The sequence below is a fragment of the Streptomyces tyrfis genome, from assembly GCF_037034285.1.
In the GTDB taxonomy this organism is placed as follows: Bacteria; Actinomycetota; Actinomycetes; order Streptomycetales; family Streptomycetaceae; genus Streptomyces.
In genome coordinates this window covers 1-57,671 of record NZ_JBAGJZ010000010.1, presented here as the reverse complement: position 1 = coordinate 57,671, position 57,671 = coordinate 1, and the positions used below count along the sequence as shown (strand labels likewise).

The window sequence follows — 57,671 nt, the reverse complement described above, 5'->3', positions numbered from 1 at the left end:
GGCCGTCAGCGACCGCGTGCGCATACCCTTCGGCCCGGTTCTGCTGTCCCGGATGGACTGGCTGCGCGAGCGAAAGCTGCTGAAGGACGAGGGAACGACCGAGGAACTGGTGGTCATCCGTGCCGAACGAACCTGACGCACCGCGCCGTGTCACCGTCACCGAGCGTGGCCCGGTGCTGGTGGAGGGGCCGGTGGAAGTGACGGGGCCCGACGGCGTCACCCATGTCTCGGACCGCTTCGTCGTCGCCGTCTGCACCTGCCGGCGCAGCCGCACCCTGCCCTGGTGCGACACCAGCCACCGCCGCCGCGCGGGACAGCGCACGGCTTCCCCCGAGGTGTCGGACCCCCTGGACACATCGGCTTCCCCTGGCGGGCCGGGCCCCTCGGGGCGGCGCGCTCGCCCCGCCCCGCGCAGTTGCCGCGGAGACGTTCGAGGAACACAGTGAAGGAAGAGTTCGCACACCTGCGAGAGGGGAGCGTGTTGTGATCGTTCTCGGAGTAATTCTGCTGATCGTGGGCTTCCTGACCGGCATCGCCATCCTGTGGACGATCGGGATCATTCTCGCCGTGGTGGGCGTGATCCTGTGGCTCCTGGGCGCCATGGGGCACGCGGTCGCCGGGCGCAAGCACTACTGGTAGAGCGGCGCCTGCCGGGCACCGGGCGGGAGTCGCGCGTGCGGAACCGGCGCCGCGACGCCGGCCGGGCACGCTCCGCATCAAGTGGGGAGCAGGGCGGTGGCCGGTGCGCTCCGCCACGGCGTCCCTGCCGCGATGGCGGCCCGCCAACGGTGCAGGACCTTCGGCGGCATGCCCACGGCCAGCGCCCCGGTGAGCGTGGGTCCCGTACGGTAGGCGACGAGGAAGCGGTCGTCCGCCGGATCGCCCTCCACCACCCGCGCCTCGTCATGATCGCGCAGGTGGCCGAAGGCCTGGATTCTGCGCCCGTACTGCTGGGACCAGAAGTAGGGGAACGGCGCGAACGGCTTGGCGTGTTCGGGGTCCAGGAGGTTGCGGGCGGCTGCCATGCCCTGCTCGGCCGCATTGGTGCGGTGCTCGACGCGCATCCGCGTGCCGAACAGCGGGTTGTGCCAGCGGGCCACGTCCCCCGCCGCGTAGATCCCGGGTGCGGCGGCGCTGTACTGGTCGCACTCCACGCCGTCGGCCAGGCCCAGGCCGCTGCCGCGCAGCCATTCGGTGTTGGGCCGGAGCCGACGGCGACCAGTACGTCGTCCGCCGGGATCGCCGCGCCGTCGGCCAGACGCACTCCGGTGGCACGGCCCGCGCGGGCGGTGATCTCGGCGACCTTCTCCCCTGCCCGCAGGTCAACCCCGTGGTCCCGGTGCGTACGCGCCAGGTACGCACCGGTCCGCTGCCCGACGGCGTGGGCGAGGGGTACGGGGGCGGGCTCGACGAGGGTCACGGCCGCGCCCGAGGAGCGGGCCGCAGCGGCCACTTCGGCGCCGAGGAACCCGGCGCCCACCACGACCAGCCGCCCGCCGGCGGCCAGCCCGTCGCGCAACGCGAGGGCGTCCTCCAGGTCGCGCAGCACGTGTACGCCGGGGAGGTCGCACCCGGGCAGCCGGCGCGGCCGGACCCCGGTGGCCACGATCAGGCCGTCATAGGCGAGTTCGGCGCCGTCGGCGAGCGTCACCGTGCGTGCGCCCGGCGACAGCGCGGCCGCGGGCACGCCCAGCCGCAGGTCCAGTCCCAGGGCGTCCAGTTCCGCGGGCCGGCGCAACGCGACGCGGTCCGCCGACCAGGCGTCGGTGAGGACCTGCTTCGAGAGCGGCGGCCGGTCGTAGGGAAGGTGCCGTTCCTGACCGACGAGGGTCAGGGAACCGCCGAATCCCTCGCGGCGCAGGGTCTCGGCCGCCGACAGCCCGGCCGCCGAGGCGCCGACGATCACCACGCGGCGGACCGGCGGTCCGGAGGTCACTGCTCCACCAGCCGGATCGCCGCGGCCGGGCAGACCGCGGCCGATTCCCTCACCGCGTCGTCCTGCGAGGGATCAGGGGTGTGGTCCAACAGACGGACGATGCCGTCGTCGTCCTGGTCGAAGACCTCGGGGGCCATCAGGACGCACTGTCCGGACGCGACGCATGTGGGCTGGTCGACTTCCACGCGCATGTGGTCTCTCTTCTCGTTCGGAGGGGCTGTCGGGTCCGGGGGGTACTACCAGGTGACGGGGAGCTCGTAGACGCCGTAGACGAGGCCGTCGTGCTTGAAGTCCAGCCGGTCGGCCCCGGTGGCCAGTGCCAGGGTGGGGATGCGGGAGTACAACGTGCTGTAGACGACCTGGAGTTCGACGCGGGCCAGCGGCTGGCCCAGGCACTGGTGCACTCCGAAGCCGAAGGCGACATGACGGCGGGCGTCGCGGGTGACGTCGAGCCGGTCGGGGTCGGGGAAGGCCCCCGGGTCCCGGTTGGCGATGTCATTGGCGAAGATGACGCCGTCCCCGGCGTGGATGACCTGGCCGCCGATCTCGATGTCCTCCAGCGCCACGCGGCGGCGGCCGGAATGGGTGATGTTCAGGTAGCGCAGCAGTTCCTCCACGGCCGAGGCGATCACCTTGGGGTCCTCGGCATCGCGGAGCAGGGCGAGTTGGTCCGGGTTCCGCAGCAGGGCGAGAGTACCGAGCGCGATCATGTTCGCGGTGGTCTCATGGCCCGCGCCCAGCATGAGCACACCCATCTCAGCGGCCTGACGCTGCGTCATCTCGCCGGTGGCCACTCGTTGCACGGCGAGCGCGGAGAGCAGGTCGTCCCCCGGCCGGGCGCGCTTCACCGCCAGAAGGCCGTCCAGGTAGTCGGTCAGCGCCTCGGACGCCGCGAGCACCTCGTCCGCCGTCGAGGTGCGGCGCACGATGACCCTGGTGTGGCGCTGGAAGAAGTCGTGCTTCTCATAGGGCACACCGAGCAGTTCACAGATCACGAGGCTGGGCACCGGCAGCGCGAACGCCTCGACCAGGTCCACCGGCTTCGGCCCGGAGAGCATGCCGTCGATGAGGTCGTCGACGATCCGCTGGATCGACGGCCGCAGGGACTCGACCTTCTTGATCGTGAAGGGCGCCGTCACCATCCGGCGGAGGCGGGCGTGCTCCGGATCGTCCATGGTGAGGAACGTGCGGCGCGCCTGGTCCCGGTCCTTCATCCCGGCGGTGCGGTGCGGATAGCCGGAGCGGGTGGGGTCGGCGCTGATGCGCGGGTCGCCGAGCAGGGCCCGCAGGTCCTCGTAACGCGTGATCACCCACGGGCTGGTGCCGTCCCAGATGCGCACCCGGGAAACGGGCTTCTCGTTCTGCAGGTCCCGCAGGGCGGGGGGCGGATCGAAGGGACACCCGGTCGCCCTGGGCATCGGATAGTCCGGGAGTGCCGTTGATGTGTCCGCCGGTGTCTCGATCATGCCTGCCTCCTCGGCAGAGGATGCCACCCAACACCCCTCACGGAGTTAGGTGCCTGAGGCAACTATATGGACGAGGTGCGGCCGGTCAACGGTCCCGAACCCCTCACCGCCGCTATTCGGCCACGCGGCGGTCGAGTGCCACCGCCGCCGACCGTCGCCGCTGCGGGAGCGGCGCGGTTCCCCGTACGGCGGCGTCGTCGCTTCGCTCGACTCGCCGAACGTTCCGGCGATTTGTCGCGCAAACGCTGGAGCCCGGGTTCGGCCTGGTCGGCAGCACGGACGCAGCTGGACTGGACGGCAGGAATCACGGGCAATCGCCTGTGCCGCGAGCAGGGCGGCCCGGATCGGCTGTACGACTGCCCGTCGGCGGCGAGGCCGCGAACGTTCCGGCCCCGGCCGCCGGCCACCCTCCGAGGGGCGGTCGGCGGCCGGGGCCGGTGTCGAGTGGGGCGTGTCAGGGCTGAGTGCGGCGGGGGTTGAGGGCGGTCAGCCACCGGTGGATGGCGTGCGCGGTCGTCTCGGAGTGCTCTTCGAGCATGGAGAAGTGATCGCCGGTCACCTCCACCGCCTCGTGGTCCAGGGGCCATCCGGCGCGGGTCCCGTCGCCGAGGAGGGGCGCGCTGTCCGCGGCCCGTACGAGCACGGTCCGGGTGGCGACCGGTCGGGGCCGCCAGCCGTCCAGCAGGTCGGCGTACCACGCCATGGCCGTGAACTGTTCATCTATGACCGGTAGTTGGGGGAATTTTTCGAGAAGTCGCCGGGTGAGGACGGACATTCCGCGTGCCATGGCGGTGCCGGTCGAGCGGGGTGTGTCGAGCAGTGCCAGTGCGGCGGGCGGGGTGTCGGCCGCTTCCAGCCGGCGGGCGACCTCGTGGGCGAGCCAGCCTCCGGAGGAGTAGGCGGCGAGGGCGAACGGCCGGTCTCCCAGTCGGCGGAGCAGGGTCGTCGCCAGGGTGTCCGCGGCGGCGTCCAGAGTGGCGGGGAGCGGTTCGCCGACGGCGTATCCGGGGATGGCGGCCGTCCAGACCTGGCGGTGGTTGTGGAGCGCGGTGGCGAACTTCACGTACTGGTGGGCCCCGGTGGGGGCGACGAGCGAGGGCAGGCAGACCAGGGCCTGTTCGCCCGGGCCGTCCGAGAGCCGTAGGACGCCCGGCTCGGGGCCGTCGCCGAGGGGGAAGACCGGGCGGATCCGGGCCGCGGCCGAGAAGAGGGCGGCCGCTTGTTCCGGGGTGCCGGTCTCCGCCGCCGTCCGGAAGAGTCCGGCGGCGGGGCGCGGCGGGGGCGGCGCGTGGAGCGCGTCGGTCCCGGGGTTCGGAGCAGGGGGTGCAGGGGTCGCCGCGGAGGCGGCAGGGGGCGGTTCGGGGGCGGCGGTGGGCCGCAGGCGTGCGAGGAGGGCCTCGACGCGGGGGCCGCCGGCCTTCATGAAGTGGGCGGTGAGTCCTTCGACCGATTCCGCGTCGAAGAGGAGGGTGGAGGGGATGTCGCCGAGGTCCTCGCGCAGGGTGTTGGTCAGTTGGAGGACGAGGATGGAGTCCAGGCCGTAGTCGCTGAGCGGGGTCGACAGGGCGATCCGGTCCGCCGGGATCCCGAGGGTGTGCGCCGCCTGGTCTCGGAGGTATCCGGCCATCGTCTCGGCCCGGGTCTCCGGCGCCGGGGCGGCCGGTGTCGGGGCCGGGGCGGGTGTCCGGGCCGGGGCCGGGGCCGGTGTCGGGGCCGGGGCCGGTGTCGGGGCCGGGGCGGGCGTGGTCTCCCACGGGGTGCGGGCGCCGGGTGCGGTCTTCCCGGTGTGTGTGCTCACCGGTGTGACGGGCGCCGCCTCGGGGAGCCGTTGACCGGAGGGGGACGGTGCGGGGGCGGGGGCCGGGTGTGGCGACGCGGCGGTGGTGGGACGGAGGCGTGCGGGCCGGGCGGCGGGCGTCGGGGGTGCGGGGGCGGTCCTCGTCTGGCGTACGATGCCGTCGCTCTCAGCGGCGATGATCTGCTGTCCGAGTGCGTGTGCCTGGGGCAGGACGAAGACGGACGACCGGAATCCCTCGCTCTCCAGCACCTGCCGCCAGCTGTCGGGCGACAGCGCCGGCGAGCCGGGGATGCGGAGCGCGTGGTCCTCGAAGAGCCACCAGCCCTCCAGCAGACCGAACGTGAGGTGGCTGAAGACGTCGAACGCGGCGAGCTCGTTCAGCAGCAGCCAACCGCCGTCGCGCAGGGCCGCCTTCGCGTTGCGGATCGTGTTGCGGGTGTCGCGCGTGGCGTGCAGCACGTTGGCGGCGATCACGAGATCGTAGCGGCCGGGCTCCACCCCCTGCCCGGCGAGCGGCCGTTCGGCGTCGAAGCGGGTGTACGCGAGGTACGGGACCCGGGGGCCGTACGCGGTCCGGGCGTGGTTCAGGAACGCCTTGGAGAGGTCGGTGTACAGATAGGTCTCGATGTGTTCCTGGTAGGGGCGCAGCGCCTCGAACATGCCGACGCTGGTGCCGCCCGTCCCGGCGCCGATCTCCAGGATGCGCAGACGCGCGCCGGGTTCCCTGCGCAGGCGTTCGGCGACGACTGCGGTGGCGGCGTCGGCCATGGCCCGGTTGTACAGGTCGGCGATGCGGTTGTCGCGGTACGTGCCCTCGACGAGTGCGACGGAGCCCTGCGGGAACAGGACGTCGGTGGGCCGGGTCGTGCCGGTGAGGATGTCGGGCAGGGCCCTCAGCGTGGCGTCGACGAGGGCGGCCTCGGCCTTCTTGTCGGGGTCCGCGGACCACCGCTCCCGGTGTCGGTCCCACTCGCGGAAGGCCTCGTCCAGTGGCGGGGCCGACGGCGGCACGGCGCGGAGCGCGTGGTCGAGCCAGGTGTCGTAGCGTGCCAGGATCCCGGCACGTTCGCGGAGTTCCGCGACCTGGACGGCGCGCTCGCGGGGGTCGGCGGTGCCGGGTGCGGGCAGGGCGCCGAGTGCGTGGAGATGGGCACGGAGCAGGCGGGCGAGCAGTGGATCGCGTTCGGTCCCGCGCCAGGCGGCGACCGCGCTCAGCGCCTCGGGGTCGGCGGGCGCCCCGACACCGGCCTCGACCGCTTCCGGGGTGACGCGGGTGCGTGTCCGCTGGTGCACGGTGACCCGTGCGTTCGTGTCGATGCCGGTGAGGGCGTCGGGCCGCTTCGACCTGATGAACGCCACCTGCCGCTGCGGGCCGCCGAGGAGTGTGTCGAGTGCCCGCATGGCCTCGGGCGGCTCGATCGAGACGAGCCCCCAGCGTGCCATGCTCTCCCGGTGGAGCTCCGACGAGGCGCTGCCGGTGCTCCCCCACCAGCCCCAGTTCATGACCTTCACCGGGTACGGCCGGTGGCGGGAGAGGTGGTGGGCATAGGCGTCGGTGAAGGTGGATCCCGCCGCGTAGTTGCCCTGTCCGGCGGCCGTCGTGAACGACTGGACCGACGAGAAGAAGAGCATGAAGTCGAGCGCGTCGTCCGCGAAGACCTCCGCGGTGGCGACGGCGGCGTCGGTCTTCGCGGTGAGGGCCGCCCGGAGGGTCGGTTCGTCCATCCTGGCCAGGCTCTGGTCCCGCAGCACCAGTGCGGCGTGGACCACGCCGTGGATCCGCGGGTGGTCGGCCTCGATCCGTGCGCGGGCGCGGCGCAGGGCGGCGGGGTCCGAGGCGTCGGCGGACACGTAGCGCACGTCGCCGCCGCAGCCGCGCAGCCTGGACTCGATGTCGGCGTCCAGGGGCCGCCGTCCGATCCAGACGACGTGTGCGCCGTACCGTTCCACGACGTGCCGGGTCCAGACGGCGCCGAGTCCGCCCGCGCCGCCGACCACGACGTACACACCGCCTTCGCGGTAGGCCGGCTCCGGTGCGCCGGCCGGCTCGTCGGGCACCCACCGCCGGACCAGCCACTGACCCGCTCGGCGTACCAGGGGGCCGTCCGCATCCGGCACGGGAGGCGTCAGCAGGTCGTCGGGCAGGGTGGCGGTGTCGACGTCGGTCCGGCGGACGGACCAGTGGGCGTATTCGTGTCCGAGCGATCCGAAGAGGCCGTGCAGCCCGGCGTGGGCGGGGGCGGTCGGTTCGGTGTCGTACGTGGCCAGGGCGCGCCGGGTGACGAGGGTGATGTCGAGCGGGCGGGCGTCGTGTCCGGTGCGCAGGAGCGCCTTGATCATGCGGAAGGCGGCGATGACGCCGTTCTCCTGGGCCGCCGCGAAGCCGGCGGTGTCCGTCGGGGAGAGGAGTGACGACCCGTCAGGTCCCAGGTGTCCCGCGTCGGGTGCGATCCAGAGGAGGTGGTCGATCGGTTCGGCGGACCGGAGCCGGTCGGCCATCTCGTCGGCCGGTGTTCCGGGGGCGAGGTCCCATGCCGTGACCCGTGGGTGGCGGGCGGCGAGCGCGGCCCGCTGCTCGGCCGTGCCGCCCACGACCAGGACGTGGTCGGGAGCGGGAGCGTGCGAACCGTCCGGGTCCCCCGGTCGGGGTCCGGTGGCGGACACGGGTTCCCATACGGGTGCGAAGAGTTCGGGCACCGGTTCCTTCGCCGGACGCGAGGTGTAGCCGGTCATCCGGACGCACACCTCGCCGTTCCGGTCGACGAGGTCCACATCGAGGCGGCTGAGCGGAGTGGTCCCCGCCGTCGGGTCCGCGACCCGGACGACGGCCCGCATCGAGGCCGGGCACGGGGCCAGGACGTCGAGCCGGTCGAGTGCGAACGGCACGACCGTCTCCGGCAGTCGGGCGAGGTCGGTGAGGTGGAGTCCGGTGGACGCCTGGATGGCGGAGTCCATGAGGGCCGGGTGCAGCACGTAGGGCGGGCCGGCGGGATCGGCCTCGGTGGGCAGGGCGAGTTCGGCGAGGACGCCTCCGCGACCGACGCGCGCCTCGCGGACGGCGCGGAGCGACGGGCCGTGCACGATTCCCATCGAGGTCAGTGCCTCGCGGACGCGCGCGGCGGCCACCGGGCGTGTGTGCTCGGCGCGCAGGGACGCCAGGTCGACGCGGTCGGGGCGGGAGGCGTCCAGGACCGCTACGCGCCCGGTGGAGCAGACGACGGGCTCGGTCGCGCCCTCTGTCCGCGCGCCGATCTCGAAGGTGAGGTCGCCGTTCCCGTTCGTCGCCGGTTTCACCAGGACCTCTACGGTCAGCGGGGCCCCGTCCTGGACCAGTGGCCGTATCCAGGTGATGTCGCGCATCCGCAGGGGGGTGGCCGCGTCGACGCCCAGCGCTCGGGCGGCGGTCTCGCGCGCCATTTCGAGGTGGACGACGCCCGGGAGGACGCGTTGTCCGCGTACGGTGTGGTCGCGCAGCACCGGTTCGTCGCCCTTGAAGACGGTGATGGCGCGCAGTGCGCCCGGCCGGTCGCCGACGTCCCCGGCCGGGGCCGTCTCGTGGATCAGCGGGTGGGCCGCCGTCGGCCGGTGTGCGGGTGCGGTGGTCGGCGTCGGCGGGTGGGTCCCCGTCGGCCGGTGTGCGGGCGCGGCGGGCGGCGTCGGCGGGTCGGCCGGGGGCCGCGGCCCGGCCCAGTGGCTCTCCCCGGCGAAGGGGTACGTCGGCAGCGGCACCCGCAGCCGGGTTCCGGGCGCGTGCACCGCCCCGTAGTCGAGTTCCGTCCCCCGGACGAAGTGCCCGGCGAGGGCGGTGAGATCGGCGTGGTGGGCGTCGGCGGACGCGGTCCGGTCCGGGTCCGCGCAACGGCGCAGGGACTCGGCGCCCGCGTCGGTCTCATGGTCCGTGCCGGTCGTACGGGCGGGCGTCGCGTGTCCGGTGAGGGCGGCCGGTCCGTCGAGTCCCTGGTCGAGGATGCTCAGCAGTTCGGTGCGGTCGCGGACCACACAGGCGAACCGGTGGGCGAACGCGGCCCTGCCGACGGTGAGCGTGTAGGCGAGGTCGCCCAGGTCCTGGGCGGTCTCACGGCGGCAGTGCGCCGCGAGGCGGCCCACCTGCCGGGCGAGTTGTCCGCGGGACTGGGCGGAGAGGAGGACGAGGTGCGCGGGGCGGGTCGTGCGGTGGGCTCGGGCGGGGGGCGGCGCCTCCTCGATGACGAGGTGGGCGTTGGTGCCGCTCGCGCCGAAGGAGCTGACGGCGCCCCTGCGGGGGCCGCCCTCGGCGGGCGCCTCCCAGGCGTGGTCGCGGGTGCTCAGGTAGAACGGGCTGCCGTCCAGGCGGATGGCGGCGTTCGCGGTCCCGAAGTGGAGCGAGGCGGGGATCCGCCGGTGCCGCAGGGCGAGCAGGATCTTGAGCACGCCGGCGACTCCCGCGGCGTACTGGGTGTGTCCGAGGTTCGTCTTGACCGAACCCAGCGCGCAGTAGCCGGACTTCGTGGTGGACGCCCGGAACGCCCGGTCGAGCGCGGAGAATTCGATGGGGTCGCCGAGCGGGGTGCCGGTGCCGTGCGCCTCCACGAGCCCGATCGTGCCGGCGTCGACGCCGAAGGAGGCGTAGGTGTCACGGAGCAGGCGCTCCTGCGAGACGGAACTGGGGGCCGTGATCCCGTTGGTGGCGCCGTCCTGGTTGGTGCCGGAGGCGCGGATCACTCCGTGGATGTGGTCCCCGTCGGCCAGGGCGTCGTCGAGGCGCTTGAGCACCACCACGCCCACTCCCTCGCCCGGGACGAAACCGTCGGCCCGCTGGTCGAAGGTGTGGCAGCGTCCGGTCGGCGAGAGCATTCCGGCGCGTCCGGCCAGCTCGTAGAGACGCGGAGTCGACTGGACGAAGACCCCGCCCGCCAGGGCCATGTCCAGCTCGCCGGACCGGAGACCGCGGCACGCCAGGTCGATCGCGACGAGCGAGCTGGAGCAGGCGGTGTCGACGGCCAGCGCGGGGCCCTTGAGGTTGAGGTAGTAGGAGACCCGGGCCGGGGTGAAGGAGGCCATGTTGCCGGAGAACGCCTGGGCGGGGCCGTGGTTCCCGACGACCTCCTGGTAGTCGCCGCTCCAGCAGCCCACGTACACGCCGCAGCGGGCCTCGTCGAGCTGTCCGCCGGCGTGCCCGGCGTCTTCCAGGGCCTTCCAGGACTCTTCGAGGAGCAGGCGCTGCTGCGGGTCCATGGCAGCGGCCTCGACGCCCGAGATCCGGAAGAACAGCGGGTCGAACTCGTCGATGCCGCGCAGGAATCCGCCGCGCGTGCAGCGCGGTGCTCCGTCGGGTCCGGTACGCGGGAGGTCCCAGCGGGTGGCCTCGGAGACGAGGTCGTCGCCGTTGACGAGGTGGGTCCAGAGGTCGTCCAGGGTGTCGGAGCCGGGGAATCGCCCGCTCATCCCGACGATGGCGACCGGCGCGCGGTCACCGTCCGGCAGGGAGGAGCCGGGGGCGGGTGTGCGGGCCGCCCCAGGGGCGTGCGCGGGCCCCCGGTCGGTGTCCGCGTGCGCGGTGACGGTCGCGTCCCGGGGCTGGGCCGGCGACGGGAACGCGGAGGCTGCCGGGGACGCGGGCGGAGCCGACGGGGGGCTCGCGGTCGCGGTCGGGAATGAGGGCTGGGCCGGGCGCAGGGCCGGCGAGGTCCGGGCCGGGTTCGGATCCGGCGCCGGGGCGTCGATGTGCGCGTACGCGGTCAGCAGATGGGCGACGAGCCGGTCCGGGGAGGTGTGGTCGAAGACGACGCCGGTCGGCAGGTCCAGGCCGAACGTCTCGTTGAGCAGGTGGACGAGCCGCACTGCGAGGATGGAGTCGAGGCCGTGGTCGGCGAACGCGAGCGCGCCGTCGAGTTCGTCCTCCGGCATCGCCAGTACGTCGGCGATCCTCGCACGCACGGTGGCGGCGACGCGTTCCTCACGCGTGGAACCGGCTGCGGTCGTGTCCTCGGCGTGCGGCGACTCGGCACGCGGGGCCTCGGCGCTCGTGCCCCCGGCGTACGGCGTCCCGGCACGCGGGGCCTCGGGGTTGGCGTCTGCCCCGCCCCCGTGGTCGCCTCCGGGTCGCGGTACGGCGACACCGGGTCCGGGGCCGTCGGCCGGCTCCAGATCTCCGATCCAGTACCGGTCCTTCGCGAACGGGTACGTCGGCAGGGACACCCGGCGCGGGCGTGCCGGGGCGAGGCCCCGCCAGTCCAGCTCCACGCCGTCGGCCCAGAGGGCGGCCAGTTTGCCGAGCTTGCCCGCGGCGACCCACCGCTCGATCAGCAGTTCCCGCAGGTCGTCGTCGGCGGCGAGCTCCGCGGCGGCGCCCCGGGCACTGCCGGCGCTGCCCCGGTGGAGGCCCGGAGTCTCCGCCCCGTCCCCCGCCGTGGCGTAGCCGCGCAGAGCGTGACGGAGCTCGGTGAGGGAGGACACGGTCAGCGCGAGGCGTTCCCTCATCGCCTGGCGTCCCGTCCGCAGGGTGTGGGCGAGATCCGCGAGACGGATTTCATGACGCTCCGTCATATCGCCCTCGAATCGCTCCAGATGATGTGCCAGGCCTGCGGCGACCGCGCGGAGCCGCTCCGGTGTCCGGGCCGAGAGGACGACGAGCTGCTCGCCCTCGTCGGCCTCCGGCTCCGGCCCCGGTACGGCGGATTCGGCCGCGTACTCCTCGATGATGACGTGGGCGTTGGATCCGCCCGCCCCGAAGGACGAGACGGCCGCGATCCGCGGCCCGTCCGACTCCCAGGGTTCCAGGGCTCGTTGGACGAAGAACGGGGTCTCCTCGAACCTGATCCCCGGGTTGAGTTCCTCGCTGTGCAGACTCGGGACGAGAGTGCGGTGCTGGAGCTGGAGCACGGTCTTGGTGACGCCCGCGATGCCCGCCGCGGCCTCCAGGTGGCCGATCATCGACTTGACGGACCCGAGGGCGCAGAACTGCTTCTCCCGGGACGTCCGTCCGAAGGCGAGCGAGAGCCCCTGCACCTCGATCGGATCCCCGAGTTCCGTGCCGGTGCCGTGCGCCTCGACATAGCTCAGCCGCCTGGCCGGTACCCCGGCCCTGGTCAGCGCGTCGTCGATCATCTCGGCCTGGGCGGTCGGGCTGGGCACGGTGTAACCGTGGGTGTGTCCGCCGTGGTTGACGCTCGTCGCACGGATCACGGCGAGGACCCGGTCCCCGTCCGCGAGAGCGCGGCCGAGCGGCTTCAGCAGCACCGCGCCGACGCCCTCGCCGGGCACGAATCCGTCGCCGCCCCGGCCGAAGCTCCGTACGCGCGGTTCGGTCGACAGCATGGTGGAACGGCACAGTTCGACGTAGTCGGACGGGTGCAGATACAGGTTCACCCCGCCCGCGAGGGCCAGTTCGCAGCTGCCCCGGCGAAGGTGTTCGCATGCCTCGTGGATCGCCGTGAGCGAGGACGAGCACATCGTGTCGATCGTGAGACTCGGCCCGCGCAGGTCCAGTGCGTACGAGGTCCGCGCGCTGAGCGAGGCGAAGGAGAGCGCCGGCACCACCGTCTCGCCCGACGGCAGGAGCGCGGCCCCGTGCCGGGCGTGGCCGGACTTGGTCACCCCGGCGAAGACGCCGACCCGCCGTCCATGGCGGCGCGCGAGTTCCTCGGGGGTGTATCCCGCGTCCTCGACGACCTCCCAGGCGGCCTGGAGGAACAGGCGCTCCTGCGGGTCCATGGCGTAGGCGTCGCGCGGGGCGATCCGGAAGAAGCCGGGATCGAACGCGTCGAAGTCCTCCAGGAATCCGCCCCACTTGTGGTAACTCCGGCCCGTGGCGATGGCCTTGGCGCGGTCCGGTTCGTAGAAGCCGTCGAGCGGCCATCGGCCGGGCGGGATCTCCGTGACGCAGTCGCGTCCGGCCTTGAGGTTCTCCCAGAACTCCGCGGTGTTCGCGGCGTGCGGGTAGCGCCCGCTCATGCCGATGATCGCGATCGGTTCGTCGTGTCCGGGTCGTTCGGGCCGGGCGGCCCCGTCCGGTGCGTCCGCCGGGGCCCGGGGCGTCGGCGACGGCGACGACACCGGCGTCGGCGTCGTCCCAGCGGCGGCCGGACCGGCCGGTGCGTGGCCGGGAACGGCGGGCGCGGAAGGTGCGGCGGGTTCGCCGGGCGGGCCGGCCAGGCGGCGGGCGGCGGCGCGCAGGGTCGGGGACTCGTAGAGGAGGGTGGTCGGGACCTCGCCGTGCCGTGCGGAGAGTTCCCGGTTGAGCTGGATGACCATGACCGAGTCGAGGGCCAGGTCCGCGAGCGGACGGTCGGGATCGACGTCCGCGACGGGGAGTCCGGTGACCTGGGCGAAGATCCCGACGACGGACCGGAGCGTCTCCCGCTCCCGGCCGGCGGCGGCCTTCCCGTACGCGGACGGGGGCACGGGGACGGCTACGGGCGCGGCGGCGGCAGCGCGCGACGGCCCGGAGCCGGGCGCGGTCGGGGAGGCGGCCGCGCCCGGGGCGGCGGGCCCCGGCATGGGGGCGGCCTTCGCCGTTTCGCCGTGGTGCACCCAGATCCGGTCCTCGCCGGTCTCGCCGAGCCGCCAGGCCCGCAGCAGGGTTTCGAGGCCCTCGTCCGACTCCATGGGGATCAGGCCGCGTTCCCGTCGGAGGCGGGCGCGTGTCGCGTCGTCCACGGTCATGCCGCCGTCCTTCCAGAGCGGCCAGGCGATCGACAGGGTGCGGCCCCGGCGCTCGCCCGCCGCCACGCGGGCGTTGCGCAGGGCGGTGTACGCGTCGAGGAAGGCGTTCGCGGTGGCGTAGTCGGCCTGACCGGGGTTTCCGGTGACGGCGGCGCCGGAGGAGAAGACGAGGAAGAAGTCGAGGGCCCGGTCGGCCGTGGCCCGGTCCAGATGCACCATGCCGTCGGCCTTGGGGCCGAGCACCGCCTCCCACTGCCCGGCGGTCTTGTTCAGCAGCCGGGCGTCCTGGATCACCCCGGCCGCGTGGACGATCCCGTGGAGGCCGCCGCTCTCCTCGGCCACTCGCGCGACGAGGTGCCGCACCTCCTCCCAGCGGGAGACGTCCGCGAGGGCGTACCGGGCCGTGGCGCCGGACTCCCGCAGCTCGGCGAGCAGCCGGTCCACGCGAGCGTCCTGCGGTGACCTGCCGACCAGGACGACGGTCGGGGCGTCGGCGTCCCGGGCGATCCGGCGCGCGACGAGCGCGCCGATGCCGCCCGCGCCGCCGGTGATCAGATAGACGCCCCCGGCCCGCCAGGGTGTGCGGGCGCCTTCGGACGCCTTCGGCTCCCAGGTGCGTACCTGGCGTCCGATGTCTCGGTGGAGGACCAGTTCGTCCTCCGGGTGGCGGGCGTCGGCCGCGACGATGTCCGCGACGGCGTCCGCGTCGCGCTCCCCCACGAGTCCGATCAGCTGCCCCGCGACCGCGTGTTCCAGGAAGGCGGTGCGCAGGAGTCCCGCGAGGGCCAGGCCGACCGACTCCTCGTCCTGTGCCGGTGTCACCACCTGGATGAGCGCGGCGCCGTCCGGGGCCTCCCGGACCGCCTCGCGGACGATCTCGAACACCTGCCGCGAGAGGTCGTCGAAGCGGCTGTCCGGGCGGGTCCTGGTCGTGGTGACGGTGTGGCAGCGGGCGTCGGGCAGGCGGCGTTCGACGGCGGTACGCGCACGCGCCGCGGCGCCGCACAGGATGACGGCATGGCGGCGGTACGGCGGCTCGCCGGGCCTGCCGGGCGTCGCGGGCTTCGGGGTCCAGCGCGGTACGAGCAGCGTCGTGCCCAGCGCCGGGCCCGCTCCTCGCGCCGCCGCGTCATCGTCCGCGCCGGTCTCCGCGCCGGGGGTTTCAGCGCCGCCCGTCCCCGTGCCGCCGGTCTCCGTAGCACGTGTCCCCATGCCGCCGGTCCCCTTGTCACCGGTCCCTATGCGGTCGATCTCCGTATCACCGGCCCTCGTGCCGCCGGTCTCCGTGCCGCCGGCCCTCGTGCCGTCGGGCTTCGCGTCACCGGCCGGGATCCAGTACCGGTCGCGCGCGAACGGATACGTGGGCAGGTGGGCGCGCCCCGGCAGGGTGGGACCGGTCGCGCCGTCGTAGAGCGTGTGCCAGTCGACGTCGGCTCCTCCGGTCCAGCTGACGAGCAGCGCGGCGGCGTCCGCACCGGCGCCCGGTCCGGCGGCGCGCCCCACGCCGGGGACCTCGCCTCGCGTCGCGCCGGCGGCCGGACCGCGCTCCGGAGCGGTCGCTGTGTCGGCTCCATGGACGAACTCCCGCAGCCGAGCGGCGAGTTCTTGGTGCGAGGAGACGGTCCAGCCGACCCGTTCGGCCATGGCCTCGCGTCCGAACTGGAGCGTCCGGCCGATGGAGGCGAGCGGGGCGGGACGGGGCGTCTCCTCCAGGTACGCGAGCAGGTCCCGCGCCCGGGCGTGAAGCCGCTCCGGGGTGCGCGCCGAGAGCGGGACGGCCACGCCGGTCCCGACAACGGTGTGTTCCGCGGCCCCGACGACAGTCCGTTCGGTGGCCCCGACGACGGTGTGTTCCGCAGCTCCGGCGACGTTGTGTTCCGCGCCGCCGTCCTGGGAGGGCCCCGTGTCCCGGCCGCCGGGCGCGCGGTACTCCTCGACGACGACATGGCAGTTCGCGCCGCCGAAGCCGAAGCTGCTCACGCCCGCGCGGCGCGGGGCGGGCAGGCCGTCGCGGTCACGGGGCCGCTCCCACGGCTCCCGCTGCCGCACGATGCGGAACGGGCTGCCGTCGAGCTGTATGAACGGGTTGATCTCGTCGCAGTTCCGGGTCGCGGGCAGGGTGCCGTGTTCCAGGGCCAGCAGCACCTTGAGCAGGCCGGCCACACCCGCGGCGGCCTCCAGATGGCCGATGTTGGTCTTCACCGAGCCGAGGCCGCATGTTCCCCGGCCGGTGCTTCCCAGACGCCGGAACGCGGTCTGGAGGGCGCGCACCTCGACGGGATCGCCCAGCGCCGTCCCGGTGCCGTGGGCCTCCACATAGCCGATCGTGTCGGGGTCGGTGTCCCCCATCGCCTGTACGACGAGGTCGGCCTGGGCCGCGCCGTTGGGCGCGGTGAGCGAGTTCGCCCGGCCGCCGTGGTTCTCGGCGCTGCCGACGATGACACCGAGGATGGCGTCGCCGTCGCGCTCGGCGTCGGCCAGGGGTTTCAGCACGACGGCTCCGACGCCCTCACCGCGGACGTATCCGTCGGCGTCGCTCGCGAAGGTCTTGCACCGCCCGTCCGGGCTCAGCATCCCGGCCCGTGCCGCGCTGACGAACGTGTCCACGCCGAGCAGGAGGTTCACCCCGCCCGCTATCGCCGCGTCACAGGCCCCGGAGCGGATCGCCTCCACGGCGCGGTGGACCGCGACGAGGGAGCTGGAGCAGGCCGTGTCGACCGGCTCGCTCGGGCCGTGGACGTCGAGCAGATACGAGATGCGGTTGGCGAGCATGGAGTGCGCGTTGCCGGTGGAGGTGAACGCGTCGGGCGGGGTGCCGTGGGCGGCGAGCAGGGTGGCGTAGTCGGTGCCGGAGACGCCGAAGAACACCGCGGTGTTCGCCGGCAGACCGGCGGGGGTGTATCCGCTGTGTTCGAGCGCGTTCCACACCGTCTCCAGGGCCAGCCGCTGCTGAGGGTCCATCAGCTCGGCCTCGCGGGGCAGGACGCGGAAGAAGGCGGCGTCGAAGGCGTCCACGTCGTCGAGCACGCCCGCGTGGCGCGGGAAGTCGGACGACTCCACGATCCGCGCGTAGGCGGCGCCGTAGCGGTGGAGGGGGAACGCGGTCACGTCGTCCCGGCCCTCGGCCAGGTTCGACCAGTACGCGCGCAGGTCGGGGGCGCCGGGGAAGCGGCCCGCGGCCCCGATCACCGCGATCGGCACGGGCTCCGCCCCCCGTGTGCGGCCCGCGCGCGCCACGGGCACGGGTGCGGGTGCGGATGTCCGGGACGCGGGCGTCTGGGCTGCCCATACCGGTTCCCCGGCCGCCGTTCCCGCATCCGCCCCGGCCCCACTCGTGTCGGCGGCCGACTCGGCGGGCGACTCGACGGGCGGCCGGCCGGGGAGATCGGCGGCGTCCGCCGGAGCCGGGGGGTGAGCGCGTTCGTGGGCCCGGCGCAGGGTCTCCCCGTGCTCCGCGACGAGATGGGCGCCCAGGGACGCGAAGGTGTTGAGGTCGAAGAAGACCGCGGGCGTCAGGTCGACGCCGAGCCGGTCGCGCACCTGCCCGGCCAGGGCGACGAGCGAGATCGAGTCGAAGCCGAACGCGTCGAAGCCGGTGCGGGCGTCGAGCTCGCGCGCCTCGTACTTGAGGATGCCGCTCGCCATGTCCCGCAGCTCGTCCACCGCGAAGGCGACCAGGTCGCCCCGGGCGTCCCCGGACGGCTCCTCCCCCCGCGCCGTACCGCCCGCGTTCTCCGTACCGCCGGCGGCCCGTGCCGCCTCCGCGAACGGGCCGGTGCGCGGCGGCTCGCCCTCCCCGCACCACAGATCGGTGAGCACCGCGACCACCTCGCCCTTCCCGTCGAGCAGACCGACGCGCCCGCCGAGGCCGTCCGGGCCTCCGGTCACGTCGAGAACGACGAACCGCACCGCGTCCGCGATGTCGTCTGCTCCCGCGAACAGCCGGATCTCGTCGATCCGGCGGGGAGCCGTGTGCGCCCAGTCCGGTGCGCCCAGGCGCTTCGCCTCGAACTGGAGGCCCTGCGCGACGGCCGCGAGGACGTGCGCCGGGAGGACGACGTTCGGCCGGACGGGGTCCCGTCGCAGTTCGGGCGGGAGGACTTCGAGCACCAGCCGCCCGTCCGGCGCCCGGCGCGCGCTCTCGGTGCCGTTGCGGTCCGGCGCGTAGCCGAGCCCGCCCTCGGCGAGTTCCGCGAGGAACGCGGTGCGGGAGAGGGCGGCCGGGTCTCCGGGCTCCGGGTCGTCGGGGCGGAGCTCCGCGTACGGCACGGCCCGGGCGAACGCCGTCCCGGGCGTGCCGGCGGCGTCACCGGCCCGGAGGTCGAACTCCGCCACGACCGTCCGGATTCCCGAGGCGTCCTCCGTGTACACCGTGCCGGAGGCCGTCCTCCGGTCGGCGGCGTCGAGGACGGTCACCAGACGCGCGGCGGCGCTCCAGTCGGCCGGGGCGAGGAGGCGCAGTCGGCGGACGACCGCTCCCTCGGCGAACCCGGCGACCCGGGTGACGGCGATCGCCAGTTCCACGACGAACGTCGGCACGATCCCGGGCCCGCCGCCCCGCCGCTCCCCCATGGTGTACCCGTAGTCGAGCAGATCGTCGAGGTGCACGTCGAGCACGTAGCGCGGCCCGTCGACGTCCGATTCGTTGCGGCCCAGCAGGGGGTGGACCTTCTCCCGGAGCGCCAGCGGGGCGACCACCGTCGGCGCCCCCGGTTCCGGGTCCACCCAGCAGCGCACGCGCTCGAAGGGGTACGGAGGAAGCGGGACCCGTCGGAGCGCACGGGAACTCCCCTCCGCCGCGGACCAGTCGACGCTCTTCCCGCCGACCCACGCCCGCGCGGGCTCGCGCAGCTCCTCGGTTCCCGGGCCGGTGCCGGCGAGGGCGGGGCCGAGGTCGCGGTCTCCGGCGAGGAAGCGGTCCAGCGCGGCGACGGCCTCGGCCGCGGTGCTCGCGAAGAACGCCCAACGGCACGGGAGTTCATTGCGGCCCACGCGCAGTGTGTGGGCGATCGAGGCGAGGTCCGCGGACCGGTGCGGGCCGGTCGCGAGGTACTCCCGGAAGCGGGTGAGCCAGGTCTCCAGGACGGTGTCGTTCATCGCGGAGAAGACGAACAGTTCCTCGCGCCCGTCGTCCCCGCCGTGCGGAGCGGGGTCCCTGCGCGGGTACTCCTCCAGGATGATGTGGGAGTTCATCCCGCCCGCGCCGATCGAGGTGATCCCCGCGCGCCGGGGATGGGTGACGCGCCGGCCGTCGACCGTGGTCACCGCGGGTTCCCAGGCGTCGAGCCGTCGTTGCAGCCGGAACGGGGTGCGGGAGAAGTCGATGTCCGGGTTGATCACGTCGCTGTGCAGCGAGGGCGCGAGCGTGCCCTTCCGGAGCTGGAGGAGCACCTTCGTGATGCCGATCATCCCGGCGGCGTGCAGCAGATGGCCCATGTTGGACTTGACCGAGCCGATCGCGCAGAACCCGGTGTCCCGGGTGTGAGCGCGGAAGGCCGTGGTCAGGGCCTTGATCTCGATCGGGTCGCCCAGGGACGTCCCCGAGCCGTGCGCCTCGACGTAGCCGATGGTGCGCGGGTCGATGCCCGCGTCGTCGATGGCCTTCTCGATCGCCCGTGCCTGCATGCGCGGGCTGGGGACGGTGAAGCCGTTCCGTACGCCCGCGTTGGCGAGGGCGGTCCCCTTGATGACCGCGTGGACGTGGTCTCCGTCGCGCTCGGCGTCGGCCAGCGGCTTGAGGACGAGGGCGCCGACGCCCTCCCCGAGGATCGTGCCGTCCGCCCCCAGGCCGAAGCTCCGGATCACGTCCGAGGTCGTCGTCGTGAAGTGCTCGTGCGACGAGGTGATGAGGTTGTACGGGTGGAGCAGGAGGTTGACCCCGCCCGCGACGGCCATCGCGCACTCGCCGGCGCGCAGCATCTGCACGGCCTGGTGCACGCAGGTCGAGGAGCCGGAGCACATGGTGTCCACGAAGAGGGACGGGCCGGTGAACCCGTAGAAGTACGACACCATGTTGGGGAGTGTCGCGGTGTAGCTGCCGCTGGCCGCGGAGCCGCGGACCAGGCTGTTCTGGAAGCCGTAGAGGCCGTAGTGGTTGCTCATCGAGCCGGCGAGGACGCCGACGTCGCCGTCGTACCGCCGCTGGAGCGTCTCGCGGGAGTAGCCCGCGTCCTCCAGGGCGTGCACGGCCGTCTGGAGGAACAGCCGCACCTCGGGCGACATGGTCTCGGCGTCGCGCTTGGAGATCCGGAAGTAGCGGGGGTCGAACATGTCGATGTCGCGGAGGAACGTCCCGGTGCGGATGGAGCTCCTGCCGAGGACGCCGCGGTCGCGGCTGTAGATCGCGTCGTGGTCCCAGCGTCCGCGCGGCACTTCCCGGAACTCGTGGCGGCCCTGTTCGAGGATCGGCCACAGCTCGTCGAGCGTCTCCGCGCCGGGGTAGGTTCCCGCGACGCCGATGATCGCGATGTCGTGGCGGTCGTCGCGCCGCCGGGAGCCGCCGTCGGCGCGGCGTCCGCCGTCGGGCGCGACCGGCGGGGTTCCGGCGGCGGGCACGGGAACGGGTACGGGGGCGGCGGGTGGTTCGCCGGTCACTCGGGCCTCCGGTGCGTCCGGTGCGGAAGGGGCGGGGGCCGGTTCCTCGCGCGGCGCGGCGTCCTGCGCGGGGGCGGCGGGGGACGACGGGTCCCCGGCGTCGAGGACCGCGGGGAGCCGGTCGGCGTGCTCCTCGACGAAATAGCCGGCGACGCCCGCGAGCGTGGTGTGCTCGAAGAAGATGGTCTTGGGCAGCGGGCCGAAGAGCTCTTCGAGGGACGCGGTGGTCTCCAGGATGCTGAGCGAGTCGATCCCGTACGCGATGAGGTCGACGGTCTCGTCGATGGTCGCGGGGTCGCGGTGCAGCACCTCGCCCACGGTCCTCCGCAGCAGATCGCTCGTGCGCCGCGTCAGCTCCTCCCCCGCGACGGCGGGACCGGCGGGAACGCCGGCGGAGACGACGGGCGCGCCGGAAGCGGCGGGGGCCGGGGACGCGGCGCCGGTAGCGGCGGTGAGCCGCGCGGCGGCGCCGTACGCCACGACCACATGCGCGGGGCCGTCGTCGAGCACGCGGCCGAGGAGACGGAGTCCGGCCTCCGTCGGCAGCGGTTCCCAGCCGCGTTCCCGGCGCATGGCGTCCCTCGTCACGTGGTCGGCGGTCATGCCGCCGTCGGCCCACAGCGGCCAGCTGACGGCGACGGTCCGGCCGCTGCGCTCCCCGGCCTCGGCCAGGGCCCGGCGGTGGTGGGCGAAGGCGTCCAGGAAGGCGTTGGCGGCGGCGTAGTCCGACTGCCCGGGGTTGCCGAACACCCCGGCCACCGAGGAGAACACGGCGAAGAAGTCGAGCGCGGTGTCGCGGGAGGCCGCGTCGAGGTGGAGCACCCCGTCGACCTTCGGCGCCAGCACCGCGCGGAGGTCCGCCGCGTCCTTGGTGTAGACGTAGGCGTCCCGGAGCACGCCCGCCGCGTGGACGATGCCGTCGAGCCGCCCGTGGTCCTGTTCGATGGTGCGGACGGCGCGCTCCACCTCGTCCTTCACGGCCACGTCGACCGGGAGGTGGTGGGCGTCGACGCCCGAGGCGCGCAGCTCCCGCACGGCGGCCTCGCTCGCCGCGCCGGGCCCCGACCGGCCGCTCAGGACGACGGTGACCCCCGGGCGCCGCCCGAAGTAGCGCGCGGTGTGCAGCCCGAGGCCGCCGAGGCCACCCGTGATCCAGTACACTCCGCCCTCCCTGAGCGGCGGGATCGCGGGGCCCTCGGCGAGCTCGACGGCGACGGGCCGGGCCGCCCGGCGCGTGCCGTCCGGGGCGTGGCGGACCTCGCAGTCGGCGCCCCGGTCCGCCGCCTCCGCCCGCAGGATCTCCCGGACGCGTTCCGGCGGCGCGGCGTCGAGCCCCGCGACGCGCACCACGCGTCCGGAGACGCGGGGGTTCTCCAGGGCCACGGACCGGAACAGGCCGGTGAGCGGGGCGTGCACCCGCCTCGGCACCCGGTCGTCCACCAGCACCAGGAAGCGGTGCGGTCGCCGGGGGCTCGACCTGACCACCTCCGCCACGTGCCCGAAGACCTGGCCGAGGGCGGCGGCGACGTCGTCGGCGACGCGGCCGGGCAGGGCGTCGGGCAGACGTACGGCGGTGAAGCCGGTCATGGCGTCGACGGCGTCCAGATGGGCGGCGGCGCCTCCGCCGAGGTGGACGTGCGTCGACGGGGCGTCCGGGTCGCCCGGGTCGTACGGGGCCGGTTCCCAGTCCACGGTGGCCGTGACGACGCCGGCGTCCGCCGGGGCGTCCCTTCGCGCGGACGGGACGCGCTGCACCAGCCCGCGCAGCCGGGCGGTGACGGCTCCCCCGGCGTCGCACAGGTCGAGGTCGAACACGTCGACCGTGCTGCCGTGCCCTCCGCGACGCCGTACCCAGGCCCAGGTCTCGGCCGGGCAGGGGCCGTGGACCGTCAGTTCCTCGAACGCGAACGGCATCGGCGGACCGTCCGCCCGCCCGTGGCCGGTCTCCGCCAGGAGCAGCAGGGAGGACTGGAAGGCCGCGTCCAGGACGCTCGGGGGCAGCACGAAGCCCGCGTCCGGGCCCCGGCCGTCCCGGGGCGCGCCGATGCGTGCGACCAGTTCCCGTTCGCCGAGGCGGATCTCGCGCAGTCCGCGCATCGCCGGTCCGTAGTCCAGCCCCCGCTCGCGGAAGGCGGCGTACACCTCGTGCGGGGCGCGTTCCGCCGGGCAGACGGCCCGCAGCCGGTCGAGGTCGAGCCGTTCCGGCGTCCCGTGGTCGCCGGTCCCGGCGGTGCCGGAGCAGTGCACGACGGGTGTTCCGGCGCCGGTGGAGATCTCGAAGGCGAACGACGCGCCGCCCTCCCGCGGTGCGAGCTCCACGGCGGCCTCGACCGGTGCGTCCCGCACCAGGAGGGGGCGGCGCCAGGCGACGTCGCGCAGCCGGACGGCGGTCGGCCCGGCCGGGTCGTGCCCGGCGGCGCGCGCCACCGCGGCGCGGACCAGCTCCACCTGGGCGGCGGCGGGCAGCACCCGCTCGCCGCGCACCAGGTGCGCGGCGAGGAACGGCTCCTCGCCGTCGAAGACGGCTGTGAGGCGTCCGCCGTCGGGGCCGGCCGTGCCGCCGTGCAGGAGCGGATGGGGCACGGGTACGGGGCGGGCGCCGGGCGCCGGCGCGGCCGGGGCCCCCGCGTCGCGCGCCGGGGAGCTGAACCAGTGGCGTTCGCGGGCGAACGGGTAGGCGGGCAGGGGGACGCGCCGGGGCCGCGTCGCCCGCGCGGCCTCCCGGTCGCCGGGCCGCTCGGCCCAGTCCGCGGTGGCGCCGCCCGCCCATCGTTCCGCCGCCCGCGCGGTTTCGGCGGTGTCCGCGCCCGCGCCGGCCACATGGACGCGTCCGACATCGCCCGGGCCGTCCACGAACTGCCCGAGCAGGGCGACGAGTTCGTCGTGGTCGGACACGACGAAGGCGACCCTGGCGGGCATCTGCTCGCGCCCGGCGCGCAGGGTGTGGGCGATGTCGGCGAGCGACCGCGCGGGCCCTTCGCGCAGGTGGGCGCGCAGGGCGCCGGCGACGGCCCGCAGGCGTTCCGGGGTCCTGGCCGAGAGGGGCACCAGTTCCGGTCCGGGGCCGGGCGCCGCGTCGGCCGGCGCCTGTTCCGGGAGGTGTTCCTCCAACACCAGATGGGCGTTGGTGCCGCCGAAACCGAACGAGCTGACCCCGGCGCGGCGCGGCGGCACCGTGCCGTCCGCGCGGGCCGGCGGCGGGTCCCAGGGGCGGGTGTCCCGGACGATGTGGAACGGGCTGCCGTCGAGCCGGATGAGCTTGTTCTGCTTCTCGAAGTTGACCGTGGCGGGCAGGACCCGGCGGGCGAAGGCGCTGATCACCTTGGCGATTCCGGCGACTCCCGCGGCCCCTTCGAGGTGCCCGATGTTGGTCTTGACCGAGCCGATTCCGCAGCCTGCCGGGCGGGCGGTCGTGCCCTGTGCCGCGTGCAGGTTCCCGAAGGCGCGTTTCAGGGCCATGATCTCGATCGGGTCGCCCACCGGGGTCCCCGGGCCGTGGGCCTCGATGTAGCCGATCGTCTCCGGGCGGATGCCGGTGCGGGTGTAGAGCCGCTCGATGAGGTCGGCCTGGGCGGCGGGGTTGGTGACGGTGAGGGAGTTCGTCCGGCCGCCGTGGTTCGTCGCGACGCCCTTGATGACCGCGTGCACATGGTCGCCGTCCTCGACGGCCCGTGCCAGGGGCTTCAGCAGGAGCACGGCTCCGCCCTCGCCCCGGACGTAGCCGTCGGCCTTCTCGTCGACGGCCGACGCCCGGCCGGTGCGGGACAGCATGCTCGCCTGGCTGAAGGCGACGAAGTGCTTGGGCGACCAGATCAGGTTGACGCCGCCGGCGAGGGCGAGGGCGCAGTCGCCGTTCCGCAGCGCGCGGACCGCCTCGTACACCGACACGAGCGAACTGGAGCAGGCGGTGTCGTTGGTGATGCTGGGGCCGTGGAAGTCGAAGTGGTAGGAGATGCGGTTCGCGATGATGGAGTAGGCCGTGCCGGTGGGGAAGTAGACGTCCGTCCGCGCCCGTTCGCGTTCCATCAGCTCCGCGTAGTCCGCGTGGCAGACCCCCATGAAGACGCCCGTCCGCGTGCCGGCCAGGGCGCTGGCCGCGTATCCGGCGTCCTCGACGGCCTGCCAGGCGAGTTCGAGGGCGATCCGCTGCTGGGGGTCCATGCTCTCGGCCTCACGCGGCGAGATGCCGAAGAAGTCGGCGTCGAAGCGGTCCGCGTGCTCGATGAAACCGCCCCAGATGCTGTTCGTCTTCTGGGCGCCTCGTCTCGGGTCCCCGAAGTAGTCCTCCTTGGACCAGCGTTCGGCGGGCACCTCCGAGATGAGCGAGCGGCCGGCGACCAGGTGGTCGCCGAACTCCTCCAGGGTGTCGGCGCCGGGGAACCGCAGGGCGAGCCCGATGATGGCGACGTCGTCGGGCGCGGGGGGCGCGTCGTCGGACGCGGGGGCCGGTTCGACCGTGCTCATCGGACTCCTTCTGCGCGGGGGAGAACCTGGCGGGACGACACCGGTCCCCGGCCCTTCCGGTGGTCGTGGACGGTCCGGATCTCCATGGCGTCCCGGCCGGGGGCGCCCCGGCCCGTCTCCCGGCCCCGCACGAACCGGTGGTCGAGCACGGCGGTGGAGAGCAGGAAGAGGAACGCCTGGTCCTCCTTGGTGCTGATGAGGTGATCGGGGGAGCTCATCACCTTCGTCACGAGCTTCCGCGCGAACACGGGGTCGACGCAGTCGATCCTCGCCAGCTCCGCGTCGGAGAGGATCAGGTCCAGGTAGTCCGGCCGCCGCTCCTTGAACACGGCCGCGCCGGGGGCGCGGTACGGCTGTTTGCGGCGCTTCAGGCTCGATTCGGGCAGCTGCCCGCGGAACGCCCGCTTGAGGATCGCCTTCTCCTCGAACCCGTCGTCGAACCGCAGGTTCACGGACGCCGCCGCACGGACCACGGCCGGGTCGAGGAAGGGGCAGCGGTTCTCGACCCCGTGCGCCAGGCTCATGCGCTCGCCCTGCGTCGAGAGCAGATAGCCGGGCAGCAGGGTCTTGTACTCGAGCCACTGCGCCTTCTGGACGGCGCTCAGCCGGTCGTACCCGGGCGCCTTCGCCGTGAGCGCGAGCAGGTCCGCGAAGGGGTCCTCCCGGCGCTTGAGCAGGCGCGCCGCGAAGCGGCCGTTCTGGTAGCGGAGTTCGTGCGAGAACAGGCCGGGCAGCCGCTCCGCGGAGAACTGCTCGAAGAGCCCCGCCAGCCGCGCCCGGTTCGCGGGGCCGAAGTGGCTCAGCTCCGGGTGCAGATTCCCGATCCGGGTCATCCGCTCGGCGTCGGTCAGACCGTTCCACTCCGCGCGCACCATGGTCTCGCGGAACAGCGAATAGCCGAGGAACGCCTCGTCGGCGCCCTCGCCGGTGAGGACCACCCGGATGCCGGCGTCCCGGACGTGGCGCGCCAGCAGGTACATCGGGACGAACGCGCTGCGGAACGCGGGGACTTCGGCGTGGTACACGGCGTCCGGGAAGGCCCTCGCGATGTCGGCGCCCGAGACGCTGATCGACGAGTGGAGGGTCCGCAGGTGCGAGGCGACGACCTGCTGGCTTCCCGACTCGTCGAAGGCGGACTCCTCGAACTCCACGGAGAAGGTGCGCACCTCGTGCGAGGAGAGGTCGGTGGTCAGCTTCGTGACGATCGAGGAGTCGAGTCCGCCGCTGAGATAGACGCCGACCTCGACGTCGCTGCGCAGCCGCATCGCCACGCTCTGCCGGAGGGTCTCGCGGACGTACTCCTCGGCCTCCCGCGCGGTTCCCGTGAACGGGGGCGCTTCCAGGTCGAGTTCCTCGTAGCCGTGCAGGGTCGTCCGGCCGCCCCGGACCGCCAGCCAGCTGCCCATGGGGAGCTGTCGGACGCCCTGGAACGGGGACCGGTCGGGCAGCGGTGTCCAGGTCGCGAAGGCGGAGGCGAGTTCGGCGGGGTCGAGTGCGAAACGGAAGCCCGGGAACGCCTGGAACGCCTTCATCTCGGAGGCGAAGAGGAAGGCGCCGTCGCCCCCGCCTTCGTGCGTGCGGTCGGCGTAGTACAGCGGGCGCTTGCCGTATCTGTCGCGGGCCAGGAAGAGGTCTCCCGACTCCGCGTCCCGGATCGCGACGGCGAACGCCCCGTTGCACCGGGGCAGGCATCCCGGCCCCCATTGCATCCAGGCGCGCAGGAAGACCTCGGTGTCCGACCGGGTGCGGAAGCGGTGGCCGAGTCCGCGCAGTTCCTCGCGGAGTTCGACGTAGTTGTACAGCTCGCCGTTGAAGCAGATCCAGTGGCGCTCCTCGGGATCCGCCATCGGCTGGGCCCCGTGGGAGATGTCGATGATCGCCAGCCGGACCGTGCCCATGGCCATGCCGTCGCCCAGGTAGTAGCCCGCCTCGTCCGGTCCCCGGTGGCGGATGAGCGACAGCATGGAGGTGATGACCTCGGGCGCGGCCCCGGCGTCGAGCGACGACGAGACGAACCCTGCGATTCCGCACATGCGGGGTCTCCTTGCTTCAGTGGTCGTCGCGCTCGGCGATCTTCTTCGCCACGAAGGCGTCGATGGCTTCGAGCGAGGTGAAGACGTTGGCGATGAAATCCTCGTCCGTCATGTCGAGCGAGAAGTCCTTTTCGAGAGCGCTCAGGAGCTGGACGTACCCGAAGGAGTCCATCACCCCGGCCTTGAAGAGATCGCTCGCGGCGGTCAGCACGTCGTCGAACTCCACGAGGAACTGGTCCTCGACGAGTTTCTTTATGCGCTCCGCTCGGTCCATGTCTCACACCGCGCTTTCGAGTGATCGGCTGGGGGTATCGGACTTCATCAGGCTCTTCACCATGCGGGTGAGGGCTTGGCCGCCCATCTCCTCGCACTCCAGCCCCGTTCCGAGGGAGAGGAGATGGCGGATGCTGTCGGCCCACCGGACCGGCTCGACGAGCTGTCTGCTCAGCAGGGCGGGGATCGTCTCCCGTTCATGGGGGCGCGCGCTCGCATTGGAGATCACGGGGATCACGGGTTCCGAGAACGTGAATTCTTCGAGAAACTTCTCGAATTCGGCGCGGGCGTGTTCCATGTGCCGGGAGTGGAAGGCCGCGCCGACCCGCAGCGGGGCGAAGCGGATGCCCCGCCGCCGGAGGACCGCGTGCGCCGCGCGCAGCGCCTGGTCGCTGCCGGCGATCACGACCTGGGAGTCGGTGTTGAGGGCCGCCAGGTCGATGCCCTCGACGCCGTCCGACGCCAGGGTCTCCAGCAGCGGTTCGGGCGGGGTGTCCATGACGGCCGTCATCCCCCCGACGGCCGCCTCCGCCATGAGCTCGCCGCGCCGCTTGACGAGCCGGAGCCCGGTCTCGAAGTCGAAGACACCCGCCGCCAGCAGGGCGTTGTACTCCCCAAGGCTGTGGCCGAGACAGCAGTCGGCCGGGCGTTCCTCGCGGCGCTCGCGCTCGAACGCGTGCAGCGCGTTGACGGTGTACAGCGCGGGCTGGGTGCACTCCGTCCGGGAGAGCATGTCGTCGGGATTGTCGCGGCAGAGCGCGACCAGGTCGTAGCCGAGCAGGTCGCAGGCGTACCGCGTGAGACCGGGGTAGCGGCCGAAGACATCCGCGCCCATGCCCCGGAACTGCGATCCCTGACCCGGGAAGAGAACCGCCAACACCGTTACGTCCTCCATGGTCCGCGCCGAACGGCCCACGCCGCCGGCGGTGCCGTGCCCATGCTGCGTCACGCCCCTTGCCGCGCACTGGCCGGAATTCTGACGGGCGTCGCAGGGCGGCCGCCGCACCCCTTGCGATTCGCTTGCAGCTCGCTTGCCGGTCCCCCGGACATATCCGCCGAACGGCCCTCTGATCGCATACCGGCCATTCGCCGCCTGCGATTCGCCGGAAGCAACTTCCGCTGTTCTAGGATCAATTCACCGGACGCGTCTCAAGCGTGAGAACGAATGGGGCCGAGTATGCCTGCACCTCGGATAGGGATCACAGCGACGCCCCCGCGGCCACCCGCCCCCGACGGGCCGGTGCTGCAGGTTCTGGGGCCCATGTCGGCCCGGTACGGAGGGCACGAGGTGCCGCTCGGACCGCCGCGCCGCCGCGCGCTCCTGGCCCTGCTGCTGATCAGACTGGGCCGGGTCGTGCCCACCTCCGCCCTGGTCGAGGGCCTCTGGCGGGACAGCCCGCCGCCGCGCGCGGTGGCCACCCTGCAGAGTCATGTCTCCCATCTGCGCCGGTCGCTGGCCCCGGCGGGCCTCCAGGGCGGGACCTCGGTCCTGCGGTACCAGGCGCCCGGATATGTGCTCCAGCTCTCGCCGGACCAGGTCGACGCCCAGCGGTTCGAGCAACTCGCCACAAGCGGGCGGCAGTTGCTGGCACGCGATCCGCTCGCCGCCCGCGACCGGCTGACCCGGGCCCTCGCCCTGTGGCGCGGCGCCCCGTACGCGGAATTCGCCTCCCACCAGCCGCTCGCCGACGAGAGCACCCGGCTGGAGCAGGTCCGCCTCACCACCCTGGAGGCGTCCGCCGAGGCCGCGCTCGCGCTGGGGAGGCCCGCCGAGGTGGTCACCGAACTGGAGCGCGAGGCGCGCCAGCACCCGACTCGGGAACGCCTGGTGGGGCATCTGATGACCGCCCTCTTCCGGACCGGGCGGCAGGCGGAGGCGCTGAAGGTGTACGAGTGGACGCGGGGACATCTGGTGGAGGAGTACGGCGTGGACACGACCGCCGAGCTCCAGCGGCTGCACGTGGCGCTCCTGCGGCAGGAACTCGGCGACCAGGAACCGCAGGGGCCGCCCGGGTCGCCGGGGCGACGGATCGCGTCCGCGGCCCCGGCCGGGCACGGGGCGGCCGTGTCCGCCGGGGCCCCGCCGGTGTCCGGGACGGTCCCCCGGGCCGTCGCGACCACGGCCCGGGCCTGTGCCGCCGCCGGACCGTCGGCGCGCGGCCGCACCCCGCGCCCCCGGCCCATCGCCTACGACCCGTCCCCCCGCAGGCCGGGCACGGCTCCGCCGCTGGCCGGACGGGACCGGGAGCTGCGGCGGCTGGTCGACGCGACGGCCGGGGCCGCCGACGGGCGCGGCCATCTCGCCTGCGTGTTCGGCTCCTCCGGGCTCGGCAAGACGCATCTCGTGATGGAACTCGCGCAGCGGCTCCGGGACGCGGACGGGAACATCGAGACGGTCCGGGGCGGCTGCGTCTCCGGCGCGGGCGTTCCGCCCTACTGGCTCTGGACGCAGGTGCTGCGCCTGCTGTCGACCGCGCGGCCCGATGCCTTCCGGGCCGCCGCGGCGCCCTTCGGGGCGCTGCTCGCCCCCCTGCTGCCCGGGTGGCGGAAGGACGGGCCGGCCGACGGGCACGAGCGGGGGCCGGACGGTTTCCCGGACCCCTTCCGGGTCCACGACGCCCTGTGCGAGATCCTCTTCGCCCTGGCCGCACAGCGCCCGCTGGTGCTGCTGCTGGAGGACGTGCACTGGGCGGACACCGCCTCCCTGGAGGTGCTCCGGCTGCTCGCCACCCGCCGCCAGGGCCAGTGCCTCAGCATCGTGCTGACCGGCTGGGACCTGGAGGCGTGGCCGGACGCCTCGCGGTTCCGGCTGATGACCGAGGTGCTCAAGGGGCCGCGCACGGAGATCCTGCGACTCAGCGGCCTGGCCCGCCCGGACGTCGCGGCGCTGGTCGACGCGCAGGCCGGGCCGGGCGTCGACGAGCGGGTGGTGGACGCGCTGCACCGGCACGGCACGGGCAGCCCGTACTTCGTCCTCCAGATGCTCTCCTATCTCGGGGACGCGCGGGATCTGCGCGACTCCGGCGCCACGGACGAGATCCTCGCGCTCGTCACGGCGTACGCGCGCAAGGTGCTGCGTCAGGAATTCGCCATGCTGCCGGAGCCGTTCCTGCGCCTGCTCCGCCTCTGCGCGGTCGTCGCGCCCGACATCGAGGTGGACGCGCTGTGCCGCGCCTCCGACGGCAATTCGGCCATCGCGATCGTGGAGTCGGCGCTCCGCTACGGGCTGCTGGTCCCCGATCCGAACCGCCCCGGACGATTACGCCTGGGCTGCCCGCAGGCGCAGGAGGTGCTCACCGGTGAACTGGGCGACGAGGCGCGCGGACGGCTGCACGCCCGGTACGCCGACGCCCTGTCAGCCCGGGTGGACTCCGAGAGCGCCCCCGAGGAGGCCGACCGGGTCGCCCACCACGCCTGGCACGCCCGCTGCGTGATGCCCGCGCAGCGGGTCCTGCCCTGGCTGCTGCGCGCGGCGGAGAACGCGGAGCTGCGGCTGGCCTCGGAGGACCGCGAGACGTGGCTGCGCCGCGCGATGCGCGTCGTCCGGCTGCTCCCGGACGACCCTTCGGCCCGGGAGCTGGAACACCGGCTGCATCTGGAGCTGGGCCAGCTGCTCGCCCATGTGCGCGGGTTCGGGGACGCGGAGGCGGAGGCGGAGCTGAGCCGGGGCCGCGCGGCCGGCGCCGACGCCGACGACCCGGCGGTCCTGTCGCTGCTCGGCGCCTCGCTCCTGGTCCGCGGTCGCTACGACGAATCGCGCCAGCTGGCCGTGGTGCTCCGGGACATCGCGCAGCGCACCGACGAGCCGACGGCCCGGCTCGGCGCCGTGTACGGCGAGGCGACCGCGCTGTTCGTCCGCGGCCGGCTGGTCGAGGCGCTGGAGGAGCTGGAGCACGGGGTGGTGCTGGCCGACCGGTTCGCCCGGGAGGGCCGGCTTCCTGAGCGGATGTACCAGTCCGATCCGAGGGTCTACTTCCGCTGCTACGACGTCCTGGCCCGCTGGCTGCTGAACGACCGGGACACGGCGGCCGAGCAGCGCCGGAGCCTGCTGCGGCTGACCCAGTACGACAGCAGGCCCTGGGACCGGATCCACGCCCTCTACACCCACGCCGTGCTGGCCGCCTGGGAGGGGGACGTCGAGACGGCGCGCGCCTGCGGCGCCGAGGGCGTCGGGCTCGCGGTCGAGCACGGCCTGTACTACTGGAAGCCGATGCTCCGGTTTCCGCTGGGGTGGGCCCTGGCCCATTCCGGGCGGGGCGAGGGCATCGCGGAGATGCGGGACTCGCTCGCCGAGCTGCGGCTGAACGGCACCCGCATCCGCCAGCCCCTCCATCTGGGCCTGCTGGCGCAGGCCCAGCATCACGCGGGGGAGCTGGAGGACGCGGTGGACACCCTGCGCACCCTGGTCGCCGTCGTCGAGCTCCGGCGCGAGTACGTGTATCTCCACTCCGCCCTGCCCGCCACCCGGCTGCTGCGCGAGCTCCTGGGCGCGGGCGCCGCCGAACCGCCGGTGCGCGGCTGAGCGGAGCCGGGCGACCGGGTCCGGCCCGCCGGTCGCGGCCGGGGCGGGGCCTGCCGGGCGGCCCCGCCGCGCGCGGCGGGTCACCGGTGGCGGAACTCGGGCGGCCGTTTGTCGACGAAGGCGCGCATGCCCTCCTTCTGGTCGGCGGTGGCGAACACCGCGTGGAAGAGTCGGCGTTCGAAGCGGACCCCCTCGGAGAGGGTCGTCTCGAAGGCCCGCCCCACCGCCTCCTTGGCCGTCATCGCCACCGGCAGCGACATGCCCGCGACGGTCTCCGCGACCGCGAGCGCCTCGCCGAGCAGCTCGTCGGCCGGCACCACCCGAAGAGACCAGTCCGGCGCGCTCGGCCTCGGCCACGCCCATCGTGCGGCCGGTCAGGCACATCTCCATGGCCTTGGCCTTGCCGACCGCGCGGGTCAGGCGCTGGGAGCCACCGATGCCGGGGATCACCCCGAGCTTGATCTCGGGCTGGCCGAAGACGGCCGTGTCGGCGGCCAGCAGGATGTCGCACAGCATGGCGAGTTCGCAGCCGCCGCCGAGCGCGTAGCCGGCGACCGCCGCCACGGTGGGGGTGCGCAGCTGTCCGAGCCGGTCCCAGGCGGCGAACCGGTCCGCGAGATACATGTCCGGGTAGTCCCTCGACCGCATCTCCCTGATGTCGGCGCCGGCCGCGAACGCCCTGGCCGATCGAGTGATCACGACGCATCCGCAGTCCGGGTCCCGGTCGAGGGCGTCGGTGGCGGCGACGACCTCGTTCATCACCTGGAGGTTCAGCGCGTTGAGCGCGCCGGGGCGGTCGAGGGCGAGCAGGGCGGCGCGGCCCTTGCGTTCCAGGGAGTCCCTTTCCTGGTCGACGAGTTTGAGGAACCGGAGCAGAACCCTGGCGCGGCGCTGGGGGTTCCAGTCGCCCCAGCCCCGCTGGGCGCGTTCGGCGACGCCGATCGCCGCCTCGGTCTCGGCGCGGCTCGCGAGGGGCTCGCGGGCCCGGATCCCGCCGGTGTTGGGGTCGTACACGTCACCGTGGGAACCCGAGGTTCCCGGGGTGCGCCTGCCGTCGATGAAGTGGGTCAACTCTCGTACGGAGTAGTTGACTTGCGTGCGGACCATGAGTGCCTGCTCTCGTCAGGCGATCCGGGACGGCGCGCCGCCGGACGCGCGCGGACGCCGTGGTCCGTGCGCGCGGGGGCGGCGCGAGATCGCGTATGGCGGGGGAACCGTCAGACGGCGACGGCGGGGTGCCGCCGGGTTTCCCGGCGAGCGGGCGCCCCTGCCGCAGGGTCGCCGGATTCGTGGAAGCGCACCGGTGCCATGCGTGTCAGCTCCATCCTCGTGGACAACACGGAACATCCCGCGGCCGGTATCCTGACTCCCGGATCAGCGCGCGCCGTCCGCCCTCCCGACGTCCTGCTCGTCGGTGGCGCCCTGCTCGACGGCGTGCTCCCCGGTCACAGTGGCGGGACCGTGCCGGATTCACACCGGCTTCCCCGCACCGCGGGCCTTGTCGCGACCATATAGTTGGGCGCCCTAGTAAATCCGCCCCCGGGCCCGTTCCGGGACGTTCCCGCAGCTCAGCGGGGTCCGGGTTCGGCCGTTCGAGGGGCCGCGAAACGCGCCGGGGCGTGGAACCGGGCACGGCGCGCGGCGCGCCGGAAGGTGGTCAGCACGGCGGGTCCGGCCAGCGTCACGCAGACGAAGTTGGTGACCGCCCGGCCCGTGTCCCAGCCGAGGGACGTGGCGAGGTCGAAGGCGATGTAGCGCTGCCACTGCTCGGTGAGGGGCAGACCCGGCAGATAGGCGATGGAGCTGTGGGGGTCCAGGGAGAAGGGCCAGAAGGAGAGGTTGAGCAGGAAGCCGAAGAGATAGCCCGAGAGGGACCCGTAGACGGCCAGCAGCAGCACCTCGCGGCGTCCGCTCGCCCGTGGGAGGAAGCCGGCGAGCATCCCGACGAACGCGCAGCCGAACATCTGGTACGGCATCCACGGGCCCACTCCCCCGGTGATCAGGGCGGAGGCGAACAGCGAGGTGCAGCCAAGGGTGAATCCGAAGCCGGGCCCGTAGACCCGGCCCGCCAGGACCAGGACGAAGAAGACGGTCTCGACGCCCGCGGTCCCGGCGCCCAGCGGGCGCAGGGCCGCGTTGACGGCGGACAGGACGCCGAGCATGGCCAGCGCCTTGGAGTCGATGCCGCCCTCGGCGATCTCCGACAGCACCACGCACAGGACCAGCACCAGCAGCGCGCCGAAGACGATCAGCGGGGTGTAGGCCGAGCCGAAGGCGCCCGGCGCGACGACGAACGGCCAGAAGAACGCGACCAGTCCGAGGAGGGCGGCGAGCGCCATGACGACGCCGACGCGCGGGGTGAGCCGGATGGCCGCCGTGCGCGCGGTCATGGCCGTTCCCCCTCGCCGTCCCCGTGCTCTTGCCCCTTCCCGTCCCCGTCCGCCAGCGCCTGCGTCACCTGCGCGACCGTCAGATACGGGAGCGGGGAGAGGATCTTGGCGGTCTGCGGCGCGAAGACGGGCGAGGAGACGATGATCTCCGCCGTGGGCCCGTCGGCGACCAGGTCGCCCTCCGCCATGACGACCACGCGGTCGGCGGCGCGGGCGGCGAACTCGACGTCGTGGGTGGAGACGACCACCGCCCGGCCCTCGGCGGCGAGGGCGTCGACGATGCCGGTCAGCTCCGTCTTGGCCCGGTAGTCCAGGCCCCGGGTCGGCTCGTCCAGGAGGACGACCCGGGGCGCGGCGGAGAGCTGGATGGCGAGGACCAGGGCCAGCTTCTGACCCTCCGACAGGTCACGCGGGTGCGTGGCGCCGTCGATGCCGGGCGCGAGCCGGTCCAGCACGGCGCGGGCCCGCCGGGCGGTTCCCGACTCGGCGTCCGCCTGGTCGAGTTCCTGCTCGACGCTCTCCAGGTAGAGCAGGTCGGCCGGGGTCTGCGGCACCAGTCCGACGAGCCGGCGGGCCTGTGCCGCGGGAACGTCGTGCGGGTCGGCGGACTTCTCGCCCGGGGTTCCGGACACCCGCACGGTCCCGGAGCGGCGGGGGCCGGAGCCCTGGAGGGCCCACAGCAGGGAGGACTTGCCGGAGCCGTTGCGGCCCATCAGCGCCGTCACCTCGCCCGCGCGCAGGTCGAGATCCGCCTCGCGGACGGCGACGACGTCCCGGTGGGTGACGGTGAGGCCGCGGGCGGTCAGCAGCGGCGGCCGGTCCCCGGCCGGGAGCGGCCGCGCGGGGCCGGGCGCGCGGTCCCGGAGCCGGGTGCGCAGGGGCGCGGCGGCGCGGCGGGCGTCGCGGACGGACAGCGGCAGCGGGGACCAGCCCGCCGCGCGGCCGAGTTCGACGATGGGCGGGGCGATGACGGAGGTGCGCAGGACGTCGGCGGGCGGGCCGACGCGGACGCGGCCGTCGCCGGGGAGGTGGATGACCCGGTCGGCGTACTGGACGACGCGTTCGAGCCGGTGCTCGGCCATGAGCACGGTGACGCCGAGGTCGTGGACGAGCCGGGTGACGGCGGCGAGGACCTCCTCGGCGGCGGTCGGGTCGAGGGCGGAGGTGGGTTCGTCCAGGACCAGGACGCGGGGGTGGGCGGTGAGCACGGAGCCGATGGCGACGCGCTGCTGCTGACCGCCGGAGAGTTCGTACAGGGCGCGGTGGCGCAGGTCGGCGAGGCCGAGCAGGTCGAGGGTCTCCTCGACGCGTTTGCGCATGATCGCCGGGGGGACCGCCAGCTGCTCCATGGCGTAGGCGAGTTCCTCCTCGACCGTGTCGGTGACGAATCCGTCGACCGGGTCCTGTCCCACCACGCCGACCACGTCGGCGAGTTCGCGGGGCGGGTGGTCGGCGGTGTCGCGGCCGTCGACGGTGACCCGGCCGTACAGCGTGCCGCCGGTGAAGTGCGGGACGAGTCCGTTGACGGCGCCCAGGAGCGTCGACTTGCCGACGCCGGTGTGCCCGACGACGAGGCAGAGTTCGCCCTCCTGGACCGTGAGGTCGACATCGCGCAGCGCGGGTTCGGGCGCGTCGTCGTAGTGGACGGTGACCCGGTCGAAGGTGATCACGCGGTGCCGGCTTTCTGGAGGGGGCGGTGCGGTGGGGGCGGTGGGGACGCGTACGCGGCGGCCCCGGCGAGCAGGATCGCCGCGGTCGGCACCAGCGGCAGCTCGGGCCAGGCCAGCGGGTAGAAGGTGGGGTTGAGCTGGGCGGGGTCGTAGCCGAGGCCGGCGAAGAGCAGCACGGCGGACAGGACCCCGCTGCCGGCCACGGCCCATTCCGGCAGCCGCCAGGGGTCGGGCCGGTAGGCGGTGCGGGTGACGCGCCGGCCGCCCGCCCGCAGGCCCGCCGCGCAGAGCAGGGCGCCTGCCGACATCGCGGGCAGTCCCAGGAAGGCGGGGGTGGTCGCGTCCAGCAGCCCGTACGCCCCGGCGCACAGTCCGCACATGCCGAGCAGCATCAGCGCGCCGGTGACCCGGCGGGAGCGGCGGGTGGCGGCGCCCGCCCGGCCGTAGCCCCGGGAGTCCATGGCGGCGGCCAGCCGCAGCGAGCGTTCGAGCGCGTCCTCCAGGACGGGGACGACGATGCCGCGCAGCGCCTTCACGCCCCGGGTGCGCCCGGCCCTCAGCTTCCGGGCGCGGGAGACCCGTTGGACGCTCTGCACGAGCTGCGGGGCCACGCTGATCGCGACGGTCACGGCGACGCCGAGTTCGTACAGGGCGCCGGGCAGCACCCGCAGGGCGCGCTTGGGGTTGGCGAGGGTGTTGGCCGCGCCGATGCAGCACAGCATGCAGGCCAGCCGCAGGCCGTCGGTCGCCGCGGACAGCAGCGCCTCCAGGGAGACCGGGCCGCCGATCCGGATGCCGGCGTACCAGTCCGGTGTGGGGATGTGCGGCAGGGCGAAGAGGAAGTGGTCGTGCGGTGTGATGCCGGTGGCGAAGACGGCGCGGAAGACGACGCGGATCGCGACGACCGTCAGGGCCAGGTACAGGTAGTACGTGAAGCCGCGTGCCCAGGGGGCGTCCGTGCGCCGGGCGGTGACGACGTGGCCGAGCACGGCGAGCACCAGGAGGAGCAGCAGCGGGTTGTCCGTGCGGCTGACGGCCGTGGCCAGGGCGAGGGCCCACACCCACCACGCGACCGGGTGCAAGGTGCGCGGCAGGCGTCGGCCGCCCCGGTCCGGCGACGGGGCGGTCCGGCCGGTGGGGACCTGGCCGGTGGGGGCCTGGACGGTCGCGCGGGTCACCGGGGGCGTCACCCGGCGCGCCGGCGGCGGCGTGCCACGACGGCCGCCGCACCGCCGATCAGCGCGACGAGCGCGGCGCCGGCGACCACGGGCGCGATCGAGCCGGTGTCGTGGGGGGCCTCGGCGGCGGGCGCCGCGTCGACCACCTCGGTGCCGGGGGCCGGTGCGGCGACGGCGGTGGGCGCGGCCGTCGGGGAGGGGGCCGGGTCCGCGGTCGCGGTCGGTGTGCCGCCGGGGCTCTCGCCGGGCTCCGGCCGTTTCGTCTCCTTCTTCTCCGGCCCGGGGGACGCAGGTCCGGCCGGTTCGGTGGGCCGCCGCTCGGGCGCGGGGCCGGTTCCGGCGCCGGGCGGCAGCGGCGGCGCCTGCTCCTCCGAGGGGGGCTTGCCCGCGTCGCCGCGCGGCCGGGTGTTGTGGGCGCGCAGCTGGTCCGGGGTGACCTTCGGGCGGCCCTTGGTGCCCTCGATGTCGGTGCCGCCGAATATCCACAGGTCGACGCTGCCGGGCTTCGGCTTGTGGAGCATGGCCCCGAGTTGGCTGTACTCCCAGTCGTCGGCGCCCGGGTCGGCGTGCCAGTACGACCAGTAGGCGGAGGCAGGCGGGGTGAGGACGCAGTCCTCCTGGGCCGGGGGCGGGAACTGCTTGCCGTTCAGATGGCCGCTGTAGCCGATGCGGCAGATGAACGCCGGGCCGTCGTGGCCGGTGCCGACGGTGCGCCAGCCGCCCTGGTTCAGCAGTTCGTAGCCGGTGGTCGGGGTGGTGCCGCAGGAGCGGTAGACGGGGCCGCCCCAGTGGCTGAAGTCGACGGCGAGGACGACTCCGGAGGTGGTGGTGCAGCGGCCCATGGGCTGGGGCGCGGCGGTGGCCGGGCCCGCGGTCGCGCCCAGCGCGGCGGCGGTCAGGGCGAGCGCCGCGGCGAGCCGGGCCGCCGCGGCTCCGGGGCGTGGGCGGTTCATCGCCCGCTCCCGGGGTGCGCGCGGCGCCGGGCGGCGGCGACGGCGCGCCATCCGGCGAGCACCAGGGCGGCGGCGGCCGCGGCGAGGACCCCGGCCTGCACGCCGGTGGAGGCCAGGCTGCCGCCTCCGCCGTCCGCGTTGTCACCGGCCGCTCCGCCGTCCGCGCCGGCCGTGTCGTCGGGGGTGATGATCTCCGGCACACCGTCGCTCGGGCTCGGTGTCGGCTGCGGCGAGGTGCCGGCCAGGCTGCGTTCCAGCACGCCGAAGGAGATGCCGGTCGCCCCGCCCACCGCCTGGGCGGAGGCACGCAGGTCGGAGCCGCGCTGGCCCTCCTCGGCGACGTTGAAGCCGCCGTCGGCGTTCTGCTGTGAGGCGAGGAACGCGCGGGCCCCGGCGATCTCCTCGGTGTGACCGCTCGCGTCGAGGGAGAGGGCCTGTACGGCGAGGGCCGCCGAGTTGACGGAGTTTCCCGAAGCGCCGGGGAACCCGCCGCCGGGCAGCTGCCGGGAGGCGATCCAGTCGAGGGCCTTGCGCACCGCCGCGTCCGCCGCCTCGCCGCCCGCCAGGTCGAGGGCCATGGCGGCGATGGCGGTGGAGTCCACGTCGGAGTCGTTCGTGGAGGGGATCAGGCTCGGCCAGGCGCCACTGTCCTGCTGGAGGCCCGCCAGGTAGGCGATGGGTTCCTTCGCCGCCTGCTTCTCCCCCGCCCGCAGCTGTGCCATGACGGCGAGCGACTGCGCGAAGACCGAAGGGGTGTGGGTGTAGCCGCCCTTGGCGGCGCAGGAGCGGTCGGGGGCGGTGCTGGGCGCGGCGCAGACGGCCTTGCCGAGGGCGGCGATCAGGTCGTGGCCGCCGAAGGCGCGCGGGTCCCGGCCGACGGCCTCGGCCAGCAGCGCGGTCTTGCCGAGGGAGCCGCCCGCGGCGTACGCGGTGCCGACGCCGGTCCAGTCGTTCACGGTGCGGCCCTCGCCGTCCTTGCCGCCGTGGTCGAGGAAGTCGGTGATGCCGCGCAGCCGGGCGTTGTCCAGGCCGGTGGCGGCGAGGGCGTAGGCGCCGTCGATGGTGAGCCCGAAGTCCGCGCGGGAGGCGCCCGGCCCGGCGGTGTAGTACCGCCCCTGCCTGAGGTTGGCCGGGGCGGTGAGGTAGGCGACGCCCTTCTTCAGGTCGGGGCCGCCGTCCGGGGCCGGGGTGCCCGGCGCGGTCGGGGTGCCCGGGGTGGTCGGCGGGACGGTGGGGTCGTCCCTCTTCGTGGTCAGGGTGGCGAGGCTGGTGCCGGTGGCGGCGAGGACGGCGGGCGAGGTGGGGTGGACCGCCGGGTCGGCGGCGTCCTCCTCGAAGCCGAAGCCACCGCCGTCGAGCTGCTGCCGCGACAGCCAGGCGACGGCCGCGTCGGCGCGTGCGGCGTCGCCGAGGGCGCGCAGCGCCTGGGCGGCGTACGCGGTGGCGTGGACGCTTCCGGCGGTGGCCCCGGTGTAGCCGGGGAGGGCGCCGTCCTCGCGCTGGGTCCTGGTCAGGTAGGCGCGGGCCCGGTCCACTGCGTCGTCGTGGCCGCCGGCCCGGTGCAGCACCAGGGCGAACAGGCCGGTGACGCCGGGGTCGCCGTCGCAGTACTCGCCGGGGCGGATGAGGATGGAGGTGACGCCGCCGTCCTTGCACTGGAGCTGGGTGAGCCGTTCCACGGCGGCGGCCGGGGGCGTGACGCCGGCGCGCAGCAGGGCCAGGAGGGACAGCGCCTGGCCGTCGCCGTAGGCGGCGCCCCGGAAGTCGCCCGCGGCGGTGCAGCCGGGGGTGGGTTCGCCGGACTCGGGGCCCGCCTCGCACACATGGTCCGCCAGGTCGCCGACGAGGTCGTGGCCGCCGAAGTCCCTCGGGTCGGCCCCGGTGATCTCGGCGAGGAGGGCGAGCCGGGCCGCGGCGGTGGCGTCGGGGGCCCGGCCGGAGCCGTTCGGGTAGGCGTAGTCGCCGCCGTGTGCGGCCAGGAACGCGGTGATTCCGCCGACGGCGGGGTCCTTTCCGTCGGCGGCGGCCAGGGCGTAGGCCGTCTCCGTGGTCAGGAGGAGATCGGGGGCGCCGCCGCCGTCCTCGACGCGTTCGCCGTCGGTCAGCCCGGACCTGAGCCAGGCCGCCGCGGCGGCGACGTCGACCGTGCCGGGCGCGCCGGTGGGCGTGCCGCCCGGTTCGGGGGTGGCGCCCCCGCCGCCCGCGCGGACGTCGTCGGGGCTGAAGCGCGGCCCGCCCGTGCTGCCGCCGATGTCCGTGCCGCCGTAGACCCAGGCGTCGACGTCGCCGTCCTTCACCTTGCGGTCCATGGCGCCGTACGGGCTGTACGTCCAGTCCCGCTGGCCGGGCGAGGCGGTCCAGTAGGACCAGTACGCGGTGGCGGGCGGGGTCAGGACGCAGGATTCGCGGTCCGGGGTCGGGTAGGGGGTGCCGGAGTGGAACGGGCCGTAGCCGATGCGGCAGATGAAGCCGGGGCCGTCGTGCTCGGTGCCCGCGGTGGAGAAGCCGGCGTCGTGGAGCAGTTCGTACCCGGTGGTCGGGGTGGTGTCGCAGCCGCGCTCGACCGCACCGCCGAACGGTGTGAAGTCGACGGCGACGACGGCTCCGCGGGTGGCGGTGCAGTCGTCGGCCGGGTCGGCGGCGACGGAGGACGCCGTGAGGAAGGTCACGCACGCGGCGGCGAGCATCAGGAAGGCGGAGACCAGTGCCGTCAGCGGCCCCGGTCTCGCCGCCGACCGCCGGTCTCTTCGCTGCTCGGTCCCCACCACGGCCCCCTCGCTGCCTGCCCTGCGCGGGCGCGGGCGTGGGTGAGGGCTCCCGCCGCGGGAAGGCTCCGCACACGGAAGTACCGGTCGCACCACGCCGTAGTCCGCGACGGCGTTCGTTGCTGAAGAACGGGCTCCAGGCATTCCGGCTCGCCCGGTGGTACCGGGCCCACGGTTGCGGGTCAGCGCCGGACTTCGACCGGCTTCCCCTGGAACTCATTGCGTATCAGCCGGATTTGAGCACGGTTCACGGAAGGCGTCAAGGCGGGGTGCGGTCGGGCGCGCGGGCCTGCCGGGGGCGCTCTTGGCGACCGCGTCGCCGGTCGGGTACCGTCCCGCTCTGCCGAGTGGGGGAACCCGGTGGGAGTCCGGGGCTGACGCGCAGCGGTGTGGGACGGCGGGGGCCGTTCCGAGCCCGAATGCCCATGCGGCGAAGCACTTCTGGTAGCCGGTCCACGCGTTTTCGGACGGCGGCCATGCCCGCTGCTCCCGCCCACGGCGAGGCCCGGCACGGGTCCGGCCGGCGTCCCTCATCCCAGGAGCAGGCCATGTCCCGTACCGTTGCCGTGTCCTCGTCCCTCCGCCGCTGCGGGCTCACCGCGGTGGCCGCACTCGGCGCCTTCGCCCTCACCACACTGCCGGCGGCGGCGACCGCCACCCCGGCCCAGATCGCCACGTCGAAGACGAACGGCGTCGCCTATCTCAAGTCCCTCCAGGGCGCGGACGGCTCCTACGCCGGTTCCGGGCTGTCCAACGAGTGGGCGTTCAGCGCGTTCGCGGCCGCGGGCACGGCCGCCGTGGACGTCGCGCCCGGCGGCGACACGGCCAAGAACGCGAGAACGGTCTACCGCGGTCAGTTGTCGGCCGCGGGCTGGCCCTCCGCCACCCCCGTCGTCACCGACTACGAACGCGCCACGCTCAACGCGTACGCCGCCGGGATCGACCCCGCCCGGGTCTCCGCCTCCCGCAACCTGATCGCCGACGTCTACGGCTACTGGCAGAACGCCGAGGCGGGCTACTTCGGGCCGTCGGCCAACTTCAACGGCACGGTGTTCGCCGCGCTCGCCCTCAACGGCGCCCGGACCGCGTCCGGTCAGGTCCGCGTCCCGCAGGCGCTGCGCGACGCGGTCGTCGCCCGGATCCGCGCCAACCAGCACAACGACGGCGGCTGGAACTACGGCAGGGCCGAGGGCGATCCGGCCGAGTCCGCCACCACCAGCGACATCGACATGACCGGTGCGGCGATGGCCGCGCTGTGCGTGTCGGGCGTGCCGAACACGGACAGCGGCATCGTCCGGGCCAAGAGCTTCCTCAAGAGCAAGCTGGTGGCCAACAGCGGCGCGTTCAACACCATGTTCGGAGTCAACACCGACTCCAACGGCTGGGCGGTGTCCGGCCTGAACGCCTGCGGCGTCAACCCGCAGACCGGTGACTTCCTCACCGCCCAGGGCAAGACCCCGGTCGACTTCCTGATCGCCCAGCAGTTCAACCCCGGCGGCGGCTTCCGGTACCAGCCCGGCGACGCCGAGCCGTCGGCGTACGCGTCGATCGACGGTCTGCGGGCGGTGGCCGGCGGCGGATTCACCGCCGCGCCGCCCGTGCCGGCCACTTCGGGGGCCCCGCGGTGGGTGAGCCAGGGCTCGTTCACGTCCGGTACGGCGACGAAGCTGGCGCTCACGGTGGACGACGGCGCCGGCGGGCTGAAGGTGTGCTCCGTCGCGCTCACCCCGACCGGGCCGACCACCACCCTGGGCGCCGTCCTCGACGCCGCGGTGAGCGCGTCCGCCCCGGCGGGCTGTGTGACCTCCGTGGCGCCGTCCTCCGGCACCGGCGCCCTCACCTCCGTCAACGGCAAGGCCAACAGCGGCTCCGCCACCTGGAAGGCGAGTGTCGACGGCTCGGCCTTCACGACCGCGACGCGCGAGCGGGCCATCGGCGTCGGCGACACCATCGCGCTGCGCCTGGGCGCCTGACCCCGGCTGCCGGGCCGCGTCGCGGGGCGGCCCGGCCGTCCTGTGCCGGGGGCGGCGGGGACTGAACCCTCCCCGCCGCCCCCGGCGGCCCGGTGGTCCTTCGGACCCGGTCAGTTGTTGGCGACGAAGTCGGTGACCAGCCGGTTGAACTCGTCGGCGTGCTCGATCATCGCCCAGTGCCCGCAGTGGTTGAGCACCACCAGTCGGCTGTCCGGGATGTTCGCCAGCAGGTAGAGCGAGTTCTCGAACGGGACGACGCGGTCGTCGCGGCCGTGGATGAGCAGGGTCGGCACCTGGATCTCCGGCAGGAGCTCCGGCTTCACCCACTTGGGCAGCGGCGCGCCCTCGGGCAGGCCGTCCACGTAGTTGCGCAGGTGCTCGGGGCGGGCCAGCGCCGCCTCCGAACGGGCCTCGCACAGTTCGGGGGTGGCGAACCGGGCCGTGTCGTAGACCATGATCTCGACGAGCCGGCGCATGTTCTCCGGGCTGGCGTCGCGGTAGGTGTCGATCAGAACCTTGAGCCCCTCGGAGGGGCCGCCGCCGGGGGCGAAGAGCGAGGAGATCCGGCCGACCGGCGGTCCCATGGTGACCAGGTGCGTGATGCGGTCGGGGTGCTCGGTGGCCAGGCGCAGCGAGGTCTGTCCGCCCATCGAGTTGCCGACGAACGCGGCCTTCTCGATGCCGACGGCGTCCAGGAACTGGACCGCCGTCTCCACGTGGTCGAGCCGGTCGACGGTCGCGGCGTCCGACTCGCCCCAGCCGGGCATGTCGACGGCGTACACGTGGAAGTGCTCCGCCAGCGCCTCGATGTTGCCGGAGAAGTTGCTCCAGCCGGTCGCGCCGGGGCCGCTGCCGTGCAGCAGGACGACGGGGTGGCCGGAGCCCGCCTCGTAGTAGCGGAGCTTCCAGTCACCGGCCTGGACGGTGCGTGCGATGGTGTTCGGGTCGAGGGTCATCAGTGTGCCTCTCCATGGGGGGCGGGTGCGGCGGCGAGGAGCTCGGCGACGGCGCCGGGAGCGCGGTGGCCCCAGCTGTTCAGCTTGTCGAGCGTCTTCACCTCCCACGTCTCGTCGTCGATGATCAGCCCGCCCCAGCCGTACTCGACGCTGAAGCCGGAGGGCGTGAAGACGTAGAAGCTGAACATGTTGTCGTTGGGGTGCATGCCGAGCGTCATCTCGAACGGCTGCCTGGCGTCCATGCACCGGTCGTAGGCGGCGCCGACGTCGTGGATGTCGGTCACCTCCACCATGAAGTGGTGGGTCTTCTTCGGCACCGGCATGTCACCGAAGGCGACGGTGTGGTGGCGGCCGTTGCAGTGCAGGAAGATCAGGTCGGCGAACACGCCCGGCGACAGTTCCTCGACGATGATGTCGCTGACCTTGAAGCCGAGCAGATCGATGTAGAAGTGCAGGTAGGTCTCCCGCGACACGCCGTGCGCGAGGAGGACCTGGTGGCCGGCGCCGCCGGCGCCGGTCACGAAGTCGCCGACCAGTTTCGAGGACCGGAACGGCGTCGCCGCGTCGGCCAGGCCCGCGACCAGTTCGATCGGGTTGCCCATCGGGTCCGCGGTGGTGAAGACGCGCTCCACCTTGCGGGCGGCGGCCAGGTCCGCGCCGCCCTCGGCGACCTCGATCCCGGCGGCGCGCATCTTCTCGACGAGCGCGTCGAGCGCGGCCGCGTCCTCGACCTCGTAGCCGGTGACCGCGAGGTCGTCGGCCGGGCCTTCGGTGATGATCCAGCGGTGTGCCTTCTCGTCGGTGCGCAGTGTGAAACCGTCGCCGGTCCTCTCACCGAGCTGCATGCCGAGCAGTTCGACGCCGAAGTGCTCCCATCGGGCGGTGTCGCTGACCTCGTAGACGACGTAGCCGAGTTCCTTGACCCCGGACATGTGTCTCCTCCTCGTTCTTGCGGTGCTTGTTCCCGGACCGGTGGGCGCGGTCCGGCCGGTCTCAGGCGGGAACGGCGAGACCGCCGGTGTCGGCCGCGGCGACGAACTTGTCGGGGCGGACCGCCACGGCGCGGGCGCCGTGTCCGCGCAGCCACGGCAGGAGGACCTCGTCGAGGTCGACCAGTTCGTCGGGGCCCTGGGTGCGCGCCGACTTCGGGCGCACCGCGATGTAACGGGCGCCGAGCGCGTCCCAGTCGGCCTTCTCCCCGGCGGTCAGCAGGGTCGACGGGTCGACGTCGTCGCCGAGCAGGGCGAAGCCGCTTCCCAGCAGGTCGTCCAGGCGCGCCATCCGGCCCGCGGCGTCGCCGACGACCGGCTGCGGGACCATCTGGCCGACGGCGCCGGCGTCGCCCACCGGCCCCCTGAGCCAGCCGGCCACGAGCGTCGGCGGGGCGTTGAGCGGTGGCTCGACCCCGGTGACCTCCTGCTTGATGACCTGACCCAGCTCGACCGCGAGGCCGGTGTAGAACGCGGCGTTGGGGCGCCGCTCCGCCTCGTAGGTGTCGAGCCAGCTCTCCGGCAGCTCGCCCTTGATGACGCGGGCGAGTTTCCAGCCCAGGTCGTGGGCGTCGCGCATGCCGGTCTGCATGCCGGCGCCGGCCCACGGCGGCATCAGGTGGGCGGCGTCGCCGGCCAGGAAGACCCGGCCCTTGCGCCAGGTGTCGGCCATCCGGACGTGGTGCTTGTAGAAGGCGTGCTGGTGGATCTCGACGTCGTCCGGGGTGACGCCGAGGGCTTCGAGGAGCGGCCAGACCTCGGCGCCGGTCGGGTAGTCGGCCGGGGTCTCGTCGGGCTTGAGCGGGATCTCCCAGCGGTGGTTGCCCCCGGAGAGCGCGATGTCGACGACCGGGCGCTCCTTGTCGGACCAGAAGGTCAGCACGTCGCGGTCGGGCCACCAGCGCTTGACGCGGCAGTCGATGACGACCCAGGTGACGTCGCCGGTGTCGCCCAGCAGCTCACAGCCGACCCGGGCGCGGGTCGCGCTGCTGCCGCCGTCGGCGCCGATCGCGTACCGGGCGCGGACGGTGTGGGTCTCGCCGGTCGCGGTGTCCTTCGAGGTGACGGTGACGCCGTCGGCGTCCTGCTCGATGCCGACGACCTCGGCGCCGTAGTGCACGGTGACGCGATCACCGTACTCCCGCGCCGCCTCGCGCAGTTCGGCCTCCATCGTCGGCTGGTAGATGTTGAAGGCGCGGGCGCTGCATCCCAGCGCCGACTCCGGACGGTCGATCCGCATGATCTGCGTGCCGTCATAGGTGACCCAGCGCAGGGCCCGCTGAGGCTCGATCTTCTTCAGCACCCGCTCGTCGATCCCGAGGTCCTGGAAGATCCGCATCGTCCAGTCGTCGACGGTCACGGCCCGCGCCCGGGGGTAGAGGTCCTTGTCCCGTTCGATGGCGACCGTGGAGACGCCGTTCCTGGCGAGGGTGAGTGCGGCGATCACTCCGGTCGGGCCGTACCCGACGATGGCGACGTCCGCGTCGTAGCTCTGGGTCATGCGATGACTCCGTCGTCCATCCGCACAACCATGTGCGGAAGTTTTGGACCGTTCGGTCCATTAGTGGGGCGAGATTAACAATGCGCGTCCGTCGCGTGTCAAGGGTCGCTGTCGGATGAAACGACCCCGGCCGACCGGGAATTCGGAGTGCGGACCGGTGGGGAGCGCCGGGGCCCGGCCGGGTACGCCGTGCGGGCCGGTCCCCCGGCCTCGGCGGGGCCCCACGGTCGCACCCGGCGGGAGGGTGGCCTCAGCCGTGGCGGGAGGGCGCCCGGTCCCGACGGGACGTCGCCCGGTCCCGACAGGACGTCGCCCGGTCCCGACGGGACCTCGCCCGGTCGCGGACGGGGCAGCCCTTGCGGGGCAGCCCTTAGACTTCGACGAGTGCAGAATTCCGCGCGCCAGGCGCACTCCGGAAACCGGCGCGGCCGACGCTCGCGCCAGGAGATCCTCGACGCTGCCGTCCGCGTGATGTCCGCGCGCGGCTACGCGGGCACGTCGATGTCGACGCTGGTCAAGGAGACGGGGCTGCCCAAGAGCGCCCTCTACCACCACTTCGACTCCAAGGCCGGGCTGCTGTCGGCCGTCATGGAGCAGGGCGCGCACGACTTCTTCGACGCCATGCGGGAGGCGCACCGCGATCCGCCGGAGGGCGGCACTCCGCGGGAGCGCCTGGGCTGGTACCTGCAGCGGACCGGCGCGGTCCTGAAGAACCGCGAGGACTTCCTGCGCCTGCTGCTGGTGCTGGTGATGAGCCATGAGGCGGCCGAGGCGCCGGAGGCGCTGCGGACCGTGATCACGGTCCGCGACGAGGGGCGCGCCTATATGCGCCACATGATCCGCTCGTCGTTCATCGGCGAAGGAGAGGACGCCGCGAACACGGTCGCGGACGCCCTCTCCCACTTCGGCATGGCCGGTTTCGACGGCGCCTTCGTGTCCCTCCAGTCGGAGGACGGCAAGCCGATCTCGGAGTACATGCGAGAACTCACGGATGCCATGGCGGCGCTCGGCGAGGCGCTGCTCGCGCCCCGCTGAGCGCCGGCCCCGGCGGGAGCGACGGTCCCGGCGGGAGCGACGGCGGCGCGGACGGGGTGCAGGCCGGGGTCAGGCCGGCGCCGGGGTCAGGCCGGGGCCGGGGTCAGGCCGGCTGCTCCGCGCGCTCGGCCGCGAGGGTGAGCGCGATATCGACGATCATGTCCTCCTGGCCGCCCACCAGTCGGCGGCGTCCGCACTCCATGAGGATGTCGCGGACGTCGGTGCCGTACCGCGCGGAGGCGGCCTCGGCGTGGCGGAGGAACGACGAGTACACGCCCGCGTAGCCGAGGGTCAGGGTCTCCCGGTCGACGCGCACCGGGCGGTCCTGGAGGGGGCGCACGATGTCGTCGGCGGCGTCCTGGAGCCGGAACAGGTCGCAGGAGTGCTCGAAGTCCGACAGGTTCGCCACCGCGATGAACGCCTCCAGCGGGCAGTTGCCCGCCCCCGCGCCGTGCCCGGCCAGCGAGGCGTCGACGCGGCGGACGCCGTTCTCGACGGCGACGACGGAGTTGGCGACCGACAGCGAGAGGTTCTCGTGGGCGTGGATGCCGATCTCGGTGCCGGCGTCGAGGACGTCCCGGTAGGCGCGGACGCGTGCGGCCACGTCGCCCATGGTGAGGCGGCCGCCGGAGTCGGTGACGTACACGCAGTGGGCGCCGTAGGACTCCATGAGCTTCGCCTGCCGGGCGAGTTCCTCGGGCGGGGCCATGTGGGAGAGCATCAGGAACCCGGACACGTCCATGCCGAGTTCGCGGGCCGCGGCGATGTGCTGCGCGGAGATGTCGGCCTCGGTGCAGTGCGTGGCGACACGGACGGAGCGGACCCCGAGGTCGTACGCGTGCTTCAGTTCGTCCACGGTGCCGACGCCGGGCAGCAGCAGGGTGGTGAGGCGGGCGCGCTTCAGCACCGACGCGGCGGCCTCGATCCACTCCCAGTCGGTGTGCGAGCCGGGGCCGTAGTTGACGGATCCTCCGGCGAGGCCGTCGCCGTGCGCGACCTCGATCGCGTCGACGCCCGCCTCGTCGAGTGCGGTGACGACGCGCTTGACGTCCTCCGGGGTGATCCGGTGGCGTACGGCGTGCATGCCGTCCCGCAGCGTGACGTCCTGGACGAAGATCGGGGTGCCCATCAGCGGTCTGCCTTCCCTGCTGCGATGCGCTCCGCCACCTGGATGCCGGCGGAGGTCATGATGTCGAGGTTGCCGGCGTAGGCCGGGAGGTAGTGGGCCGCGCCCTCGACCTCCAGGAACACCGACACCTGGTGGGTGGGGCGCGCGCCGCCGTCGGCGAGGAGCGTGCCGACCGGCTGGTCCGCGGGGATCTCGGTGATCTGCACCCGCTGCTTGAGCCGGTAGCCGGGCACGTAGGCGGCGACGTCGGCGGCCATCTTCTCGACCGACTGCCGGATCTCCTCCTGGGTGGCCGGGTCCGGGGCCGTGACCAGGCAGAAGACGGTGTCCCGCATCATCAGCGGCGGCTCGGCCGGGTTGAGGATGATGATCGCCTTGCCGCGGCGCGCTCCGCCGACCCGCTCGATGGCCGCCGAGGTGGTCTCGGTGAACTCGTCGATGTTGGCGCGGGTGCCCGGGCCGGCCGACTTCGAGGCGATCGACGCGACGATCTCCGCGTACTCCACGGGCACGACCCGGCTGACCGCGGCGACGACCGGGATGGTGGCCTGGCCGCCGCAGGTGACCATGTTGACGTTGGGCGCGTCGAGGTGTTCGCCGAGGTTGACGGCGGGCACGACGTAGGGGCCGATGGCGGCCGGGGTGAGGTCGATCAGCCGCTTGCCGAAGGGGGCCAGCTTGGCGGCGTTCGCCTCGTGCGCCTTGGCGGAGGTGGCGTCGAAGACGATGCCGATCTCGTCGAAGCCGGGCAGGGCGATCAGCCCGTCCACGCCCTCGTGGGTGACCGGCACGCCGAGCCGGGCGGCGCGGGCCAGGCCGTCGGAGGCAGGGTCGATGCCCACCATGGCGCCCATCTCCAGGTGCTTCGCCCCGCGCAGCACCTTGATCATCAGGTCGGTGCCGATGTTGCCCGACCCGATGATCGCGACCTTCGTCCTGCTCATGCTGCTGCTCCCTCTGCTTCGCTGAAGCGGACCGTCACGGCGCCGAAGCCGGACAGGGTGGCGGTGACGGTGTCGCCGGGTGACACCGCCTTCATCGGACCGAGCGCGCCGGACAGCACGACCTGCCCCGCGCGCAGCGGATCGCCGAGTTCGCGGGCCGTACGGGCCAGCCAGGCGACGGCCTCGACCGGGTCGCCCAGGCAGGCGGCGCCGGTTCCGGTGGAGACCTCCTCGCCGTTGACGCTCATCGACATCACGACGTCCGCGGGCTCGGTCTCCTGGAGGGTGCGCCGGTGCGCCGCGAGCACATAGGCCCCCGCGGAGGCGTTGTCGGCCACCGTGTCGCCGAGGCTGATGTCCCAGCCGGCGACGCGGCTGCCGCAGATCTCCAGGGCGGCGACGCCGTACTCGATGGCGTCCCGGACCTGGGCGGTGTCGAGCGGGCCGTCGGCCAGGTCGGCACGGAGCACGAAGGCGATCTCCGCCTCCACCCGGGGCTGGAGGATCCGCCCGGCCGGGACCGTGCCGCCATCCGCGTAGGCCATGTCGTCGAAGAGGACGCCGAAGTCGGGCTGGTCGACGCCGAGCTGACGCTGCACGGCCTCGGAGGTCAGGCCGATCTTGCGGCCGGTGATCCGGGCGCCGGCGGCGATCCGGCGTTCGGTCAGCGCGGCCTGTACGGCGTAGGCGGAGGCCAGGTCGTCCCGGCCGATCAGGTCCCGCACGGGGGCGCAGGGCACACCGGAGGCGGAGGCCTCGGCGAGCCGCGCGGCCGCGGCGGCGATGTCGGACGCGCTCGCGGGGGCGAGCGGTTGGTTCTCGGTCACGGCTTCACTCTGTGGCCGGCCGGGCCGTCGGACCAGCACTTCGTCTCGCTCAGCGATACGCTGGGGCCATGACGGAAGCGGCCGGTCTCGACACGGTGCTGGGCAAGGCGGTGACGATCCTGCGGGCCTTCCGGCCCGACGACCGGGCCGTCGGCCTCGCCGAGCTGGTGCGGCGCACGGGCCTGCACAAGGCGACCGTGCACCGGCTGTCCGGGGCCCTGGTCGACAACCGTCTGCTCGACCGGGTCGACGGCGGCTACCGCCCCAGCGGCGGTCTCTTCGAGCTGGGGATGCTCGCGTCGCCGGAGCGGAGCCTGCTGGAGGTGGCGATGCCGTTCCTCCAGGACCTCTACGAGCGCACCCACGAGACCGTCCACCTCGGGGTGCGCGAGGGGCACGACGTCGTCTACGTCGCCAAGATCGGCGGCCACCGGCAGGCCAGGGCGCCCTCGCGCACCGGCGGGAGGATGCCGCTGCACTGCACCGCCATCGGCAAGGCGCTGCTCGCGCACGCCGACGACGAGCTGCGGCAGGAGGTGCTGACCGGGCCGCTGGAGCGGCGCACCCCGCACACGCTCGTGGCCCCGGGAGCCCTGCGCCGCCAGTTGCGGCAGATCACGGAGACGGGCGTCGCGTTCGAGCGCGAGGAGTCGGCCGTCGGGCTGATGTGCCTCGCGGCCCCGGTGCTGGGGCGCGACAACGAGCCGCTCGCCGCGATCAGCGTGGCCGGGCCCACCGGGAGGTTCCGGCCCGAGCGCTGCGTGACGCAGGTGCGGGCCGCGGCCGCCGGGCTCGGCAGCATCCTGATCCGGCGCAACCTGCTGAGCTGACCCGCGCGACGGCGGCGCCGGGGCCGGTCCGGCCGGCGCCGTCGGCCCCGAGGGGCGGCGCCGCCCCGATCGACACCGGCACGGGTGGGCCCCGGCCGGACTCACGACGCCGAGCCCCGGGGCCGGGCGCCGGTCCGCGGAGCCTCCCGGTCGGCCTCGGACCGGACCCGCGGCCCGCGCGTCCGCGGCCCGGTCCCGGGGCCCGCGTCTCAGAAGGGCCGGCGTCTCAGAGGGCGCGGGTGATCGCGTCGGACGCCGCCGTCAGCGCGGCCGTGAGCGGCTTGAGCATCCGGGGCGAGTACCGGACGCCGGGCATCGACACCGACAGCGCCGCCGTGGTGGCGCCGGCCCCGTCCTTCACCGCGCATCCCACCGCGACCACGCCGCGCTCGGTGCGTTCCACGTTGAGCGCCACTCCGCTGCGCCGTACCGCCCAGAGCTCCCGGCGCAGCTGGACCAGGTCCGGCAGCTCCTCCCCCGGCAGGCCCCGGCCGTCGTCGGCGTACAGCGCCTCGACCTCCTCGTCGGTGAGCGCCGCCAGCTCGATCAGGCCGCCGGTGGCCCGATGGGCGGGGAAGACCGTGCCCTCGCGGCTGCCCACCCGCAGCGCCTGCGCGCACTCCGTCGAGGCGATGATCCGGACGCTCCGCCCGGTCCGGACGCTGAGGTTCGCCGTCTCGTCGATCCGGTCGACCAGGGCGCGCATGGGCCCGACGGCCGCGGCGCGGAGCGCGCCCAGGCCGGACCGGGCGCGTTCGGCGAGCGCGAGCACGGGTCCCACCCGGTATGAGCGGTCCTCGTCCTGCACCGCGAAGTCGCGGTAGACCAGAGCGGTCAGCAGCCGGTGGGCCGTGGAGCGGGCGACGCCGAGACGCTCGGCCGCCGCCGACACCGTGACCGACCCGTCGAGCTGGAGGATCTGCGCGAGCCGGAGCGCGTGGTCGACGCTGCTCGGCGCGTAGGCGGGGGGCGTTTTCATCGACTTCACCATGCCTCGATCCTCCCACGGCTTGTTCCGCAGAGCAGAATCATCTGTTCTTCACGAGTGCATCGGCCGATAGTCGGGCCATGCCTGACGCGAGCGCCGCCATGTCACCGGGCCGGCTCACGGCCGAGGGCGGGTCCGGCCGCCCCCGTCCACCAGGCGACCGCGCCCCGAGCACTGCCGTCGGGTGGTCGAAACGGCCCGGGTCTGGGGCGAGTTGCGGCATCTCGAAGGCGTACGGAGGATGCAGCGCGACGCCGTCCTGCGCGGACGCTACGTCCACGACTACTCGTTCATCGACTGGATCCACGGCCCGACGGCGCTGACCCCGGAGGAGGAACCGGAGATGTCCCGGCCGGTCCCGCTGGACTCCGTGCCCTTCTGAGGGGTCGGCCGGACGCCGGACCGGGGACGGGGATCGCAGGAGACTGGGGTGGGGCCGGACCGCCGGTTTCCGCCCCGCCCTCGCGTCCTCCCGCCTTTCTCCCGTCCGCCCGGTGCGGGCTTCCCGGCCGGTCGGCCGGCTGAGTACCGGTACTCACGCGTTCTCCGGGTCCCGGGCCGACGATGGAGGTTCATGGATCGAACCCCGGAGGCCCGTACATGCTCAGCCGCCTCGCCGCCGCCCTGGTGCCCGCCGTCGGCCGTCTGGACGTCACCACCGATGCCGGTGTCCGCCTCGCGCCGGGCAGCGTCATCGCCGCCAACCACACCTCGACGGCGGACCCGGCCGTCGTCCTCGCGGCGCTCCACCGGCTCGGCGTCGAACCGGTCGTCATGGCCGCGGCGGGCCTGTGGCGGATCCCCGTGCTCGGCCGCGCGCTCGCCCGTGAGGGGCACATCCCGGTGCACCGGGGCGACCGGCGGGCCTTCGCCGCCCTGGACGCCGCGGCCGAGGCCCTGACCAGCGGGCGACTGGTCCTGATCTACGGCGAGGGCGGCCTGCCCCGCCGCAGGGACGCCGCCGAGGCGGCCCCCGGGACCTTCCGCAGCGGCATCGCGCGGCTCACGCGCGACACCGGGGCCCCCGTCGTCCCCCTGGGACAGGCCGGCGCCCGGCGCATCGTCTCCGGCAGCCGCCCCAAGCAGTTCGCCGGACTGGTCACGGCTCCGCTGCGCCGCCCCGGCCTGCACGTGCACGTCGGAGCCCCGGTCGTGCTGACCGGTACGCACGCCGACCGCTCAGCGGAAGCCCGCCGGGCGGTGACCGCGGCCTGGCGGACCGCCGCCGAGCGTCTGGGCGAGCCGGTCGCGCTCGCCGCCTGAGCGGAGCCCCGCTGCCGCGCGCCGCGCCCGCGCGTTCCCGTCGGCGGGGCACGGCGGCGCACGCCCGGTGCGCCCGGTGCGTGCGGTGCGCGGGGACGCTTCAGTGCCCCGCCGTGCTCCGTGCGAGGTCCCTGCGGAGGTACTCGGCGGTGAGCGAGCCCCGGGCCCCGCTCAGTTGTTCCGGCGTGCCCTCGAAGACGACGCGCCCGCCGTGCCGGCCGGCCCCGGGGCCGAGGTCGATGACCCAGTCGGCGTGCTTGATCACGTCCAGATCGTGTTCGACCACGACGACGCTGTTGCCGCCGTCCACGAGCCGGTCGAGCAGGGCCAGCAGCTTCTCGACGTCCGCCATGTGCAGTCCGGTGGTCGGTTCGTCGAAGATGTAGAGACTGCCCGAGTCACACAGCCGGCCGGCCAGTTTGAGCCGCTGGCGTTCGCCGCCGGACAGGGTCGACAGCGGCTGCCCGAGGGTGAGATGGGGAAGGCCGACCTCGTGGAGCGCGGCCAGCCCGCGCACCACCGCGGGCTCGGTGAAGTGGTCGAGCGCCTCCTCGACGGTGAGGCGCAGGGTCTGCGCGATGTCGAGGCCGTCCAGCCGGTGGTTGAGGGCCTCGGGCCGGTAGCGGCGTCCTTCGCAGACCTCGCAGACGGTGGTGACGGGGTCGAGGAACGCGAGGTCGTTCTCGATGAGGCCGCGCCCCTTGCACGCCGGGCAGCCGCCGGTGGAGTTGAAGCTGAACAGCCCCGCCTCGACGCCGTTGGCCCGGGCGAACAGTCCGCGAACGGTGTCCATGATGTCGATGTACGTGGCGGGCGTGGAGCGCGAGGAGACGCCGATCATCGACTGGTCCACCACGACCGCGTCCGGCCGCCGGGCGGCGAGGACGCCGTGGACCAGGCTGCTCTTCCCCGATCCGGCGACGCCGGTGACCGCGGTGAGCACTCCGGCCGGGATGTCGACGGTCACGTCCCGGAGGTTGTGCAGGCCGGCCCCGGCGACGGTGAGGGCGCCGGTGGGCGTACGGGGCACACGGCGGATCCCGGGCACGGCGGCGAGGCGCCTCCCGGTCGGGGATCCGGACCCCCGCAACGCCTCGACCGTGCCCTCGAAGACGATCGTTCCCCCGTGGACGCCGGCCCCCGGCCCCAGCTCCACGACATGGTCGGCGGTGGCGATGACCTCCCGGTCGTGCTCGACGACCAGGACCGTGTTGCCCTTGTCCCGCAGCTCCGCGAGGAGTTCGTTGAGCCGGTGCACGTCGCGGGGGTGCAGACCGACGCTGGGCTCGTCGAAGACGTACGTCACGTCGGTGAGGCTGCTGCCGAGGTGGCGCACGATCTTCAGCCGCTGCCCCTCGCCGCCCGACAGGGTGGACGTCTCCCGGTCGAGGCTGAGATAGCCGAGCCCCACCGCCTCGATCCGCCGCAGCACGGCGAGGGCCGCCGCCGCGACGGGACCGGCCACCGGGTCGTCGAGGGCGGAGAGCACCGCGATGAGCTCGCCGATCTCCATCGCCGCGCAGTCGGCGATGGAGTACGCGCCGATCCTCGTACGACGGGCCGCGGCGTTGAGCCGGGTGCCCGCGCACTCCGGGCAGGGCCCCTCGGTGACCACCCGGGCGACGGCCGCGCGGTCGCGATCGCTCAACGTCCGCCCGTCCCGCTTGAGGTAGCGGCGGGTGAAACGGGTGACGATCCCCTCGTACTCGTTCTTGTAGACGCCGTGCCGGGTGCGGCGGTCGACCCGGAACCCGCCGCCGTACAGCAGGAGTTCGCGGTCCTCGTCGGTGAAGTCGGCCAGCGGCGTGTCGGGGTCGAAGAGTCCGGATTCCGCGTACAGCTGCCACTGGGCGGTGCCGACCGCGAACGAGGGGAAACAGATCGCGCCCTCGTTGAGCGTTCTGCGCTCGTCGAGCAGTCGGTCCAGGTTCACGGTGGTGGTGCGGCCCAGGCCCTCACAGGTCTCGCACATGCCGTGCGGATCGTTGAAGGAGTACAGGTTCGACGGACCGGCGCCGGGACGTCCGTGCCGCGAGAACAGCACCCGCAGGATGGGGTGGACCTCCGTCATCGTGCCGACGGTCGAGCGCGCGTTGCCGCCGACGGGCTTCTGGTCGACGACGATCGCGGCGGACAGGTTCTCCATCACGTCGGCGCGCGGCCGCTCGTACCGGGCGAGCCTGTTGCGCACATACGAGGGATACGTCTCGTTGAGCTGGCGCTGGGACTCGACCGCGATCGTGGAGAAGACGAGCGAGGACTTCCCGGAGCCCGATACCCCGGTGAAGACCGTGAGCTTCCCCTTGGGGATGGTCAGCGAGACGTTCTTGAGGTTGTTCTCCCGGGCGCCGCGCAGCACGATGTCGCGTCCGGAACGCCCCTCTTCTCGGTCCGACACGTTCCCCGACCTCCAGCCCTCGCCACGGCATCGTCGCCACCACCCTACACAGATGGTTTCCGTTTGGAAATCAATCATCGCGCTCGGCATGAGTGCCGCAGAGCTCGGAGGAGGTCGTTGAAAGAGGGCTACGCTTGTACCATTTCCGTTCAGAAACCACATCGGGCGTACGGGAGAGGCCGACACCCCGGACCCCCGCGACCGCCCCGGGAAGGAGCCCACGATGACGGACGCCCGCACCACCGGCGCGCCGGACCTCGCCGCGCCCTCCGAGCTGGAGGACGCGCTGTCCCGTCTGCAGTGCGTCCTGGTCGCCCGGCGCACCGCGACCAACCCCGAGGGCGTCACCTGGCCGCAGTACGACCTGCTGGAGACCCTCCGGATCCATGGCGCCACCACCCCGTCACGGCTCAGCGAGTCCCTGGGGGCGTCGCGGCAGACCGTGTCCAAGACGCTGCGCGCCCTCAAGGACCTCGGCCTGATCCGCCAGACGGCCGCCGGCGAGGACCGCAGGGAGCAGACGACCTCGCTGACCCCGGAGGGGCGGACCTTCCTGGCGAACGCCGCGCGCAGCCGCCGGGAGAACGCCCGGGCCGCCACGGAGGTGCTCTCGCCCGGCGAGCGGGCCCTGTTCGCGGAGATGTGCCAGAAGGTCGCCGCCTCGATCGACACCCTGCTTCGCTGAGGGCGGCCGCCTCCCGCGCGCTGCGCCCGTACCAGGGCGAGCTGTAGCATGACAACCAAAAGGTGACAATCAGCATGTCACCCACACGATGACGTACATTTCGCCCGGAGGCCGAAGGGCCGCGGGCGACCGCATGGCCCGCACGCGGTCTCCGCGCGGACGGGTCGGGCACGCCTCGACGGACGGTTGGGACCCGTCCCGGCCGAAGGCCCGCCGTGCACCCGGCCACGTCGCCTCCCTGACTCCGCCCACCCTCCCGCCCGGCCGGTCCGGGCGCGGAGAGCGGCGGCGGGGCGGTACGGCGGGCGGGCGTCCGAAATCCACCGACGGCATCGGCACGGGTCCGCCGGTCACTCCCCCGGCCGGGCATCGGTGCTCGCCGTGAAGGGAGCCAGTCATGGCGCGTGCAGTGGGCATCGACCTGGGGACGACCAACTCCGTGGTGGCCGTTCTGGAGGCCGGCGAGCCGACCGTGATCACGAACACCGAGGGCGCCAGGACCACCCCGTCCGTGGTCGCCTTCGCGAAGAACGGCGAGGTACTGGTCGGCGAGGTCGCCAAGCGTCAGGCGGTGACGAACGTCGAGCGCACCGCGCGGTCGATCAAGCGGCACATGGGTGACCCCCAGTGGCGTTTCCCCGAGTCCGGCGACATCGACGGCAAACGGTACACGGCGCAGGAGATCTCCGCGCGGGTGCTGCAGAAGCTGAAGCGGGACGCCGAGGCGTATCTGGGGGACGACGTCAACGACGCGGTGATCACCGTGCCCGCGTACTTCAACGACGCGCAGCGCACCGCGACGAAGGAGGCGGGGCAGATCGCGGGCCTGAACGTGCTCCGGATCATCAACGAGCCGACGTCCGCCGCGCTGGCCTACGGCCTGGACAAGGAGAACGACCAGACGATCCTGGTGTTCGACCTCGGCGGCGGCACCTTCGACGTCTCGCTGCTGGAGATCGGCGAGGGTCTGGTGGAGGTGAAGGCGACCAACGGGGACACGCACCTCGGCGGCGACGACTGGGACCAGAGCGTCGTCGACCATCTGGTCCAGCAGTTCAAGAACGGCTACGGCGTGGACCTGTCCAAGGACAAGATGGCGCTCCAGCGTCTGCGCGAGGCCGCGGAGAAGGCCAAGATCGAGCTCTCCTCCGCGACCGAGACCACGATCAACCTTCCCTACATCACGGCGTCCGCCGAGGGCCCGCTGCACCTGGACGAGAAGCTCACGCGCTCGCAGTTCCAGCAGCTGACGGCGCCTCTGCTGGAACGCTGCAAGGGGCCGTTCCACAACGCGGTCAAGGACGCCGGGATCAAGGTGTCGGACATCGACCATGTGATCCTGGTGGGCGGCTCGACCCGGATGCCCGCGGTGACCGAGCTGGTGAGGGAGCTGACCGGCAAGGACCCGCACAAGGGTGTGAACCCGGACGAGGTCGTCGCGATCGGCGCCTCGCTCCAGGCCGGTGTC

General features: G+C 73.8%; 30 protein-coding genes, 3 pseudogenes and 2 riboswitches (1 of these 35 running past the window's edge). Of the genes and pseudogenes, 11 read left to right on the top strand and 22 right to left on the bottom strand.

All coding sequences use genetic code 11. From position 1 onward, the window contains the following. The 3 genes in view from WA762_RS10115 to WA762_RS10105 are tightly spaced (at most 37 nt apart) and all read left to right on the top strand, a layout consistent with a single transcriptional unit that may run on beyond the window. On the top strand, positions 1-136 hold the 3' portion of the coding sequence (locus WA762_RS10115; protein WP_335934952.1) for a HemK2/MTQ2 family protein methyltransferase. The gene continues 545 nt to the left of window position 1, outside the view; the window shows 136 of its 681 coding nt (coding positions 546-681); its start codon lies beyond the left edge, outside the window; the stop codon is at positions 134-136. Continuing rightward, positions 120-446 carry a CDGSH iron-sulfur domain-containing protein gene (locus WA762_RS10110; RefSeq protein ID WP_335934950.1) on the top strand — a complete coding sequence of 109 codons (327 nt, stop codon included), beginning with the start codon at positions 120-122 and terminating at the stop codon, positions 444-446. The genes WA762_RS10115 and WA762_RS10110 overlap by 17 nt, the downstream gene beginning before the upstream one ends. Positions 447-483: 37 nt before the next feature. Continuing rightward, positions 484-639, top strand: a complete 156-nt coding sequence (locus WA762_RS10105) for a DUF6131 family protein (RefSeq protein ID WP_335934949.1) — start codon at positions 484-486, stop codon at positions 637-639. Positions 640-716: 77 nt separating this feature from the next. On the opposite strand, the pseudogene WA762_RS10100 reads toward WA762_RS10105, so the two are convergent. The 7 genes and pseudogenes from WA762_RS10100 to WA762_RS10070 all read right to left on the bottom strand — a co-directional run bounded on the left by WA762_RS10100 (position 717) and on the right by WA762_RS10070 (position 28,087). Beyond that, positions 717-1,936: pseudogene (locus WA762_RS10100) on the bottom strand (NAD(P)/FAD-dependent oxidoreductase). Continuing rightward, on the bottom strand, positions 1,933-2,127 hold the full coding sequence (locus tag WA762_RS10095) for a ferredoxin (protein WP_335934947.1): 195 nt from the start codon (positions 2,125-2,127) through the stop codon (positions 1,933-1,935). Before WA762_RS10095 ends, WA762_RS10100 begins: the two are co-directional and overlap by 4 nt. A gap of 45 nt (positions 2,128-2,172) precedes the next feature. Beyond that, the gene (locus tag WA762_RS10090) at positions 2,173-3,402 is read right to left on the bottom strand and encodes a cytochrome P450 (protein WP_335934945.1); all 1,230 of its coding nucleotides are present in this window, start codon (positions 3,400-3,402) and stop codon (positions 2,173-2,175) included. Between the two features lie 454 nt (positions 3,403-3,856). Continuing rightward, a complete protein-coding gene (locus tag WA762_RS10085; protein ID WP_335934943.1) occupies positions 3,857-24,901 on the bottom strand; it encodes an SDR family NAD(P)-dependent oxidoreductase in 21,045 nt (7,014 codons plus the stop codon). After that, positions 24,898-26,934 (bottom strand): asparagine synthase (glutamine-hydrolyzing), encoded by a 2,037-nt coding sequence (asnB, locus tag WA762_RS10080; RefSeq protein ID WP_335934942.1) that lies wholly within the window; start codon positions 26,932-26,934, stop codon positions 24,898-24,900. The genes WA762_RS10085 and asnB overlap by 4 nt, the downstream gene beginning before the upstream one ends. 16 nt (positions 26,935-26,950) lie before the next feature. Further along, positions 26,951-27,208, bottom strand: a complete 258-nt coding sequence (locus WA762_RS10075) for a phosphopantetheine-binding protein (RefSeq protein WP_335934941.1) — start codon at positions 27,206-27,208, stop codon at positions 26,951-26,953. A gap of 3 nt (positions 27,209-27,211) precedes the next feature. Next, positions 27,212-28,087: an ACP S-malonyltransferase gene (locus tag WA762_RS10070; RefSeq protein WP_335934940.1), complete on the bottom strand. Its 876-nt coding sequence runs from the start codon at positions 28,085-28,087 to the stop codon at positions 27,212-27,214. Positions 28,088-28,468: 381 nt separating this feature from the next. Between WA762_RS10070 and WA762_RS10065 the strand changes: the two genes are divergently transcribed. After that, a complete protein-coding gene (locus WA762_RS10065) occupies positions 28,469-31,729 on the top strand; it encodes a BTAD domain-containing putative transcriptional regulator (RefSeq protein ID WP_335934939.1) in 3,261 nt (1,086 codons plus the stop codon). Positions 31,730-31,809: 80 nt separating this feature from the next. Here WA762_RS10065 and WA762_RS10060 read toward each other — a convergent pair. From WA762_RS10060 to WA762_RS10035, 7 genes and pseudogenes are all read right to left on the bottom strand, one after another. Next, positions 31,810-32,605, bottom strand: a pseudogene (locus WA762_RS10060) (enoyl-CoA hydratase). A gap of 12 nt (positions 32,606-32,617) precedes the next feature. Further along, a pseudogene (locus WA762_RS35665) lies at positions 32,618-32,836 on the bottom strand (CoA-acylating methylmalonate-semialdehyde dehydrogenase); the annotation flags it as partial. A gap of 228 nt (positions 32,837-33,064) precedes the next feature. Continuing rightward, positions 33,065-33,238, bottom strand: a riboswitch (cobalamin riboswitch). Between the two features lie 59 nt (positions 33,239-33,297). After that, positions 33,298-34,119: an ECF transporter S component family protein gene (locus WA762_RS10055; RefSeq protein WP_335934937.1), complete on the bottom strand. Its 822-nt coding sequence runs from the start codon at positions 34,117-34,119 to the stop codon at positions 33,298-33,300. After that, complete coding sequence (locus WA762_RS10050; protein WP_335934934.1) at positions 34,116-35,789, bottom strand: ABC transporter ATP-binding protein; 1,674 nt, start codon at positions 35,787-35,789, stop codon at positions 34,116-34,118. The genes WA762_RS10055 and WA762_RS10050 overlap by 4 nt, the downstream gene beginning before the upstream one ends. Further along, positions 35,786-36,967: an energy-coupling factor transporter transmembrane component T gene (locus tag WA762_RS10045; RefSeq protein WP_443080557.1), complete on the bottom strand. Its 1,182-nt coding sequence runs from the start codon at positions 36,965-36,967 to the stop codon at positions 35,786-35,788. The genes WA762_RS10050 and WA762_RS10045 overlap by 4 nt, the downstream gene beginning before the upstream one ends. Before the next feature lie 8 nt (positions 36,968-36,975). Beyond that, entirely contained in the window at positions 36,976-37,920 is a 945-nt protein-coding gene (locus tag WA762_RS10040) for a chromosomal replication initiator protein DnaA (RefSeq protein WP_335934932.1), read from the bottom strand. Continuing rightward, entirely contained in the window at positions 37,917-40,685 is a 2,769-nt protein-coding gene (locus WA762_RS10035; RefSeq protein ID WP_443080556.1) for a prenyltransferase/squalene oxidase repeat-containing protein, read from the bottom strand. The genes WA762_RS10040 and WA762_RS10035 overlap by 4 nt, the downstream gene beginning before the upstream one ends. Positions 40,686-40,806: 121 nt before the next feature. Next, a riboswitch (cobalamin riboswitch) is annotated at positions 40,807-40,940 on the bottom strand. Positions 40,941-41,233: 293 nt separating this feature from the next. Between WA762_RS10035 and WA762_RS10030 the strand changes: the two genes are divergently transcribed. Beyond that, positions 41,234-42,658, top strand: a complete 1,425-nt coding sequence (locus tag WA762_RS10030; protein WP_335934931.1) for a prenyltransferase/squalene oxidase repeat-containing protein — start codon at positions 41,234-41,236, stop codon at positions 42,656-42,658. A gap of 110 nt (positions 42,659-42,768) precedes the next feature. On the opposite strand, the gene WA762_RS10025 is transcribed toward WA762_RS10030, so the two are convergent. From WA762_RS10025 to WA762_RS10015, 3 genes are all read right to left on the bottom strand, one after another. Beyond that, positions 42,769-43,614: an alpha/beta fold hydrolase gene (locus tag WA762_RS10025; RefSeq protein ID WP_335934929.1), complete on the bottom strand. Its 846-nt coding sequence runs from the start codon at positions 43,612-43,614 to the stop codon at positions 42,769-42,771. Then, positions 43,614-44,546: a VOC family protein gene (locus tag WA762_RS10020; RefSeq protein ID WP_335934927.1), complete on the bottom strand. Its 933-nt coding sequence runs from the start codon at positions 44,544-44,546 to the stop codon at positions 43,614-43,616. The genes WA762_RS10025 and WA762_RS10020 overlap by 1 nt, the downstream gene beginning before the upstream one ends. A 61-nt stretch (positions 44,547-44,607) precedes the next feature. Continuing rightward, positions 44,608-46,104 (bottom strand): bifunctional 3-(3-hydroxy-phenyl)propionate/3-hydroxycinnamic acid hydroxylase, encoded by a 1,497-nt coding sequence (locus WA762_RS10015; RefSeq protein ID WP_335934925.1) that lies wholly within the window; start codon positions 46,102-46,104, stop codon positions 44,608-44,610. Positions 46,105-46,488: 384 nt separating this feature from the next. Between WA762_RS10015 and WA762_RS10010 the strand changes: the two genes are divergently transcribed. Then, positions 46,489-47,139 carry a TetR/AcrR family transcriptional regulator gene (locus WA762_RS10010; RefSeq protein WP_335934923.1) on the top strand — a complete coding sequence of 217 codons (651 nt, stop codon included), beginning with the start codon at positions 46,489-46,491 and terminating at the stop codon, positions 47,137-47,139. A 103-nt stretch (positions 47,140-47,242) separates the two neighbouring features. Here WA762_RS10010 and dmpG read toward each other — a convergent pair whose 3' ends face one another. From dmpG to WA762_RS09995, 3 genes are read right to left on the bottom strand one after another with little or no spacing between them, the layout of a single operon-like run. Continuing rightward, entirely contained in the window at positions 47,243-48,268 is a 1,026-nt protein-coding gene (dmpG, locus tag WA762_RS10005; RefSeq protein WP_335934922.1) for a 4-hydroxy-2-oxovalerate aldolase, read from the bottom strand. Then, on the bottom strand, positions 48,268-49,212 hold the full coding sequence (locus tag WA762_RS10000) for an acetaldehyde dehydrogenase (acetylating) (RefSeq protein ID WP_335934920.1): 945 nt from the start codon (positions 49,210-49,212) through the stop codon (positions 48,268-48,270). Before WA762_RS10000 ends, dmpG begins: the two co-directional genes overlap by 1 nt. Beyond that, positions 49,209-50,039 (bottom strand): 2-keto-4-pentenoate hydratase, encoded by an 831-nt coding sequence (locus WA762_RS09995; RefSeq protein WP_335934918.1) that lies wholly within the window; start codon positions 50,037-50,039, stop codon positions 49,209-49,211. The genes WA762_RS10000 and WA762_RS09995 overlap by 4 nt, the downstream gene beginning before the upstream one ends. A 68-nt stretch (positions 50,040-50,107) precedes the next feature. Here WA762_RS09995 and WA762_RS09990 point away from each other — a divergent pair, with 68 nt between their 5' ends. After that, on the top strand, positions 50,108-50,869 hold the full coding sequence (locus tag WA762_RS09990; protein ID WP_335934917.1) for an IclR family transcriptional regulator: 762 nt from the start codon (positions 50,108-50,110) through the stop codon (positions 50,867-50,869). Positions 50,870-51,095: 226 nt separating this feature from the next. Here the strand turns inward: WA762_RS09990 and WA762_RS09985 are convergent, their stop codons facing one another. Beyond that, positions 51,096-51,848, bottom strand: coding sequence for an IclR family transcriptional regulator (locus tag WA762_RS09985; RefSeq protein ID WP_335934915.1), 753 nt, complete (start codon positions 51,846-51,848; stop codon positions 51,096-51,098). A 250-nt stretch (positions 51,849-52,098) separates the two neighbouring features. Between WA762_RS09985 and WA762_RS09980 the strand changes: the two genes are divergently transcribed. Further along, positions 52,099-52,239: a hypothetical protein gene (locus WA762_RS09980; RefSeq protein ID WP_335934914.1), complete on the top strand. Its 141-nt coding sequence runs from the start codon at positions 52,099-52,101 to the stop codon at positions 52,237-52,239. A gap of 218 nt (positions 52,240-52,457) precedes the next feature. Continuing rightward, positions 52,458-53,120 carry a lysophospholipid acyltransferase family protein gene (locus WA762_RS09975; RefSeq protein WP_335934913.1) on the top strand — a complete coding sequence of 221 codons (663 nt, stop codon included), beginning with the start codon at positions 52,458-52,460 and terminating at the stop codon, positions 53,118-53,120. A gap of 100 nt (positions 53,121-53,220) precedes the next feature. Here the strand turns inward: WA762_RS09975 and WA762_RS09970 are convergent, their stop codons facing one another. Then, positions 53,221-55,518: an excinuclease ABC subunit UvrA gene (locus tag WA762_RS09970; protein ID WP_335934911.1), complete on the bottom strand. Its 2,298-nt coding sequence runs from the start codon at positions 55,516-55,518 to the stop codon at positions 53,221-53,223. Positions 55,519-55,741: 223 nt separating this feature from the next. On the opposite strand from WA762_RS09970, the gene WA762_RS09965 reads away from it, so the two are divergent. After that, entirely contained in the window at positions 55,742-56,203 is a 462-nt protein-coding gene (locus WA762_RS09965) for a MarR family winged helix-turn-helix transcriptional regulator (protein WP_335934910.1), read from the top strand. A 397-nt stretch (positions 56,204-56,600) separates the two neighbouring features. Beyond that, the coding region (locus WA762_RS09960) for an Hsp70 family protein (RefSeq protein ID WP_335934909.1) at positions 56,601-57,671 on the top strand (1,071 nt) is incomplete at its 3' end.

Coding starts and splice junctions, on each gene's coding strand:
- WA762_RS10020 (WP_335934927.1), bottom strand. CDS start 44,546: ATGTCCGGGGTCAAGGAACTCGGCTACGTCGTCTACGAGGTCAGCGAC.
- WA762_RS10030 (WP_335934931.1), top strand. CDS start 41,234: ATGTCCCGTACCGTTGCCGTGTCCTCGTCCCTCCGCCGCTGCGGGCTC.
- WA762_RS10055 (WP_335934937.1), bottom strand. CDS start 34,119: ATGACCGCGCGCACGGCGGCCATCCGGCTCACCCCGCGCGTCGGCGTC.
- WA762_RS09965 (WP_335934910.1), top strand. CDS start 55,742: ATGACGGACGCCCGCACCACCGGCGCGCCGGACCTCGCCGCGCCCTCC.
- WA762_RS09990 (WP_335934917.1), top strand. CDS start 50,108: ATGACGGAAGCGGCCGGTCTCGACACGGTGCTGGGCAAGGCGGTGACG.
- WA762_RS10025 (WP_335934929.1), bottom strand. CDS start 43,614: ATGACCCTCGACCCGAACACCATCGCACGCACCGTCCAGGCCGGTGAC.
- WA762_RS10065 (WP_335934939.1), top strand. CDS start 28,469: ATGTCGGCCCGGTACGGAGGGCACGAGGTGCCGCTCGGACCGCCGCGC.
- WA762_RS10090 (WP_335934945.1), bottom strand. CDS start 3,402: ATGATCGAGACACCGGCGGACACATCAACGGCACTCCCGGACTATCCG.
- WA762_RS10095 (WP_335934947.1), bottom strand. CDS start 2,127: ATGCGCGTGGAAGTCGACCAGCCCACATGCGTCGCGTCCGGACAGTGC.
- WA762_RS10075 (WP_335934941.1), bottom strand. CDS start 27,208: ATGGACCGAGCGGAGCGCATAAAGAAACTCGTCGAGGACCAGTTCCTC.
- asnB (WP_335934942.1), bottom strand. CDS start 26,934: ATGTGCGGAATCGCAGGGTTCGTCTCGTCGTCGCTCGACGCCGGGGCC.
- WA762_RS09985 (WP_335934915.1), bottom strand. CDS start 51,848: ATGAAAACGCCCCCCGCCTACGCGCCGAGCAGCGTCGACCACGCGCTC.
- WA762_RS10000 (WP_335934920.1), bottom strand. CDS start 49,212: ATGAGCAGGACGAAGGTCGCGATCATCGGGTCGGGCAACATCGGCACC.
- WA762_RS09975 (WP_335934913.1), top strand. CDS start 52,458: ATGCTCAGCCGCCTCGCCGCCGCCCTGGTGCCCGCCGTCGGCCGTCTG.
- WA762_RS10085 (WP_335934943.1), bottom strand. CDS start 24,901: ATGAGCACGGTCGAACCGGCCCCCGCGTCCGACGACGCGCCCCCCGCG.
- WA762_RS09980 (WP_335934914.1), top strand. CDS start 52,099: ATGCAGCGCGACGCCGTCCTGCGCGGACGCTACGTCCACGACTACTCG.
- dmpG (WP_335934922.1), bottom strand. CDS start 48,268: ATGGGCACCCCGATCTTCGTCCAGGACGTCACGCTGCGGGACGGCATG.
- WA762_RS10040 (WP_335934932.1), bottom strand. CDS start 37,920: ATGAACCGCCCACGCCCCGGAGCCGCGGCGGCCCGGCTCGCCGCGGCG.
- WA762_RS10015 (WP_335934925.1), bottom strand. CDS start 46,104: ATGACCCAGAGCTACGACGCGGACGTCGCCATCGTCGGGTACGGCCCG.